We start from the raw sequence: 57,671 nt of genomic DNA on the forward strand, positions 1-57,671 counted from the left end.
CACCTGGTGATAACGCACGATCCGCTCGAACACTTCACGCAGGCTGCCGCTGGCCACCAACGCATAGCCCAGCGCGTGAAACGTCGTGGGGCTGACGAACCGCGACACTCGCAAACCGATTGCCGGATCACCGCTGACCTGCACCGCGATTTCCCACAGGCGTGTGGTCGCGGACAACGGATAGCGGGCGTTCGGGTCGTCCATCAGTTGCGGATCGAGTCCGGCCTGCTGACACAGGGCAGTGCTGTCCAGCCCCAGCGCGTCGAGTTGCTTGCGCAGGGCACGGGTCCAGCTGGCGAGAGAAGTCGGTTCCTTCATGCTGATTGGCGCTTCCGGTCAACAGGTTGGCGTTCTCGGCTACCGCGTTCGAAATCTGCGCGGGGCAGGATACGAACATCAATAACCAGAGGATGGAAGCATGGACCGTACTTCTGCAAGTCCCCAGCGACACAATGCTGCCCAGCGATCAGCGCATATTCGCGAAGTAGTGCTGGCCAAGGGCGTCGAGCTGCGCGAGCGCTACCCGATTCTCAAGCATCAGGACGCCCTCGGCGCGGGGATTCTGGCGTTTGCCCTGGCCGGGATGATCGGTTCGGCGGCGCTCTACATCACCGGGCACATGGCGTGGTGGGCGTGCCTGTTGCTCAACGCGTTTTTCGCCTCGCTGACCCATGAGCTCGAACATGACCTGATTCACAGCATGTATTTCCGCAAACAGCGCGTGCCGCACAACCTGATGATGGGCCTGGTGTGGCTGGCGCGGCCGAGCACGATCAACCCGTGGATCCGTCGCCATTTGCACCTCAATCATCACAAGGTGTCCGGCACTGAAACCGATATGGAAGAACGGGCAATCACCAACGGCGAACCGTGGGGTTTCGCGCGGTTGCTGATGGTCGGCGACAACGTGATGTCGGCGTTCATCCGCATGCTGCGGGCCAAGACCTGGGCGCATAAATTCAGCATCATCAAACGCACTTTGAAGGTCTACGCGCCGCTGGCGCTGGTGCATTGGGGGGCTTGGTATGTGTTTCTCGGGTTCCATGCGGCCAATGGAATCGCTGACTTGATGGGCTCGCCGATCGAATGGTCGGCGACCACGTTGTCGGTGATGCAGGTGATCGACATCGCCGCCGTGGTGATCATCGGCCCGAATGTATTGCGCACCTTTTGCCTGCACTTCATCAGTTCGAACATGCATTACTACGGGGATGTGGAACCGGGCAATGTGCTTCAGCAGTGCCAGGTGTTGAATCCTTGGTGGCTGTGGCCGTTGCAGGCGTTCTGCTTCAACTTCGGCAGCAGTCACGGGATTCATCATTTTGTGGTGAAGGAGCCGTTTTATATTCGCCAGCTGACGGTGCCGGTGGCGCATAAGGTGATGCGGGAGATGGGGGTTCGGTTTAACGATTTCGGGACGTTTGGGCGGGCGAACAGGTTTGTTCGCAAGGAAGAAGTCCAGCAGAAAGAAGTGCAGACGGCTCAGGCTTGAAGGTATCCGAAGCTATCGCCGGCGAACCGGCGATAGCCTTACATCAGCCCCCCTCAATCCGGCTGAAACGGCGACTCACTCAAAATCACCCCGGTCTCCTCCACATACCGCTGCCAATGCTCAATCAGCGCCTCAAGCTTCTGCGGCTGACTCGACGCCAAATCATGAATCTCCCCCGGATCACTGCCCAGGTCATAAAGCTGCCATGTCGCCGGCTCCACCGGCCCGGGGATCCACACCGCCTTCCACTGCCCCTGCCGAATCGCCCGGCGCCCGAACAACTCCCAGCCGGTAACGGTGTGTTCGTCATGCACCTGCGCCGTTTCGCCGGACAAGAAACCCAGCCACGATTTACCACGCAACGGCGCCACCGGTTTGCCGTGCCACTGCTTGCCGGGATGGCGCACGCCGGCCAGATCGAGGATGGTCGGCGTGATGTCCATCACCGTGCCGAAACCATGGCTGATCTGCCCCTTCAGCGGCAGCTGCGGATAGTGCAGCAGTGCCGGAACGCGAATCCCGCCCTCGGTGGTGAAGGCCTTGAACAGGCGTGACGGCGCGGTCGCCACCTGCGCCCAGTTCGGCCCGTACCAAACGTAGGAATTGGCGCGCCCGATGTTTTCGAGGCTGTTGTCGTAGTGCTGGCTCAGATACGTCACCAGCTCCGGACCGAATTTCGGGAAGGCTTCCAGCAGTGCGCCTTCGGCACCGTTGTCGGACATGAACAGGATGAAAGTGTTGTCGAGCTGGCCCTGCTGGCGCAGGTAGTCGACGACGCGGCCGATGTTCCAGTCCATGCGCTCGACCATCGCTGCGTAGACCTCCATCGCCCGGGCGGAAATGCGTTTTTGTTCATCGCTCAGCGCGTCCCATTGCGCGGTCAGCTGGATCAGCGGATGCGGCTCGATATCCGGCTCGATCAGCCCCAGCGATTTGAGTTTTTCCAGACGCTCGAGGCGCAGCACTTCCGGCCCCGCGTCGTAGCGGCCACGGTATTTTTCGACGATGTCGGCGGGCGCCTGCAACGGCCAGTGCGGCGCGGAAAACGGCAGGTACGCGAAGAACGGCCGGCTCTGGTCACGCTCCTTGAGGTAATGCAACAGCTTGTCGCCGAAGGCGTCGGAGGAATAGAAATCCTTGGGCAATTCGTCGATGAACGTGTCGTCCTCGATGTACAGCGCCGGGGTGGATTTCAGCAGGCCGGGCGTGTGTTCATCGTAGGTCGGTTCGAATCCGTAGTGGTTGGCCGCGCCGGGTAGCAGCGAGAACGAACGCTCGAAGCCACGGGCGTGGGGCGCCAGTTCGGCGGTCAGCCCCAAGTGCCATTTGCCGCTCATCAAGGTCTGGTAACCGGCCTCGCGCAGCAACTCCGGCAGCGCGACGACACGGTCGTTGAGGTAACCCTCGTAACCCGGTTTGCCGATCAGGTCCGGGGTCAGGGTTTCAGCCATGGTGCCGATGCCGGCGATGTGGTGATCGGTGCCGGTGAGCAGCATCGAGCGGGTCGGCGAGCAGGTCGGCGCGGTGTGAAAATCGGTCAGGCGCAGGCCATTGTTGGCCAGTGCATCGAGGTTCGGCGTGGCGATTTCGCCGCCGAAGGCTCCGATGTCGGAGAAGCCGAGGTCATCGGCCAGAATCACCAGAAAGTTGGGACGTTGCGGCATCAACAGGCTCCTGTTCAGCAGGCAATGAACGACAGCGGCAGATCTCGGATCTGCACCGGTGCGCTCGGTTGGTAATGGTCGTCACTGGTCAGTTCGTGCAGCAGTTCTTCGCGCAACTGGTGGAAGTCGAAACTGCTGCGCTGGCGCGGATGGGGCAGGGCGATGTCCACCACCTGTTTGATCCGGCCGGGGCGCGGTTCCATCACCACCACGCGGTCGGCGAGGAAAATCGCTTCCTCGACATCGTGGGTGACCAGAATCGTGGTGATCTTTGCCCGCTCGCGAATCGCCAGCAGCTCGTCCTGCATCTGCTGGCGGGTCAGTGCGTCGAGGGCGCCGAAGGGTTCGTCGAGCAGCAGGATCCGTGGGCTCGCCACCAGTCCGCGAGCAATCGCCACGCGCTGGGCCATGCCGCCGGAGAGTTGATGCGGGTAGGCGCGGGTGAAATCGCGCAAGCCCACCAGCTCGATGAAATCGTTGATGCGTTGCTGTTTTTCAGCGGCGCTCAGCGGCTCGTTGACCAGACCCAGCCCGATGTTGTCGGCTACGGTCAGCCACGGGAATAAACGGTGTTCCTGAAACACGATGCCGCGCTCGCCGCCGATGCCGCTGACGGCTTTGCCATCGACCGTGATCTGCCCGCGAAACTGCGTATCGAGGCCCACCAGCAAACGCAGCAAAGTGGATTTGCCGCAGCCGCTGGAGCCGACGATGGCGACGAATTCGCCCTCGGCGATGTCGAGGTTGAATTCGCGAATCGCCTCCAGTTCGAAACCGTCGACGTCGAAGGATTTGCCTACATGGTTGAAGCTGACAATCGGTGCGTTCATGCGTGTCTCCAGCGGGTGGCGCGGATTTCCAGGCGTTGGCCAATGAGGTTGAGCAGGGCGCCGGTGAGGCCGACCAGCAGCATCCCGGCCATGATCAGGTCCATGCGCAGCAGTTGTTGGGCGCCGATCATCTGGCTGCCGATGCCGCCGTTGGACGGCATGAAATATTCGGCGCCGATGGTGCCGAGCCAGGCGTAGATCAGGCTCAGGCGCAGGCCGGCGAAAATCCCCGGCGCGGCGCCCGGCAATACCAGTCGACGCAGACGCTGGCCGAGGCTCAGGCGCAGCACCTGCGCGGCCTCGTTGAGTTGTGGCGAGAGGTTGGCGACGCTGCGTTGGGTTGCGACAAACAACGGAAAGAATGCGGCGAGGGCGACGAACACCCACTTCGCCAGTTCGCCCAGACCGAACCAGGCGGTGAGCAGCGGCACCCACGCGAAAATCGCGATCTGGCGCAGGGCGGCGAGGGTCGGGCCGAGCACGCGTTCGCTGGTGCGCGACAGACCCAGCAACAAGCCCAGCACGAGGCCGAGGCCGCCGCCAATCAGCAAGCCGCCGAGTGTGCGGCCCAGGCTCAGGGCCATGCCGGAGATCAACGTGCCGTCGAGCAATCCGTTTTTCGTCGCCTCAAGCACCACCCACGGGCTGACCAGAATGTTGGCATCGATCCATTGCTGATCGACCGCCAGTTGCCACAATGCAAACAGCGCCAGCGGCAGCAGCCACGGCTGCACGCGTTGCCAGCCTTCGTAGCGCGGGCCGCGACGAATCTCCGCCGTGGCTGGGTGCGGCCAGTGCACCAGTTTCCTGTCCAGCAGACCGATGCCGCGATCCATCGCCACGCCGATCAGACCGATCACCACGATGCACACGAAGACGATGTCGAGCATGAACAGCTGACGCGCCCAGACCATCAGGTAACCGATGCCTTCGCTGGAGGCCAGCAGCTCGACGGCAAGCAACGACGTCCAGCCAGCGGCCAGTGCCAGACGCACGCCGGCCATGAACGCTGGCAGCGCGGCGGGCAGCACCAGTCGGCGGATCAACAAGCGTGGCGGCAGACGTAAAACCGCGGCGGCTTCACGCAGTTTGGGTTGCGCATCGCGTACGCCGACCAGTGTGTGCAAAGTCACCGGCACCACGATGGCCTTGACCAGCACCACCAGTTTCAGCGTTTCGCCGATGCCGAAAAACACCATGAACAGCGGAATCCACGCCAGCGTCGGCACCTGGGCCAGGCCGGCGAAGGTCGGGAAGATCAGGCGTTCGAGACGACGGCTGAAGCCCAGCGCCGCACCGAGTACCGCGCCGGCGGTAACGCCCGCCAGCAGGCCCCAGAACAACCGTTGCAGACTGATCCACAAATGGCTCCACAACTCGCCCTGGGACAGCTCGACGGCGCTGCTCCACACCAGCGATGGCGCCGGCAGGATCTGTTCGCTCATCCATTGATTGCGCGCCGCCAGCCACCATAGGGCGAACAGTCCGAGCGGCAATATCCAGGGTAAAACGCGGTGGCTCAGGCTTGGCCAGGTTCGCCGGCTTTTCAACGGCGGTGCGGCCAGTGGCAGGCTGAGCAGGGATTCACGGGCCATGGTGACCTCCGTTGTCGGGTTGGATCGAGTCAGCGGAATTAGCTAAAAACAAATTGTTATAAGCGAGTTGGAAAATAATCATTTTGGAGATAAGCAGCGCCATTTAAGGCCTCCAGCCCGGCGCGCATCCAATGCATTTGAAGAATATTTTCGATGCTCTCCATGCATACGGCTCTGCATGTCCCGACTTTGCTGGCTTAGCTTGAAAAGCTATAAAAATGTGCTTTTTAAGTATTTAAACGCTGATACGGATTGCGCCTACTTTCGGCTCCTCAATGCCCGCCGTGATCAGGAGCCGCACCCATGAACCTTCCCTTCAAACGTGTCATCAGTCTGTTTGCCGCGCCGGCGCTGGCGGGTCTGCTGGCGTTCTCTGCCCAGGCCGACGAGCTCAAGGAAATCAGGATTGCCGTGCCTGATCTGAGCGCGGGTACTCAACACAGCGGCGGGGGCATCGTGGACGTGCTGCGCGATCAGCAGATCTTCGAAAAGGCCTTCGCCGATCAGGGCATCAAGATTCAGTGGAGCTTCTTCAAGGGCGCCGGGCCGGTGATCAACGAGGCGTTCGCCAACGGTCAGGTGGATCTGGCCTATCTCGGAGATCTGGCGGCCATCATCGGCAAGTCCAACGGACTGGATACGCGCCTGCTCAGCGCCAGCGCCCGGGGTGTGAAGCAATACCTCGGCGTGGTGCCGGGTTCGGGGATCAAGACGCTGCAGGATCTCAAAGGCAAGCGCGTGGCGATCTTCCGGGGCACCGCGACCCAGTTGTCGTTCGATGCGGCGCTGGCCAGCGTGGGCCTGAGCGAGAAGGACGTGAAAGTGATCAACCTCGATTTCAACGCAGCGGTTGCGGCGCTGGCGGCGAAGCAGATCGATGCATCGTGGGGCAGTTCCGGGCTGACTGCATTGCAGGCCAAAGGCCTGGCCGAGTTGCCGCTTAACACCAAAGACCTCGGTGGCGCCGGTAGTGTGCAGTCGGTGCTGGTGGGCACCGGCAAGTTTGTCGACGGGCATCCGGAAGCCGTGGCGAAGCTGCTCAAGGCGCAGCAGCAGGCAGTGGAGTGGCTGACTCAGGACAGCAACAAGGACGCTTACGTGCAGCTTGTGTCGGGACTCGCGAGCTATCCGCCAGTGATCCTGACCCAGGATCTGAAGGATCAGAACCTGAGCGAAGTGTTCCCGTCGACACTGGATCCGCTGTTCCTCGAAAACCTGCAGGGCAAGGTGGATCTGGCGGCGCAGCAGAAGCTGATTCGCAAGCCGTTCAAGGTGAACGAGTGGGTGGCGCCTGAGCTGGCGGCCGCGAAGCTCTGAGTCATGCAGTCATTCCCGCGCAAGGCGTGGGAATGACCCTCAAACCGCGACGCTGATCGCCTGTTTATCCACCGCCACCAACGTCTCGATCATCGCCCGCGCCGCCGGTGAAAGCCGGAATCCCGTGCGGCTCACAATCCCGCACCGCGCATTCATGCTCTCCAGGTTCTGCGGCAGATTGCGCCAGTGCAGCAGCGCCAGCGAGCCTTGGGCGATGTCCTCGACAAACGCCTCTTCGGTGCCGACGCCAATCGCGTTGGACTGCAACACCACTTTCACCAGCGCCGGAAAATGCTCGGTCTCGATGGTCGGTGAAAAATCGATCCGCCCGCTGAGATTCGCCAGCAGTTTGCGAATGCCCGGCGGGATCAGCGTGGTCGCCAGCGGGTAGTCGAACATGTCGTTGGTCGACAGGCTTTCCTTGGCCAGCAGCGGATGCCCCGGTCGGCAGAAAAACACCCCGCGCTTGGGTGTCAGCGGCTGGGTCTGGAAGTTCGGGTCGGACTCGAAATGGCGGATGTCGGCGATGAAGAATTCGATCTCCTCGCGGCTCAGGGCGCGGCTGAGTTTCTCCCAGTTATCCACCTGAAAACAGGTGCGTACTTTCGGGTGCGCATTGATGAATTGCGCCACCGCGTCCGGCACCAGTTTTACCGCCGGCGCCGGGCCGCAACCGAAGTGCAGTTCGCCAGCGTCGAGCTTGGTCATCTGTGTGACTTCGGCGCTGAGCAACGCCGCGCCCTGCACCAGGGTCAGGGCGTGTTGCAGCACCACCTGGCCCTCTGGGGTCGGGCGCAGATCCTTGTTGCCGCGATCCACCAGCACGCAGCCGAACTCCTGCTCCAGCCCCTGAATACTGCGGCTGAACGCCGGTTGAGTGATGCCCATGGCGTCAGCCGCGCGGACAAAACTGCGGTGTTCGTTGAGGGCGATGAAGTAGCGCAACTGGCGAAGATCCATATGCTTTTCCGGCATCCTAAAAATAGCTCGAAGGCATTTGCGACGAGGTTGCTTGAGGTTTTAAATGCAAGCTCTTATTCCGTCAACGAAGCATGTGAATATCTATTAGATGTAAATGGAATATAGATAGAGCGTTGTTTCGCTGCCGTCCAACCGCAAGCAGTCGATGAGGGTCTACCCATGAGCAATGCCGCACTCGCTGTAAAACCCGCTGTCCACGCGCTGGACATTCATCCGGTGGCCGGCCGTATCGGCGCCGAAATCCGTGGCGTGCACTTGTCCGGTGAGCTGGATGCCGCGACGGTTGAAGCCATTCAACAGGCGCTGATTCAGTACAAGGTCGTTTTCTTCCGCGAGCAGACCCAGCTCGACGATCAACGTCAGGAAGCCTTCGCGCATCTGCTCGGCGAGCCCGTGGCGCACCCGACCGTGCCGTCCCGCGAGGGCACCCGTTATCTGCTGGAACTGGACGGCGCCGAAGGGCAGCGCGCCAACTCCTGGCACACCGACGTGACCTTCGTCGATGCCTACCCGAAAGCCTCGATCCTGCGTTCGGTGGTGGCTCCGGCGTTCGGTGGCGACACGCTGTGGGCGAACACCGCGACCGCGTACAACGAACTTCCGACGGAATTGCGTGAGCTGGCAGACAAGCTGGTGGCCGTGCACAGCAACGAGTACGACTATGCCGCCGTGAAGCCGGACGTGTCGGCGGAGAAGCTTGAGCGTTATCGCAAGATCTTCACCTCGACCGTCTACGAGACCGAGCACCCGGTGGTGCGTGTGCACCCGATCAGCGGCGAAAAGAGCTTGCTGCTGGGGCATTTCGTCAAGCGCATCAAGGGCTATTCCCAGGCTGATTCGGCGCACCTCTTCGGCTTGCTGCAAAGTCATGTGATCCGCCAGGAGAACGTCGTGCGCTGGCGCTGGAAGGCCGGTGATGTGGCGATCTGGGATAACCGCTCGACGCAGCATTATGCGATTGATGATTACGGCACTCAGGATCGTGTGGTGCGTCGGGTGACGCTCAAAGGGGAAGTGCCGGTCGGGGCGAATGGGCAGCGTAGCCAGACCATCAAAGGCGCAGAAATCGTCGGTGTCTGATCACTGATCGTTCCCACGCTCTGCGTGGGAATGCCTCAAGGGACGCTCTGCGTCCGCTTTGGGACGCGGAGCGTCCCGGGCTGCATTCCCACGCGGAGCGTGGGAACGATCAACAACAATCTCAATCACCAGACGCCAATCTGAACGAGCTTCTCAGTCTCCGGCTCCCCATAACGAAACCGCTGCCCACGCAAATCAATCTCCCGATGACTGATGGTCGTGCGCCGCTTCAACCCGCGCACCCACTCGAACAGATACCCCGCATGCTCCTCGCGCACTGCCGCATACGCCGGATCAGCGCCCAGATCCTGCAGCTCCTGCGGGTCATTCAACAGATCGAAAAGCTGCGGCCGGAAGCCGTCGTACGCCAGGTATTTCCAGCGCTCGCTGCGCACCATGGTCATGCGGCAGCGGTCGATCGGCTGGCCCAGTCGCTCACGTGCCGGGGCCTGGAAGGCATAGTCGTATTCGCTGATCGCATAGCGGCGCCAGTCAGGACTTTCACCGTGCAGCAGCGGAATCAACGAGCGACCCTCCAGTCGATGCTCGGCGCCCCTCACACCCAGCGCTTCGAGAAAGGTCGGCACGCCGTCGATGGTTTCCGCCAGGCGTTCGTCCACCGTGCCCCGCGTGACATCCGCCGCCGCACGCGGGTCGCGCACGATCAGGGGGACGCCCACCGCCTGCTCCAGCAAAAACTCCTTCTCGCCCAGCCAGTGATCGCCCAGAAAGTCGCCGTGATCGCTGGTGAACACGATCAGCGTGTCCTCCCAGCGACCGTTGCTTTGCAGGAAATCGAACAGCCGCCCCAACTGATCATCGACCTGTTTGACCAGGCCCATGTACGTCGGGATTACGTTCAGTCGTACCGGATCTTTGGAGAAATTCAGGCTTTCCTCATGCTGGCGAAAGGCCTGATAGACCGGGTGGTCGCTTGGAGAGGCATTACGTACCGGTTCGAGAATCGATTTCGTACTGTACAAGGTGTGGTATGGCGCCGGTACGATGTAGGGCCAGTGGGGTTTGATATAGGACAGGTGTAAAAACCACGGTTTTTCACCTTGCTCACCGATGAAGTCGATGGCTCGATTTGTAGTGTAGACAGTCTCTGAATGTTGCTCGGGAATTCGCGCTGGCAAATGGGCATTGCGCATTTTCCAGCCGCTGAGGATTTCGCCGTTGTCGCCTTCGGCCGCGTTGGCCCAGTCGTGCCAGGGGTTACGCCCTTCGAAACCCTGTTCCCGCAGGTAATGGGTGTAAGGCGCGGATTCGCGTTTGTCATCGAACAGTGGATCGTCCGGGAAGATGCCGTCGTGTCGAAAGTACGGCTCGAAGCCGACTTCGTTGAGCACTTCGGCCTGGGCGCTTTCGGGGTTGATCGCCAGCCGCTGCAAGGCATCCACGTTGGCCGTGGCGTGGGTCTTGCCGACCAGCGCAGTACGAATGCCGTGGGGCCGCAGGTAATCGCCGATGGTCAGTTCTTCCAGCGGCAGCGGCACCGCGTTCCACGCTACTTGATGGCTGCTGACATAGCGCCCGGTGTAGGCCGACATCCGCGACGGCCCGCAGATCGTGCCCTGTGTATAGGCGCGGCTGAAGCGCACGCCGGCGGCGGCCAGGCGATCGATGTTCGGGGTGTGCAGGTGCGGGTGGCCGTAGCAGGACAGGTAATCGCGGCGCAGTTGATCGCACATGATGTACAGCACGTTGCGCACAGGGTTTTGCGGGTTGGACATGGGGTTCACCAGTCAGAAAGACAGGCGAGGTTTTTCGCTTTCGGCGAGGGTGTTCGGCAAGTGCATTCGGGGAATGTGTTTCATGCAAGAAATGCATTGGCGCCTGTACCGGCCTCTTCGCGAGCAAGCCCGCTTGTGTCTGGGTAAGGGAATAGACTCTGGGGTGAGAGGGGTGAATGGCAAGCTGTGAGTCCGCGGTGCTTGAAGCACGAGTGGGAGCAAAGCTGCCATTCACCTTTCTACTCTGGCCCATAAGCCCGAACAGTTGGACGAGCGCCACTCGAATCACAAGCGTGGGCAAAGCCAGAGCACTCTCACTTTTGAGTGTAAGAGGGTTTTGCCATGATTTCCTGGGTCGGTATCGATATCTCCAAATCCAACCTCGTTGTTTGGATTCAGCCTCAGAAAGTGGGGTTCGAGATTACAAATACGCTTGAAGGCTTTGTTGAGCTGACATCGCGTTTAAGCCACTACACGGTTGGCCGAGTATTGCTGGAGGCCACGGGAGGATACGAGCGAAAGGTCGTGGCGGCCTTACAAGAGGCGGGCTTCAATGTGCTCAGGATCAACCCTCGCCGGGCCAGAGCCTTTGCCGTAGCAATGGGCAAGAATGCCAAGACGGATCCCATCGACGCCGCTGTTCTTGCCGATTTTGCCGAGGCTTTGCATGCGTCTCGCGAAAAGCCAATTTCGCCTGGCCGTGAAGCGTTGCGTGAACTCATTCAGTTGCGCGAGCATTTCGTCCAACAGCGAGACGACAACAAGCGCCGGCTGCAGCAGGCCCAGTTGCCAGCGGTTATCGAGGCGATCAAAGACCATATTCGCTATCTGCAACTCCAGATCAAACAGTTCGGTAAAGCCATTAATCAAAGCATGCGAGAGCTGGATGCTGAAAAAGCCGACCGGCTCACTTCAGTTAAAGGCATCGGCACTGTGGCGACCGCCAGCTTGCTGGTTTACCTGCCTGAACTCGGCGAGCTTGATCGCAGAGAAATCGCGGCTCTGGCAGGAATCGCTCCCTACAATGACGACAGTGGCAATCACAGCGGCAAACGCCAGATTTACGGAGGAAGATCCCGCGTCAGACGTGCGCTTTACATGTCGTGCTGGGTCGTGATCCGTTATCACGCTGACTTCAAGGCCCGCTATGAGGCGCTGCGAGAAAGAGGCAAGAGCGCGAAAGTCGCGCTCATCGCCTGCATGCGGATACTACTGATCAGACTAAATGCCATGCTGCGTGACGGCACCGAATGGCGGTGACGAATGGCAGGGTTAAGACAGTTGCTCCCACAGGAGTACGCGTTCCAGATGTGGGAGCGGGCTTGCTCGCGAAGGCGGTGCGTCAGACGGCAAAATTGTCCAGTGAACACAGTTCTTCTTCCACCGCATCGATCGCCTTGATCTGCTCGATCATCGCCTCGGCCAACGGTGACAAGCGATACCCGGCGCGGCTGACAATTCCGTAACGGGTGTAAAGCTCCTCCAGATCATCCGCCAACCCTTCGACCTTCAAGCACACCAGTTCACCTCGGGCTTGATGCAGTGCATCCGAATAGGCGCCAACGATGCCGATCGCATCGGAGCGCAACACCACGCCGAGCAGACTGGCGCTGTTCTCGCACTCCACGTTCGGGACGAAATCCGGGCGGCCACTAAGATCGACGATGACCTTGCGCAGGTTTGGCGGACGAATGCTCACGGCCAGTGGATAACTCATCAATTGCTCGGCCGTGACCCGATCCGATGCGGCCAGCGGATGCCCGGCGCGGCAGCAGAAATGCCATTTGCGCGGTCGCAACCGGTGGGTCAGATAATCCGGATCTGCCTCGAAGTGGCGGGTGTCGGCGACGAAGAATTCGAACTCTTCGCTCAGCAGCCGTTTGCTCAGGCTCTGCCAGTCATCGACCTGGTAATGCACCCGCGCTTTCGGGTAGCGGCCGATGAAGCTGCCGATCGCTCGCGGGATCAATCCTGCCGCCGGCGCCGGGCCGCAACCGAAGCGCAATTCCCCCGCCTCCAGCCCGTTGAACTGGCTGATCTCGTTGGCCATCTGCTGCGCACCGCTGACCAGTCGCCGCGCATGTTCAAGCAGCACCTGGCCCTGTTTGGTCGGTGGCAATTCCTTGCGCCCGCGATCCACCAACTGACAACCGACGCTGTGTTCCAGCGCCTGAATGCTGCGGCTGAATGCCGACTGCGACAGGTTCACCGCCTGCGCGCCGGCGACGAAGCTGCGTTGTTCGGCGAGGGCGATGAAGTGTCTGAGCTGGCGCAAGTCGATATGCATTTTTCACATAAAAAATATCCGGGAAATGCATTGGATATGCATTAGGTCGACTCCTTATAAAGGCAATCTCTTATGCAGTAAATCTTTGTAAAAACATAAATAAATAACTTAAAAGAATATGCAGCACGGAAGATGTCTGCGTGTTTTTTGACCAGGAGCAGCCCCATGAGTCCGTTGAACCTCGCTTCACCGCCGCCGCCACGACGGCTCAAACGTCTGCCTCTGGCCCTGTTGCTGGCGGGGAGTGCCAGCTGGACCCACGGCTACGCTGCGGAAACGGAAACCCCTGTGCCGGCACCGGCAGGCAAGACCGCGACCGCCACTTCGCAACTGGAAACCGTGACCGTCACCACCCGCCGTCGCGAAGAAAGCTCTCAGGATGTGCCGACGCCAATGAGCGTGGTGAGCGGCACGACTCTGGAGACGCAACGGGTCTACCGAATCCAGGATCTGCAGCAACTGGTGCCCAGCGTCAACGTCGCCTACATGCATGCGCGCCAGTCCAGCGTGTCGATCCGGGGCCTGGGCAACAACCCGGCCAGCGACGGTCTGGAAGGCAGCGTCGGGCTGTACATCGACAACGTTTATCTGGGCCGTCCGGGGATGGCGGTGTTCGACCTGATGGACATCGAACAGCTCGAAGTCCTGCGCGGGCCGCAGGGGACTTTATTCGGCAAGAACACCACCGCCGGGGTGATCAACATCAGTACCCGCGCGCCGAGTTTCACCCCGGAGCGCAGCATCGAGACGTCGGTCGGCGAGGACGGTTACTTCCAGACCAAGGGCACGCTTTCCGGGCCGCTCAACGATCAGTTGGCCGGACGCATCTCTGCCTATCGCACCCGCAGCGACGGTGACATCAAGAACGAATTCAACGGCCATGACCTGAACGGCGGTTCCCGCGACGGCTTCCGGGCGCAACTGCTGTTCAAACCCAACGAAAACTTCAATCTGCGCTGGATCGGTGACTACAACGAAGAGGATTCCAGCGCCGGCACCCGCGTGCTGTACAACACCGGGCCGACCATCAACGGCGTCAATCTCTACTCGGCCCGCGCCGCCGCTGCCGGTGCGACGCTGGTCAACGGCTCGCACCGCAAGGTCAATCTGGACAATGACCAGCACGTCACCGTGCATCAGGGCGGCACGTCGGTGGAGGCCAACTGGACCCTTCCGAGCGACTTCACCCTGACCTCGGTCAGCTCTTACCGCTTCTGGAATTTCACCCCGCGCAACGACGACGGTCTCAACGTGCCGGCGACCTACAACGCCGGGGTGTCGGTGGAGGACAAACAGTATTCCCAGGAATTTCGCCTCGCGTCGCCCAAGGGCGAGTTCTTCGATTACGTCCTCGGTGCCTACTATTTCGGCTCGGACCTGGACAACAAATCCTTCGCCTATTACGGCCCGCAGGCAGACATCTGGAACGGCACGCCACGGGGTGCGCTGGCCAACGTCAACAGTGTCGGCCGTGGCCATATCAAGACCGACAGCTTCGCGCTGTTCGCCCAAGGCACCTGGCACCTGACCCCGCGTCTGGATTTCACCGCCGGGGTGCGTGGCACCTATGAAGAGAAGAACGCCTGGGTCAATCGTGATGCACCGGTCGGTGGCGCCGCTGTCACGGGTGCCGCAGCCACCGCGCGACGTGGCCGGACCGGCGCCTACGATTCCGGCGACCTGAATCAGTACAGCTCCAGCCCGTCCGGATTGCTCAACCTCAGCTATCGCTTCACCGATGATCTGCTCGGCTACGCCACGTTGTCTCACGGCGAAAAGTCCGGCGGGGTCAACCTCGTGGTCGGCTCGGCACCGACCGCTGGCGCCGACTCGTTGCTGATCGGCACCGAGCGCGCCAACAACGCCGAACTCGGCTTCAAGAGCACGCTGTGGGATCGGCGTTTGCAGCTCAACGCCAACGTGTTCTGGACTCAGGTCAACGCTTACCAGACCAACGCCTACGACGACGTCAACCGTGTGCAATACCTGACCAACGCCGGTTCAGTGCGCTCGCGCGGCGTGGAGTTCGAGAGCACCGTGATCCCGTTGCGCGGCCTGACGCTGAACTTCAACGGCTCGTACAACGACGTCAGTTACCTCTCGTACAAGGACGCGCCGTGCCCGCCGGAAGTCAGCCAGGCACCGGGTGCTCCGGCCTCGTGCGACCTCAGCGGTCATCAGGTGGTCGGCGCCTCGAAATGGATCGGCAACGCCAACGGCAAGTACGAATGGAATCTGGATAACGGCCTGCAACCTTACGTCACCGGCAGCTACGCGTTCCGCTCTAAAGCGGTGGGCACGGTCGAAGATTCCGACTATGGCCAGATCCCGAGCTATGCGGTGGTCAATCTCTCCACCGGCCTGCGCGGCGATTTCAATCAGGGTCAGTGGGACGTCTCGCTGTGGCTGAAAAACGCCTTCGACAAAACCTACTACACGACCCTGTGGACCGGCGGCAACGGCGGTTACGAAGGCCTGCTCGGTACGCCGCGCACCCTTGGCGTCACCGGTCGCTATGACTTCTGATCGACCCTTCAAGGAGCTGCATCATGTTGCGCATCAAAACCGCTTTACCGGTGTTGTTGTCCGGCGCAGTGCTCAGTGCCGGGGCGCTCGCCGCGCCCAGCGTCTACCCCACCGGCGTCACCCGTTACGACCCGGCCAAGGCCTTCAATCAATATGTGATCTTCAGCGGTGCCGACAAGCAGACGCACCTGATCGACATGAACGGCAACGAGGTCAAGAACTGGCCGCAGTCGGGTTTCCCGTCGGCGATCATCGACCCGAAACTGGTGGGTGGCGAGCGCGGCCATGTGTTGCTGCAACTGAGCGAAAAGGATCCAGGCAAGCTCGGCTCCGCCGGCAATGGCCTCGGCAATCAGAGCGTCGGCGAGCTGGACTGGAATGGCAAAGTCGTCTGGCAGTGGGGCGACAAGGCGCCCGGTGGTGCGGCGCAACAGCATCACGATCAGCGTCGCCTGAGCAACGGCAACACCGTGGTGCTGGCGAACAAGGTGCACAAGGTCAAAGGCTTCAAGGTGCCCGAGGTGATCGACGATGCAATCTACGAAGTCAGCCCCGCCGGTGCGGTGAAATGGCAGTGGCTGGCGTCGGATCACTTGAACGAATTCGGCTTCACCGCCGAGCAGTTGAAGCTGGTACGCGCCAGTGAAAATCCGGATTACCTGCACATCAACAACCTCAGCCTGGTGGGGCCGAACAAATGGTTCGATGCCGGCGACAAGCGCTTCAATCCGGACAACCTGCTGATCGATTCGCGCAACGCCAACTTCATCGCGATCATCGACAAACACAGCGGCAAGGTGGTCTGGCGCCTGGGGCCGAATCTGCCGTTGGCCAATCCGAAAACCGCGCAGAAAATCCCGCGCCCGGTGGACCAGTTCGTCGGTCAGCATGACGCGCACATCATCCCGGCCGGATTGCCCGGCGCGGGCAATCTGCTGGTGTTCGACAACCAGGGTTCGGCGGGTTACCCGAACGTCACGCTGGGGCTGATTTCCGGTTCGCGGGTGCTGGAGATCGACCCGGTGAAAAATGAAATCGTCTGGCAGTACAGCGCCGCCAATTCGAAGCAGCCGGGGTGGGCGTTCTACAGCTCGTTCATCAGCAGCGCGCGGCGCTTGCCCAACGGCAATACGCTGATCGATGAAGGCATGAACGGGCGGTTTTTCCAGGTGACGGCCAGTGGTGAAAACGTCTGGGAATACGTCAGCCCTTATCTGGGCAAGGCGCCGGGCAGCGACGCGATCAGCAACTGGGTCTATCGGGCCCTTCCTGTGAGTTATGACTGGGTGCCGGCAGGAACGCCGCGCTCGGAAACGGCAGTGATTGCGCCGGCCATTGGTGTGCAACAAACCAATGCCAGTCGTTAGTTATTAAGAGTCTTCCGAATCGAAATAAGTTATGAGCGACATGAATAGTGCATATAGCAATTTCGTTGAAAAGTCGCGTGGACAATAAATGAATGTCCAACCATCCTGAGTGTCGTGAGTTTCCAGGAGGAAACTTGCTCTCATCGGAAGACACTTATCCAACGATAAAGGAAATCTCGTTATGTCGAGCATTAATGGCACTTATGTAAATGCCAACTCTGGCGCCAAGCTGGTTATCACCGACGGTAATGATTCCAATGGCAGCTTCAGCGGCACCCTCAGCCAGGGTGGCGTGAATTATGACATCCGTTACGGGAACTACCACTTCCAGAACAGCACCGGCAACCCGACTACAATCGCGGTGCTGGCTCAGAACGGAAATAGTGGTTATCAGACCTGGACGCTGTTTTCGCCTGATCACAACTACGCGAAACTCCGGGCTACCGGCTCGCGCGTGAACTTCGATGGTGAAGTTGTGAATTTGGGTGGTGAGTTTCTGAAGCAATAAGAAATTCCGTAAATCGAAGGCCGATGCATTAAACATGCATCGGCCTTTTTATTTACCTCTTAAAAAGCTCGTCAACTATCACCTTGGCATTAGTTGTCACTGAATCCCGGGTCATCGATAACCCAATGCCTTGGATGAATACTTTTTATGCCAGGAAAGCATGTCGATTTCGGCGAATCGCTGGAAGCCTTGCAGGCCGTGGCTTTGGCGGAAATGACCGTTTCATATATTCCATAAGCGTCTATTCATAACATGAAAGATTACTTTCGGAGATAAGCGTCTAGCCCAATGATTGACCCATCGATCACGCCGTGGGGGATTCAACAAGCGGCGAATCGGCTACGCGAAAAAACGCAAAGAGACCGCAGGGAGTAAATCAATGGGCAATGTCCAGACCGCCGCCAGTGCACAGGAGGTGCTGTGGCGCCAGGCGCCGAGCGGCGAGTTGGTCGATCTCGGCCGGCCCCATCGTGTGCCGTTGGGGCAGCTGCGTTTGCAGCGCGCGCCCAAGGGCATTCTGAGCCGCCGCGAAACGATTCTGCTCGGCGTTCTGGCGCTGGTGGTGCATGGCGCGGTGATCTACTGGATCAACCAGCATCCGACACCGGCGCTGCCGATCGTGCCGCCGGAAATTCCACCGATGACCATCGAGTTTTCGCGCCCGGCGCCACCGGCACCACCTGTGGTTGTACCGCCACCACCGGCGCCTGTGGTCGAGCCTCCGCCACCGGTGGAGGACGAACTGGCAACCAAGCCACCACCGAAACCGAAGCCGATTCCCAAACCGAAACCGGTCGCCAAACCTGTATCGAAACCAGCGCCAAAAGCCGTCGAGCAACCCCCGGCTCCGCCACAACCGGCCGCTCCGGTCGCCGCGCCAGCGCCACCTGCACCACCGGCGCCTGCTCCGGTGACGCCGGCCTCGGCCAACGCCGCGTACCTGAAGAACCCGGCGCCGGAGTATCCGTCGCTGGCCCAGCGTCGCGGTTGGGAAGGCACGGTGTTGCTGCGGGTACACGTGTTGGCCAGCGGCAAACCGGGCGAGATCCAGATTCAGAAAAGCAGTGGCCGGCAACAGCTCGACGACGCGGCGCTGGACGCCGTGAAGCGCTGGAGCTTCGTGCCGGCCAAGCAGGGTGATGTCGCCCAGGACGGCTGGGTCAGCGTGCCTATCGATTTCAAGATTCATTAAACCGAAACCAATTTCGCGCTAAACGTTTACACGAGGGAACACATCATGACGTTACTGGCATCTCCACTGGAATCCATCGAAAGCGCGGTGATCTGGCTGCTGGTGGTCTTCTCTGTCGCCACCTGGGGCCTGGCATTGCTCAAGGCTTTGCAGTTCGGCCGGTTGAAGGCGCAGGACCGCAAGTTTCACAAGCGCTTCTGGGCGGCGTCGAGTCTGGACTCCGCCGCCGAGTTGAGCGAAACCCAGCCCGGCGCAGCAGCGCGGGTGGCACAGGCCGGTTATGCGGCGATACAAGTGGGCGAGGCGCCGCAGGCCAACGACCTGAGCCAGGCGATCAATCATCAGGATCGCCTCGAACGTGCCTTGCGCCAGCAGATCGTCCGCGAGCGCCGTTCGCTGGAAACCGGTCTGGCGGTGGTCGCGAGTATTGGCAGTACCTCGCCGTTCATTGGTCTGTTCGGCACGGTGTGGGGAATCATGGAAGCGTTGAAAGGCATCAGCGCGGCAGGCTCGGCGAGCCTGGAAACGGTCGCGGGGCCCATCGGTGCGGCGCTGGTCGCCACTGGTGTAGGGATCGCGGTCGCGGTGCCGGCGGTGCTGGTTTACAACTACTTTCTGCGTCGTCTGAAACTGACGGCGGCGGACCTGGACGACTTTGCCCACGACTTCTACAGCCTGGCGCAAAAGAGCTCGTTCCGCGTGCTGATCCACCCGACCGCGCATAAGGCAGCGGCCCAGGGCAACGCAACAAAAGTGAAGGAGGCGTCCTGATATGGCCTTCTCCACGCAAGACAGCGACGAGGTGCTGAGCGAGATCAACGTGACGCCGCTGGTGGACGTGATGCTGGTGCTGCTGGTGGTATTCATCGTCACCGCGCCACTGCTGACCAACGCGATACCGATCAACCTGCCGAAGACCGAAGCGGTGGCGCCGGTCGAGCAGAAAGACCCGTTGGTGGTGAGTATCGACGGTGCTGGAAAACTGTTTATCAACAAGGACGAAATCCAGCCGGACCTGCTGGAGTTCAACCTCAAGTCGGCCAAGGCCAAGGACCCGGAAGTGCGCGTGCAATTGCAGGCCGACGACGGGGTGAATTACGGCGAAGTGGCGCGAGCCATGGCTTCGATTGAGCGGGCGGGCATCACCAAGCTGTCGGTGATCACTGCACGATAAGGGTTTCACGTTTTTCCGGGGCCGTCTCCTTGGCAGGGTGCGGCCCCTTTTTTTGCCCAATGCTTAATATTCTTTTCAGATCTTAATAAATAGCTTCTTATTCCTTAACGAATATAAATCCCGTCCCTATACTCGTTCAGGAACAGACACGACGCAGGAGAGCTCCCCCATGCGCAACGAATCAATCCGTTATCTGATTGTGCCGGGCTGGCAAGGATCGCCAGAAGATCATTGGCAAACCCACTGGCAGAACAGCCTGCCCAACAGCGCGCGGGTGGAGCAGGCCGACTGGCTGACGCCGCGTCGTGAAGACTGGGTCGCGGCGCTGGCCGAGGCGATTGCCGCCGACAGCTCGCCAGTGATTCTCATCGCGCACAGCCTCGGCTGCATCACCGTGGCGCACTGGGCGGCCACCGCGCCACTGCATCATTTGCGTCAGGTGCGCGGGGCGCTGCTGGTTGCGCCGGCGGATGTCGAGCGCCCGGCGTGCGTGCCGGCACTGCGTAACTTCGCACCGATCCCGACCGATCTGCTGCCCTTCCCGAGCCAGGTCGTCAGCTCCGACAACGACGCCGCCGTCAGTGCGCCGCGTGCGCTGGAACTGGCGCGCAACTGGGGTGCCGAGGCGGGAATTCTCGCGGGCGCCGGCCATATCAACGTGAAGTCCGGGCATCAACGCTGGGAGCAGGGATTCGCTTATCTGTATCGCCTGCAAAACCGCATGGAACACCACGCCCGGCGCCGTGCCTGATCACTTTTATTTTTTTCAACGCCCCCGTCTCCCGGCGATTTGGGGCGGGAGTCTGCCATGAGTTTTGAAACCTTCGGTCAGCCGTTGCTGACCTTTCCCGATGCGGAAAAAAGTCCCCTGAGCATTCGCGCCAAGGCGCTGGTGTTTGTCGATCCACGCTCGCGCCAGTTGCGCGAGGAAATGGCGCAGCTCGCACCGCGCTCGACCTCTGTGTTGATTCGCGGCGAGACCGGCACCGGCAAGGAATTGCTCGCCCGCCACATCCACCGTGCCAGTGATCGCAGCGGGTTGTTTGTCTCGGTCAATTGCGGCGCCATCAGCCCGACCTACGCCGATGCCGAATTGTTCGGCTACGCCGCCGGCAGCTACAGCGGCTCGGCCAGCAGTCGCGCCGGCTGGTTCGGTTCGGCCAACGGCGGCACCTTGTACCTGGACGAGATCGGCGACCTGCCGCTGCCGATCCAGATCAAATTGCTTTCCGCCCTGGAAAACCACGAAGTCACCCGCGTCGGTGCACATCAACCGAGCCCGGTGGACGTGCGCCTGGTCGCTGCGACCAGCATCGATCTGGCGCAAGCGGTGGCGGCGGGGAAATTCCACGAGCGGCTTTATCACTATCTCAGCGAAGGGCATCTGGAACTTCCGGCATTGCGCGCGCGGGTCGGCGATATTCTGTCGTTGGCCGAGTACTTCCTCGGCATCTACAGCCAGCGCCTGGATCTGCCGGTGCCGCTGATCAGCGAAGCGGCGCAACAGGTGCTGGAGCAGCACAGCTGGCCGGGCAACACCCGGGAGCTGGAAAACGTCATTCATTTTGCGCTGCTGGTGAGTACCGGCGATGAAATCCTGCCGGAGCACCTGAACCTGCCCGAGGTGTCTGGGCCGCTGGTTCAGATCGAACGTCAGGTGGCGAGCGTGAGCCTCAACGGCACTGCTGGCGAACGTAAGGCATTGAAAGAATTGCTGTTGAGCCTGAGCGAGGCGTTGTAACCATTTTGTTCAACATGAACAAAATGGAATATGAAGCTGAATAAACGTTATTGTCCGGGAATAAAAAATCCCGGTATTGTCCGCTTCACGCCAGCAGTAGCACATCGCTGGCACACGTATTAATGCCGTCGTCGATGACGACCGATTTTCGATAAGGACACTGCATGAAAAAGGTTCTGTTGTTTACCGCATTGGCGGCTGCTCTGACTGCTTCCCTGGCCCAGGCCGGCGAGAAACTGGTGGTTGCTGCGACGCCGGTGCCGCACGCCGAAATCCTCGAGCTGATCAAGCCGACCCTCGCCAAAGAAGGCGTGGATCTGGAAATCAAGGTCTTCACCGACTACGTACAGCCGAACGTACAGGTGGGCGAGAAGCGTCTGGACGCCAACTACTTCCAGACCAAGCCTTACCTGGACAGCTTCAACGCCGGCAAATACAAGGACGACAAGGCCAAGTACCTGGTGACCGTGCAAGGCGTTCACGTTGAACCGTTCGGTGGCTACTCGAGCAAGTACAAGACCCTGGCCGAACTGCCGGACGGCGCCACCATCGCCATTCCGAACGAAGGCAGCAACAGCGGTCGCGCACTGATCCTGCTGCAGAAAGCCGGCCTGATCGAGCTGAAAGATCCTAAGAACGCTCTGGCCACGCCAAAAGACATCGCCAAGAACCCGCACAACTTCAAGTTCAAGGAACTGGAGTCGGCCCTGCTGCCGCGCGTTCTGAAAGAAGTCGATCTGGACATGATCAACACCAACTACGCGCTGGAAGCCAAGTTGAACCCGACCAAGGACGCCCTGGTGATCGAAGGCGCTGATTCGCCTTACGTGAACTTCCTGGTCGCCCGTGAAGACAACAAGAACAGCGACGCCATCAAGAAACTGGCCGCTGCCCTGACCAGCCCTGAAGTCAAAGCGTTCATCGAGAAGAAGTACAACGGCGCGGTACTGCCGGCGTTCTGATCCGACGCAACAGCAACCCACTTCAAGGTTGAAAAAAACGCCGATGACCAGCGATGGTCATCGGCGTTTTTGTGTGTGCGTTTGCGATGATCGTTCCCACGCTCTGCGTGGGAATGCCTCATCGGACGCTCTGCGTTCGGCTCTTGATGGGACGCGGAGCGCCCCGGGCTGCATTCCCACGCGGAGGGTTCGACGCCTCGACGTGGGAACGATCGAAGTGGGGGCTACGCAGCGCTGGTTTTCAGCGCCCGGCGCAAAGCCACCAGCCATTTCACGAAATCCTGCGGGTCCGGTCGCTGCGGCACTTTTACGTCCATGTTCTCTTCCTTGTTATGGGGTTGGCCGGGGGAGTCTGGCCAAAAGCTGTTCGTCCTTGGAGGGCTTTTACGAAAAAAAGATCCGTCCTACAGCGAAAGGAAAAATAGCCTTCTTATTCTGTCGGGGCAAACCCGCAGGATAGTTTTTTGCGTGATATCAATATGCTTTAACGGTATTTAAATTCTTTTTCTTATACCTTTAAAGTCGGTGCCTGCCGGACAGCTATCCGCTGCCCATGGACTGCACCACCGTCGCTTACCGAGCGGCGTCAGGATGTTTCATGACCTTCGATTACGCATTTATCCTCAGCACCCTGCCGGCGTTTCTCAAAGCCGTGGGCGTGACGCTGCAGGTCGGTTTGATCGCCATTGGCACCTCGCTGCTGGTGGCATTGCTCAATGCGACGATTCTGGTGTTCCGCACGCCTTACCTGCAAAAACTGGTCGGGCTGTATGTGGAGCTGGCGCGCAACACGCCGCTGCTGATCCAGTTGTTCTTCGTCTACTTCGCGCTGCCGGCGCTGGGGATCAAGGTTTCCGGTTTCACTGCGGCGATCATCACCATGACTTTTCTCGGCGGCGCCTACCTCACCGAAGTGCTGCGCGCCGGCGTCGATGCGGTGCCTCAGGCGCAACTGGAATCCGGTCGCTCCATCGGCTTGTCCCACGGCCAGTTGCTGCGCTACGTGATCCTGCCGCAAGCCGGAATCCTCAGCCTGCCGTCGCTGTTCGCCAACTTCATTTTCCTGCTCAAGGAGACCACCGTGGTCTCGGCCGTGGCGGTGCCGGAAATTCTCTACACCACCAAAAGCTACATCGCGCTCTACTACAAGACCTACGAAATGCTCGCCGTGCTGACGCTGATCTGCGTGATGTTGTTCCTGCCGCTGTCGCTGCTGTTGAGCCGTCTGGAAAGGAGGCTCCAGCATGGCCAGTTCGGGTCTTGAACTGCTCTGGGTGTCGTTGCCGCAGTTGGCAAAAGGCGCCGGGCAAACCCTGTCGATCTCGTTCCTGAGCATCGCCATCAGCACCGTCGGCGGCGTGCTCTACGGCGTGCTGCGCACGCTCAACGTGACGTGGCTGAACGCGCTGCTGCGGATCTATCTGGAGCTGTTCCGGGCGATCCCGGTGCTGGTCTGGTTGTACCTGCTGTTTTTCGGCCTGCCGATTTTTTTCGGCCTGAGCCTGCCGAGCTTCTGGTGTGCGGTGCTGGTGCTGTCGCTGTGGGGCGCCAGCGAGGTGGGCGAAGTGGCGCGCGGTGCGTTGCATTCGTTGCCGCGCGGGCAGCGTGAGGCGGGGCTGTCGATCGGTCTTAACGCGGCGCAGCTCTACGGTTACGTGCTGTTGCCCCAGGCGCTGAAACGCATGACGCCACCGACCATCAACGTCTACACGCGGATCATCAAGACCAGTTCGCTGGCGGTGCTGATCGGCGTTGTCGATGTGATCAAGGTCGGTCAGCAGATCATCGAGCGCACCTACGAATCAGTGCTGATCTACGGCGCGCTGTTCCTGTTTTTCTTTTTCATCTGCTATCCGCTGTCGGCCGCCTCGCGCGTGCTGGAGCGGCGCTGGACGCAAGCATGAGCGCATTGATCGAGTTTCAGGGCTTCAACAAATTCTTCGGCGAACAGCAGGTGCTCAAGGGCATCGACCTGCAAGTGAAATCCGGCGAAGTCATCGTCATCCTCGGCCCCAGCGGCTGCGGCAAAAGCACCCTGCTGCGTTGCCTCAATGGTCTGGAAACCGCCCACAGTGGCTCTCTGAAATTCGCCGGCCGCGAATTGCTGGACAAGGCCACCGACTGGCGCGAAGTGCGTCAGCAGATCGGCATGGTGTTCCAGAGTTATCACCTGTTTCCGCACATGAGCGTGCTCGACAATTTGCTGCTCGGCCCGCTCAAAGTGCAGAAACGCGAACGCCGCGAAGCACAGCAGCAAGCTGAAGCGTTGCTCGAACGCGTAGGCTTGGCGGACAAGCGCGACGCCTTCCCGCGCCAGCTCTCCGGCGGCCAGCAGCAACGCATCGCCATCGTCCGCTCGTTGTGCATGAACCCGCGGGTCATGCTCTTCGACGAAGTCACCGCCGCCCTTGATCCGGAGATGGTCAAGGAAGTGCTGGAAGTGATTCAGGGCCTGGCCCGCGAAGGCATGACCCTGCTTATCGTCACCCACGAAATGGCCTTCGCCCGCGCGGTGGCCGATCGCATCGTGTTCATGGATGCCGGGCGCATCCTTGAACAGAACCCGCCCGAGCTTTTCTTTACGAACCCGCAAACCGCACGCGCGCAGCAGTTCCTGGAGAAGTTCTCCTACGTTGAAGCACTGCCTTCAACGACTTCGCCCAAAACGACTCAACCCAAGGAACTGGAACTGCCATGAAAACTGCCAAAGCCCTATTTGCTTTACCGCTGATCAGCCTTGCGCTGCTGGCCGGCTGCAACAAGACCGAAGAACCGGCCAAGCCGAAAGTCGCCAGCGAAAGCACCGCGCCGGCCGGTTACCTGGACAAGATCAAGGCCCGCGACAAACTGATCGTTGGCGTATTCACCGACAAACCGCCGTTCGGTTTCGTCAACGAAGCGGGGCGTTACGTCGGCTTCGATACCGACATCGGCCGTCAATTCGCCAAGGATCTGCTGGGCGACGAAAACAAGGTCGAGTTCGTGGCCGTCGAGCCGGCGAGCCGCATTCCGTTCCTGCAAAGCGACAAGGTCGACCTGATCCTCGCCAACATGACCGTGACCCCGGAGCGCAAGGAAGCGGTGGAATTCACCAATCCGAACCTCAAGGTCGCGGTGCAGGCGTTGGTGCCCCAAGGCAGCGAAGTGAAGAAACTGGATGACCTGGCGACCCGCACCACCATCGTCACCACCGGCACTACCGCCGATATCTGGCTGACCAAGAACCACCCGGACTGGAAACTGCTGAAGTTCGAGAAAAACTCCGAGTCCCTGCAAGCCCTGGCCAACGGCCGTGGCGATGCCTACGCGCAGGACAATCTGGTGCTGTTCAGCTGGGCCAAGCAGAACCCGGGCTACCGCGTGCTGGACGAAAAACTTGGCGCCGAAGCGCCGATTGCCCCGGCGGTGAAGAAGGGCAATATCGAATTGCGCGACTGGGTGAACACCGAACTGGCCAAGCTGGGCGAAGAGAAATACCTGCTCAAGCTGTATGACCAATATGTGCGCAAAGAGCTGAGTGATGACACCAAGCCAGAGAGCGTGATTGTTGAAGGCGGGAAGTGGCAGGGTTAACTCCCTGACAGATGATCGTTCCCACGCTCCGCGTGGGAATGCAGCCCGTGACGCTCCGCGTCACTGGACGCGGAGCGTCCCCAGAGGCATTCCCACGCAGAGCGTGGGAACGATCAGATACGGTGTGGGATCGAGAGTGTGAGGCTAATCAGGCCAATTCCACGCCGGCTCATCCAGAATCCTCTGCCCGACGATCCCCGTCTGGCCGAGGTTTTTTTCCAGCACGATGCAATTGCATTCCGGGTCTTCCTGCAACGCCGAAATCAAGCGCCGGGCATGGGACACCACCCACACCTGACACTGCTCCGACACGCGGATGATCAAGCGCGCCAGCGCTGGCAGCAGGTCCGGATGCAGGCTGGTTTCCGGCTCGTTCAGCACCATCAGCGATGGCGGGCGTGGCGTCAGCAGCGCGGCGACCAGCAGCAGATAGCGCAACGTGCCATCCGACAGTTCCGCCGCCGACAACGGCCGCAGCAATCCTTCCTGAAAAAACTCGATGGCAAAGCGTCCGCCCGCCAGCGGTGCGATATTCAGCCGTGCGCCGGGAAAGGCGTCGCTGATCGCCGCCTGCAACGCCTCGGGATCGCCGATCTCGCGGATGGTCTGCAACGCCGCTGCCAGATCGCGCCCGTCGTGGTGCAGCACCGGCGTGCGCGTGCCCAGTTGCGGCTGGCGTACCGGGGCGTCGGCGTCGCTGCGAAAGTGATCGTAGAAGCGCCAGCGGCGGATGAACTCGCGCATCTGGAACACTTCCGGCGAGGTGCGCAGGCTGCCGACCTGATCGAACAGGCTGTCGAAGTTCGGCGTGTATTGCGCCAGAACATCCCAGCCACGACCTTCACGGGCACGGATCATCGGCCCGTCGCGATCCACCAGCAGGCTGGCCGGACGATAGAGCGGCCCGGCCCAGATGCATTCCTTTTTGATTTCCGGGTCGAGGGAAAAGAACGAGAGGCTTGGCTCCGGCAATCCCAGGGCGATCGAATAGCTGAAATCTTCCCCGGCAAAGCCCAGACGCAGGCGTTTGACACCTTGGCGCACCGTGGACTGGATCGGCACTTCACCGTTGCGCATGCGACGGCTGATGGTTTCCGGCCCGGCCCAGAAGGTCGAGTCGAGCCCACCCTCTCGGGCCAACGCATTGACCACGCCGCCCTGAGCGGTTTCCGCCAACAGCCGCAGCGCCCGGTAAAGGTTGGACTTGCCGCTGCCGTTGGGGCCGGTGATCAGGTTCAGACGGCCCAGCGGGATTACCAATTTATTGATCGAGCGGTAATTGGCCACCGCGAGGGTCTTGAGCATGAAAATCCTTCTTGAGTGCCCCGAAATCCGGGTCAGGATACTCGCTGCACAGAAATGCATATATCGCCCGGACGAAGGTTGAACCCTGTTCTAAGCTCATAGTCGTATCGTCACTTGCACGTTCGTACACAGGAAGGAGTCTGCATGGCGAGTCCCGGATTGAAAACAGCGGTCATGCTGAGTCTGTTCGCTTTGTTGAGCGCGTGCGGCGAGAAAAAGGCCCCCGCCGAATACCTGCCCCGGGTCTTCGTGCAGGAGGTCAACCCCGCCAATTACGCCGCCGCTGTGACCCTCACCGGCGATGTTCAGGCCCGCGTGCAGACCGAACTGTCGTTCCGGGTCGGCGGCAAGATCATCCAGCGCATGGTCGATGTCGGTGACCGGGTCTCGGCCAAACAAGTGCTGGCCAAGCTCGATCCGAAGGATTTGCAGACCAACGTCGATTCCGCCCAGGCCCAGGTGGTGGCCGAGCAGGCGCGGGTCAAACAGAGCGCCGCCGCGTTCGTCCGCCAGCAGAAACTGTTGCCCAAGGGCTACACCAGCCAGAGCGAATACGATTCGGCGCAGGCCGCCTTGCGCAGCAGCCAGAGTGCCTTGAGTGCGGCCCAGGCGCAGTTGGCCAATGCCAAGGATCAACTGAGCTACACCTCGCTGATTGCCGATGCGCCGGGCGTCATCACTGAGCGTCAGGCTGAAGTCGGCCAGGTGGTTCAGGCCACGGCACCGATTTTCAGCTTGGCCCGGGACGGCGACCGTGACGCCGTGTTCAATGTTTACGAATCCCTGCTGGCCGAACGGCCGGCGGAGCGTTCGATCGTCGTCAGTCTGCTCGACAACCCCGCCATCAAGACCACCGGCACCGTGCGTGAAATCACCCCGGCGGTGTCTGCGCAGTCCGGCACGGTGCAGGTCAAGGTCAGCCTCGACAGCCTGCCGCAGGGGATGCAACTGGGCTCAGTGGTGAGCGCCACGGCCAAGGGCACCGGCAAGTCGGCGGTTGAATTACCGTGGTCGGCGCTGACCAAGAACGTCAGCGATCCGGCGGTGTGGATGGTCGACGATAAAGGTGAAGCGCAGTTGCACAACGTCACCGTCAGCCGCTACCTGATCGGCAAGGTCATCATCAGCGAGGGCCTCAAGGGCGGGGAAAAAGTCATTGTTGCGGGTGGGCAGTTGCTGCATCCGGGCATGAAGGTCGAAATTGCCGAAAACACCTACAAGGATCTGCAACCGGGAGCACAGCCATGAAGCGTCTGGGGCTGTTATCCATTGGCGTGTTGCTGGCCGCCTGCTCGAAAAGCGAGCCACCGCCGGAACCGGTACGGCCGGTGTTGTCGGTCAAGGTCGAAGCCATGAGCGAGGAAAACCTCGGGCGTTTCGCCGGCAGCATTCAGGCGCGCTATGAAAGCAACACCGGTTTTCGTGTCGGCGGGCGCATTGCCAGCCGCAACGTCGACGTCGGTACCGAGGTGCAGAAGGGCACGCTGCTCGCCACCCTCGATCCGTCCGATCAGCAGAACCAGCTGCGTTCGGCCCAGGGCGACCTGGCCAAGGTTCAGGCACAACTGATCAACGCCCAGGCCAATGCCCGCCGTCAGCAAGCGCTGTTCGACCGTGGCGTCGGGGCGCAGGCGCAACTGGACATTGCCATGACGGACCTGAAAACCACCCAGGCCTCGCTGGATCAGGCGCGGGCGGCGGTCAATCAAAGCAAGGATCAACTCGACTACACCGAGCTGCGCTCCGATCACAAAGCCGTGGTCACCGCGTGGAACGCCGAGGCCGGGCAAGTGGTGACGGCGGGCCAGCAAGTGGTGACCCTGGCGCAACCGGACATCAAGGAAGCCGTGATCGATCTGCCGGACACTCTGGTCGATGAAATCCCGTCCGACGTTGTGTTTCTGGTGGCCGGACAACTCGATCCGAGCATTAACACCACGGCCACCCTGCGCGAGATCGAACCGCAGGCACAAAGTGCGACACGCACCCGACGCGCACGGCTGACCCTGGCCAACACGCCTGACGGCTTCCGCCTCGGCACGGCGATCAGCGTCACCCTCAGCTCGGCGATCAAGCCGCGTATCGAATTGCCAGCCACGGCGTTGCAGGAGGTCGACGGGAAACCGCGAATCTGGGTCATCGACACCCAAAGCAAGACCGTCAACCCGCGCGACGTCAGCGTGATCAGCCGCACCGACAGCAGCGTGGTGCTCGCAGGGGGCGTGAAGAACGGCGAGCGTGTGGTCAGCGCCGGCGTCAACAGTCTCAAACCCGGACAATCCGTGAAACTTGACGAGGACAGTCAATGAAAGGCTCTTTCAATCTCTCCGAATGGGCCCTCAAGCATCAGTCTTTCGTCTGGTATCTGATGTTCGTCGCGTTGCTCATGGGGGTGTTCTCCTACTTCAATCTGGGGCGCGAGGAAGACCCGTCGTTCACTATCAAGACCATGGTGATCCAGACCAAATGGCCGGGCGCGACCCAGGAGGAAACCCTCAAGCAGGTCACCGACCGCATCGAGAAAAAACTCGAAGAACTCGACTCCCTCGACTACGTGAAAAGCTACACGCGCCCCGGCGAATCGACGGTGTACGTGTACCTGCGCGACACCACCAGCGCCAAGGACATTCCGGAAATCTGGTACCAGGTGCGCAAGAAGATCGACGATATTCGCGGGCAATTTCCGCAAGGCATTCAGGGGCCGGGATTCAACGACGAATTCGGTGACGTGTTCGGCTCGGTCTACGCCTTCACCGCCGACGGCCTGACCATGCGTCAGTTGCGCGATTACGTGGAACAGGCGCGGGCCGAGATCCGCAATGTGCCGGGGCTGGGCAAGATCGAAATGATCGGCCAGCAGGACGAAGTGATCTATCTGAACTTCTCGACCCGCAAACTCGCGGCGCTGGGCATTGATCAGCGTCAGGTGGTGCAGAGCCTGCAATCGCAGAACGCGGTGACTCCGGCCGGTGTCATCGAGGCGGGGCCCGAGCGGATTTCCGTGCGGACTTCGGGGCAGTTCGCTTCGGAGAAAGACCTGGCCGAGGTCAATCTCAAACTCAACGACCGTTTCTATCGTCTGGCGGACGTGGCCGACATCACCCGTGGTTACGTCGACCCGGCCACACCGGAATTCCGTTTCGACGGCAAGCCGGCGATCGGTCTGGCGATTGCCATGCAGAAGGGCGGCAACGTCCAGGAGTTCGGCAAGGCCCTGCATAAGCGCATCGATGAACTGACCGCAGATCTGCCGGTTGGCGTGGGCGTACACACGGTGTCCGATCAGGCAGTGGTGGTGGAGGAAGCAGTTGGCGGCTTCACCAGTGCGTTGTTCGAAGCGGTGGTGATCGTGCTGGTGGTCAGCTTCATCAGCCTCGGCGTGCGCGCCGGGCTGGTGGTGGCGTGCTCGATCCCGCTGGTGCTGGCGATGGTGTTCGTGTTCATGGAATACAGCGGCATCACCATGCAGCGGATTTCCCTTGGCGCTCTGATCATTGCCCTCGGCCTGTTGGTGGACGACGCGATGATCACCGTGGAAATGATGGTCACGCGCCTGGAAATGGGCGAGAGCAAGGAGGAGGCGGCGACATTCGCCTACACCTCGACCGCGTTCCCGATGCTCACCGGTACGCTGGTGACGGTCGCCGGTTTCGTCCCCATCGGTCTCAACGCCAGTTCTGCCGGCGAGTACACCTACACGCTGTTCGCGGTGATTGCCGTGGCGATGATCGTGTCCTGGATCGTGGCGGTGTTCTTCGCCCCGGTGATTGGCGTGCACATTCTCAGCACCAACGTGAAACCCCATGAAGCCGAACCGGGGCGTGTTGGTCGTGCATTCAATGGCGGTTTGCTGTGGTGCATGCGCAATCGCTGGTGGGCCATCGGCATCACTGTGCTGTTGTTTGTGCTGGCGGTGTTCTGCATGCGGTTTGTACAGAATCAGTTTTTCCCGTCCTCGGATCGACCGGAAATCCTGGTCGACCTCAACCTGCCGCAAAACGCTTCAATCGACGAGACCCGCAAGGCCGTCGACAAGCTCGAAGCCACGCTCAAGGGCGACGCGGACATCGTGCGCTGGAGCACCTACATCGGTCAGGGTGCGATCCGTTTCTACCTGCCACTCGACCAGCAATTGCAGAACCCGTACTACGCGCAACTGGTGATCGTCAGCAAAGACTTCGAAGCCCGCGAGGCCCTGAGTCAGCGTCTGCGCGAACGGCTGCACAAGGACTTCGTCGGCATCGGCAGTTACGTGCAGGCGCTGGAAATGGGCCCGCCGGTGGGGCGTCCGATCCAGTACCGGATCAGCGGCAAGGACATCGATCAGGTGCGCAAGCACGCCATCGACCTGGCAACTGAACTGGACAAGAACGAGCACATCGGCGAGATCATTTACGACTGGAACGAGCCGGGCAAAGTCCTGCGTATCGACATCGCCCAGGACAAGGCGCGCCAGCTCGGGCTCTCGTCCGAAGACGTGGCGAACCTGATGAACAGCATTGTCAGTGGCGCGCCGCTGACCCAGGTCAACGACGACATCTACCTGATCAACGTGGTCGGTCGCGCGGTGAGTTCGGAACGCGGTACGCCGGAAACCCTGCAGAACCTGCAGATCGTCACGCCCAATGGCACGTCGATTCCACTGCTGGCCTTCGCCACGGTTCGGTATGAACTGGAGCAGCCGCTGGTGTGGCGCCGTGACCGCTTGCCGACCATCACCATCAAGGCGTCGGTGCGCGACGAGATTCAGCCGACCGATCTGGTGAAACTGTTGAAGCCGTCCATCGACGCATTCGCCGAAAAACTGCCCGTTGGCTACAAGGTCGCCACCGGCGGTACGGTCGAGGAGAGTGGCAAGGCCCAAGGGCCGATTGCGAAAGTGCTGCCGCTGATGCTGTTCCTGATGGCGACCTTCCTGATGATCCAGCTGCACAGCGTGCAGAAGCTGTTCCTGGTGGCCAGTGTCGCGCCGCTGGGACTGATCGGCGTGGTGCTGGCGCTGGTGCCGACCGGCACGCCGATGGGCTTCGTGGCGATCCTCGGGATTCTGGCGCTGATCGGCATCATCATCCGCAACTCGGTGATCCTCGTGACCCAGATCGACGAGTTCGAGCGCAAAGGTTATGCGCCGTGGGATGCGGTGGTGGAAGCCACCGAGCACCGACGGCGCCCGATCCTGCTGACCGCCGCCGCGGCGAGCATGGGCATGATCCCGATCGCCCGGGAAGTGTTCTGGGGGCCGATGGCCTACGCGATGATTGGCGGGATCGTGATTGCGACCTTGCTGACGCTGCTGTTCCTGCCGGCGCTGTACGTGGCCTGGTACAAGATTCGCGAGCCGAAGAAAGAGGCGCAGTAAGGCGAGCGCTTTGCGCTCATCGCCAACTACACGATTTTGCGCCAGACACTCGCCAGCCAGGGCTGCTGCTCACGCGGCAGCCCCGCCGGCCGGTAGTAATGTTCCAGCTCGACGAACCCGGCAGCGGTCAACAACCCGCGCCACGCTTCAAGATCGTGATACGAGCCATAACGCGGCCCGTTCCAGCCTTCACGGTTATCCCCACGCGGATTGGAGCTGAACAGCACGCCGCCCGGTTTCAATGTCCCGTGCAACTGCTTCAAGACCCGGGGCAACTCCTGCAACGGCACATGAAACAGCACCGCATTGGCGAAGATCCCGTCGAAGCGTTCTGCCGGCAGATCCAGCTTCAGAAAGTCCTGGCACCACACTTCACAGCCACTGTCTTCCCGCGCCATCTGCGCGAATTTTTCCGCGCCGTCGAGGCCGACGGCGACGTGTCCCATCCGGGTGAATGTCTGCAAGTCCCGACCCGGTCCGCAGCCGAAATCGAGAATGGAAAACGGCGCCTCAGCCTGGATGTGCCGCAGCAGGGCGTCGATGTTCTGGCTGACATCGTGATCGCGGGTGCCTTCACGAAAATCCTCGGCCACCGAGTTGTAATGGCCGAGGGTGGTGGCGGTGATCTGTTCGAGGTCGGTAGAGGTCTGCTTCATGGTCGTCATGGGCTGAAAGGAAGATCGGCAGACTATAAGCGCTTTCGCGGTTCAGAGGATCCAGATCCGGACAAAGCACAAAACGCCGGCTCAAGTGCAATACATATTTACCGCACCTGACCGTTCCCGATCGGTTGCAATAGCGCCCACGCGATAGACGACTAGCGCGATGTCTGCCCGATTTTTTCAGGGAGATTTACTCAACAAGGATTTTTTCATGGGCAATACTCGCAAAACCTCCACCGCGTCCTCCAGCCACTGCCTGGCAGACGCCATTGCACTGCGTAAAAGATCCGGTGCTGACTTTCCCGAGTACGAACCTGCGCACAAGAGTTTTCGGGACATGGATCAAATGGATGTGGAGGCTTTTCGCCAACCGGATATGCCAGACGCCGCAGTTATTGTTTCATCCCTGCCGACCGCCGAGGTCCTGTCGGGTCGTTTCGGGGGCAGGGCGCTTGCGGACTATCGCCTGAAAGCGCCGGCCACCCTGCCTGCGCCTGATGCACTGGGGTTGAGGGTTATCAAGGGACGCACGTTCGTCGATGTCGCCCCCGGCGAGATTGTCCAGGTTCGGCAAACCGCAGCAGGCGGTGAATATCGCGCGACCTTGATGTCCGAGTGGACGGCTTCGGGACCGGTCCTGTTCTTCGATCCGCACAGCAAGAAATGGTCGCCGGAACGGGCTCGGTCATCCGGCGACGCAGGCAATGTCATCGATATCGACATCGATGAGCTCATCCGCAATATCAGGAAAGATTCGGAAAAGCACAGTCGGGTTCACACCGGTATTGATGACGCGATCGAGCACGAGACTGCAAAGGAAGCCACGCTGATTGCACGGGGGCTGAAGCAGTTTCCACCGGAGCAGGCCGCATTGATTCGCACAGAGTTGCGAGTGGTCGAAAGCGTTTTCGCTGATGCCGTTCACGCCATTGGCTTGAAATACGACGGTGCCAGCGCGGTTTACGAAAGTTTTTTTGGCGCAGGGCACCAGGCCGTGGCGCAGCAGTTCTCTGACTCGGTGGCGCGAGGTCTTGCGCTTTCCAGGGAGTACCAAGGGACTTGGGGCGAGGAAAAATTCTTCGCAGTGGAAACTGAAAACAACAGCGCCGCCTGGATGTACAAGAAGGATTTCCATGGCCGCTTCTTCCTCAACCGCAAGTACATGCAGCAAGAGATTCTAGGCATGTCCCTGGGCCATGAAATGCTGCACACCAACCGCATCGACCGCTTCAGGACCATCGGTCCCAACGCCGCGGATTTCTTCTATCTGGGTGACAGCCAGCGTGGTTTGCTGAGTCTGGAGCCGCTGACCGTCTACGACATTCCGGAGCGCAGTGTTTCCGAAGTGATCATGCGCGGTGGATTGACAGTCGAGTACGTGAACGCTTTTACGGACGATCACGACAACCTGCTGTTCGGGATCAGTGATTATCTGGGGGGCGGCGACGATCTGGATCTTCAGACGGCGGTCGGCCTGTTCAATGCAAATCCGGCGCTGCGCGCGCATTTGGCCGCGAACAACGCCGACAGCATTGTTTACGCGGCAAAAAGCATGCAGGCGCTGCATCGAAGCAAAACGGAATACGCGTGGCTCGACAGCCTGATCGATGATTGATGCCGGGGAGGGCAGCGCTCATCGATTTTTCTAGCGCTTGTTCAGCCCTCGCGCCAGGCGATCGCCGCCCAGTTGAATCAGCGCCACCAGCGCCACCAGCAGCACGATCACGGTCAGCATGATCTGGCTGTCGAAGCGCTGATAGCCGTAGCGATAGGCGATGTCGCCCAGGCCACCGGCGCCAATCGCTCCGGCCATGGCCGAGGAGTTGATCATCGTCACCAGGGTGATGGTGAAACCGCCGACGATCCCCGGCAGCGCCTCGGGCAACAGCACATGCCAGACGATGTGCCAGCGCCGGCAGCCCATGGCTTGCGCAGCTTCGATCAGGCCATAGTCGACTTCACGCAGGCTCACTTCGGCGATCCGCGCAAAGAACGGTGTGGCCGCGATGGTCAACGGCACGACGGCTGCCCAGACGCCGTAGGTGGTGCCGACGATCAGCCGGGTGAACGGAATCAGCGCGACCATCAGAATCAGAAAAGGAATCGAGCGAAACAGGTTCACGAACGCACCCAACGCGCGATTGAGCACCGGCGCTTCGTAGATCCCGCCCTTGTCGCTGGTGACCAGAATCACTGCCATCGGGATACCCGCCAGCAGTGCGATCAGCGACGAAACGCCGACCATCAGAAACGTGTCGATAAAACCCTGCAGCAAGCGATCAAACCACATAACCCAGCACCTCCGTGCGTTGTGCCCACTGGCTGGCACGCTGACGCAATTCCTCGGCGTTCAGCTTTGATCCCGCCACTGCCAGCAGCAATTGCCCGAGCGCGTGGCCCTGAATCCGTTCCACGCCGCCTTGAAGCAATTTCACCCGGCCACCGAGCGCGGCGAACAGCGCGGCCAGATCCGGCTCATCCTGCTGGCTGCCGGTGAACTGCAAACGCAGCACAACTGAAGCATCGGACGACGACGGCTGCGCCTGCAAACGGCCCTGCAATTCTTCGGGCAAGGCGTGCTGCAACGGTGCGAGCAAAGTCTGGCTGACCTCGTGCTGCGGGTTGCCGAACACTTCCCAGACCGGGCCTTGTTCGACGATGCGGCCATGTTCCAGCACGACGACGCGGTCGCAGATTTCCCGGATCACCGCCATCTCGTGAGTGATCAGCACGATGGTCAGGCCCAGGCGTTTGTTGATCTCGCGCAGCAGCCCAAGGATCGACTGGGTGGTTTCCGGATCGAGGGCCGAAGTAGCTTCGTCACACAACAGAATGTCCGGGTCGTGTACCAGCGCGCGGGCGATGCCGACACGCTGTTTCTGCCCGCCGGACAGCTGCGCCGGATACGCCTTGTGCTTGGCTTGCAGGCCCACCAGTTCCAGCAGTTCGCGAACCTTTTTCTCCCGTTGCTCTTTCGGGACACCGGCGACTTTCAGTGGCAGTTCGACGTTCTGCCACACCGTTTTCGCCGACATCAGGTTGAAGTGCTGGAAGATCATGCCGATCCGCCGGCGCAGGGCGACCAGGCGATCCTCGTCGTATTCGCCGATGTCCACCTGATCGATCAGCACCCGGCCCGAGGTCGGTTGTTCGAGGCGGTTGATGGTGCGGATCAGCGACGACTTGCCGGCGCCACTGCGGCCGATGATGCCGAACACTTCACCGCGCTGGATCGCCAGGTCGATGCCTTGCAGGGCGGCGACCGGACCTTGTTTGCCGACGTAGGTTTTGCCGAGCCCGACGAAGCGCACATGGGCGCGGTTCAGTTCTGGATGCAGTTCGGTGCGCTGTGCCAGCGCGGGTGGCTCTGGAAGATCCAGTCGCCGTTGAATGGCTGCCGTCATCCTCAGCTTTCCCAGCCGGCCTGGTACAGCTTGCCGTGGGCCTTATCCAGTGCGGCGCGAACGGCCGGCGAATGCTGGTAGATGTCGACGAACTTGATCAGGCGCGGGTCGGTTTTGCTCTTCGGCTGGATCACGAACTGAATCACGTATTCCTTGTGGTCGAGGCCGTCGAACAGCAGCGCGGAGCCCGCATCGAACGTCTTCGCCAGACGGATGTAGGCCGGGTAGCCCTGGACCAGATCGGCGTCATCGTAGGCGCGCACCAATTGCACGGCTTCGACTTGCAGGATCTTGATCTTCTTCGGGTTGGCGATGATGTCGTCTTCGGTAGCCTTGTAGCCGACGCCCGGTTTGAGGGTGATCAGACCGGCCTTGGCCAGCAGTTGCAGACCGCGACCGCTGTTGATCGGGTCGTTGGCAATGGCGACGCTGGCGCCTTCCGGCAGCTCGTCGAAGCTTTTGTATTTCTTCGAGTACAGGCCGACGTTGTTGATGATCCCCGGGGCGAACGGCACCAGGTCGAAACCGGAGGCGGCCTTGGCGTTTTCCAGGAACGGGATGTGCTGGAAGTAGTTCACGTCGATGTCGCCGGCGGCGAGACTGACGTTCGGCGCGATCCAGTCGGTGAACTCCACCAGCTCGACTTTCAGGCCTTGTTTGGAGGCTTCCTCGACGGCCGCTTCCAGCGGAATCGCGAACGCGGCGGTGGTACCGATTTTCAACGGGGCATCGGCGGCGAACACCGCCGAGCTGAACAGGCCGAAGGCCAGGGCCAGTGCTTTGACTGGGTGGGACAGGAGCTTCTTGGTCATGGTGGTTTTCCAGTCAGTGAAATTAGCCTGATTCCCACGCAGAGCGTGGGAACGATCAGTGCCGGGGTTAGTGTCGGTAGTGGGCGCCGGTGTGTTGCTGCGGCAAATGCGCTTCGCCGTGAAACAGTTTTTCCCGCAGGCTGCCGGTGTCGTACGCGGTCTTGTACGAGCCGCGCCGTTGCAGTTCCGGAATCACCAGATCGATGAAATCCACATAGCTTTCCGGGGTGACGATGCGGGTCAGGTTGAAGCCGTCGAGGCCGGTTTCGGCGATCCACGATTCCAGTTCATCCGCCACTTGCTGCGGCGAGCCGACCACGGTGATGTAGCGCCCGCCGAGGGCGTGCTGGTCGAGCAACTTGCGCCGGGTCCAGTCGTTGTTCTGCAGGTTCTTGGTGGCGGACTGGATCGCGTTGCTCTTGACGTACTGGATCGGTTCGTCGATTTCGTACTGGGAAAAATCGATCCCGGTGGACGCCGAAAAATGCGCCACGCCCGCTTCGGCGCTGGCGTAGCTCAGGTATTCGGCGTGCTTGGCCCAGGCCGCGTCTTCGGTCTCGCCGACGATCACGTTCAGGCCCATGAACACCTTGATGTCCTCGGGATTGCGACCCGCTTCGACGGCGCTGGCGCGGACCTTGTCCACCTGCACCTTGGTCGACGGCTTGTTCTGGCCGCTGATGAACACGCACTCGGCATGCCGCCCGGCGAACAGCAGACCGCGATCCGAACTGCCGGCCTGGAACAGCACCGGCGTGCGCTGCGGTGACGGTTCGCACAGGTGATAACCCTCGACCTGATAGAACTCGCCCTTGTGTTCGACCTTGTGTACCTTGTCCGGCTGCGCGTAGATCCGCTGCTGTGGATCGTTGAGCACCGCGCCGTTTTCCCAGCTGCCTTCCCAGAGTTTGTAGAGCACTTCGAGGTATTCGTCGGCCTGGTCGTAACGCCGGTCGTGCTCGACCTGTTCACTCAGGCCCATGGCCTTGGCGGCGCTGTCCAGATAACCGGTGACGATGTTCCAGCCCACCCGTCCACGGCTCAGATGATCGAGGGTCGACATGCGTCGGGCGAACAGATACGGCGGCTCGTAGGTGAGGTTGGCGGTCAGGCCGAATCCGAGGTTTTTGGTCACCGCGGACATCGCCGATACCAGCAGCAGCGGATCGTTGACCGGCAGCTGGATCGACTCTTTCAGGGTGACGTCCACCGAGTTCTGATAGACGTCGTACACGCCGACGATGTCAGCGATGAACAGCCCGTCGAACAGCCCGCGCTCCAGCAGTTGCGCCAGTTCGGTCCAGTACTCGATGGTCTTGTACCGGGTCGAGGTGTCGCGGGGATGCGTCCACAACCCGTGGTTGATGTGGCCGATGCAATTCATGTTGAACGCATTGAGCAGGATCTTTTTCTTGCTCATCAGATGGTCCCCCGCAGCGGAGGGTTTTCATCGTTGAGGTAGTAATTGCCCACCGCGTGATACTTCCAGCGCACCGGGTCGTGCAGGGTGTGCACCCGGGCGTTGCGCCAGTGGCGGTCGAGGCCGTGCTCGATCAGGGTGGCCTGGCTGCCGGCGAGTTCGAACAGGGTGCTGCCCGCGGCCAGGGAGATTTCGGTGCTGATCGCCCGTGCTTCGGCGACGGCAATCGAGGCCGCTGCAACCGTCTCGGCGTTGGTCTCGGCCTGGGCCGCGTCGAGGAATTCGCCGGCGCGTTCGAGCAGCGCTTCGGTGGCGTGCAGGCGAATGCTCAAGTGGCCGAAACTCTTGAGGGTCAGCGGGTCTTCGGTGGCCTTGTCGTTACCCGAATCGATCCATGGCCGGGTCTTGCTGCGCACGAAGTGCAGCGCATCTTCGTAAGCGGCGCGGGCGATGCCGGTGTCGATGGCGGCGTGAAGGATCTGCGCCAGCGGGCCGACCGGGGTCGGGCGTTCGAAGGCGCTCTGGAAAGGGATGACATCTTCGGCGGCGACGTACACGTCTTCGAACACCACCGAGCCGCTGCCGGTGGTGCGCTGGCCGAAGCCGCTCCAGTCGTCGATCACGGTCAGGCCTTTGCTGTCGCGCGGGACGAAGGCCAGTTGTTGCACGCCGTTTTCATCGACTACCGACGTTGGAATGCGTTGGGCGTAAATGGCGCCGGTTGCGTAGAACTTGCGACCGTTGATGCGATAACCGCTGCCGTCGCGTTTCAGGCTGGTAACACGGTCATGGGCAGTCTTGGTGCCCAGTTCTGCCAGGGCATTGCCGAAGCGCTGGCCGGCGAGAACTTCGGCGTACAGCCGTTGTTTCTGCTCGTGGCTGCCGTTCACCCGAAGCACTTCGAGGGCATAGAAATGGTTCTGTGGAATCTGCCCCAGCGAGCCATCGGCCCGGGCGATCAGGGCGATGACTTTGGCCAGGGTCACATTGGACACGCCAGCGCCGCCGTATTCCTTGGGCACGCTGATGCCCCACAGGCCGGAGCGGGAAAACACGTCGAGTTCCGGCAGCGGCAGGCGGCGTTCGCGGTCGCGCAGGTTGCTGTCGCGCTGGAAGTCTTCGGCCAGGTCGCTGGCGACGATCAGGGCTTGCTCGTCGCTGGTGATGACCGCGACGGGATGGGAAAAAGTCATGTGTTTCTCCAGAGATCTGGTCAAAAGTGTTCTGGTCGTCAGATCCAGGAATGGCGAGCCGGCAACTTGCCGTTGAGGCGATAGGCGCCGACCGCGTGATACTTCCAGCGCACCGGGTCGTGCAGGGTGTGCACCCGGGCGTTGCGCCAGTGACGGTCGAGGTTGAATTCGGCGAGGGTGGCGCGGCTGCCGGCCAGTTCGAAAAGCTTTTCGCTGGCCAGCAGCGAGATCTCGGTGGTCAGCACCTTGGCTTCGGCCACGGCAATCGACGCGCGGGCGGCGGACTCGGCGGTCAGCGGTGCGGCATGCACCTGATCCAGCACTTGCCCGGCCTTGCGCAGCAGCGCTTCGGAAGCGTGCAGTTCGATTTTCAGTTTGCCGATGTCGGCGATCACGTAGAGATCGTCGCTGGCGCGTTCGACGTTGGCGTCGACCCACGGCCGGGCGCGGGTCTTGACGAATTCGATGGCGTCATCGATCGCGCCACGGGCGATGCCGGCGTCGATTGCAGCCTGAATCAGCTGCGACACCGCGCCTTGGGTATTGGGCTTTTCGTTGATCTTCCAGTTGTCCACCACGAGGCCGGCATCGACCCGTACGTTGTTCAACAGGATCGTGCCGCTGGCGGTGGTGCGCTGGCCGAAACCCGACCAGTCATCGACGATGCGCAATCCCGGTGTGCCGCGACGGACGAAAGCCAGGACTTGCTTGCCGTCATCGTTGAGCGCCTTGACCGCCACCCAGTGGGCGAACAGTGCGCCGGTGGAGTAGAACTTCTGGCCGTTGATCACGTAGTCATCGCCGTCGGCGGTGATGCGTGCTTTCAGTTCCAGGGTATCCTTGGTGCCGCGCTCAGGCCCGGCGTTTCCGATGCGCCAGCCTTCCAGAACGCTCTGCAACAGCAGTTTTTTCTGCTGTTCGGTGGCGCTGCCGAGGATCAGGTTGATGATGCCGAACTGGTTCTGCGGGATCTGTCCCAGTGCCGGGTCGGCCGCGGAAATGATCGCGAACACCTCGGCCAGAGTGACAAAGGAAACCTGCGGCCCACCGTACTCGCGCGGAATCGCGATGCTGCCGAGGCCGCTGCGGGTGAACTGTTCGATTTCCGACCACGGCAGCTTGCGCTGACGGTCACGTTTGGCGGCCTGCACGCGGGCGACTTGCGCCAGCTCATGGGCGGCCTTGATGGCTTGAGCGTCGTTGCGCAGCACTTGCGCGGGCAACAACAACGGGGCGATGTCCAGGTCACTCTGGACGTTTGCGTCTGCCAGACTGGACATCAGTGCCGCTCCTTGGCTGCACGCAATGCCCTGGCGATCTGCACTGGGGTGATTGTGTTCCGGACCATGCTACCTACCTCACATCTCATGAAAAACGCCGCAAAAGTGCGGCGAACGAAAGAATGTCCGGTGGTCCGGTTCATATACCCTAAGCGCGTATAAAATTTAAATAAACTAACTTTTAGGAATATGTATAGAAGGGGGCGTGGTCCGTCTGGTTAAGCGTGCGGTGGCGAAGGAATTCGTCCCTCGCCGACCGTCGATGCTCATTTTTTTCGCGGCTCTGCTGCCTTCAGCGTTTCCTTGAGCGGCACCTTGAGGTAGGGGTTCACGCAACCGATCTTCAGCGTTCGCGGCGGCGCCCAGCGCGAGTTGTTGCCGACCCGGTCGAGGATGCAGTAGGTCACGTCCAGCCGCAGGTCCTCGCCGGCCTCGGTGATGATCGCCGGCGGCACCCAGACCTGAATCGGCTTGCCGATATCGGCCGGGGTGATGCGCGCCAAGTCCATCCGCACATCGCCCCAGCGCAGGGTGATGGCGTCGCCTTCGGCCATGTTCAGATAGGGCTCGATGGTCAGCGGCACACCGCGTCTGATCTGGTTCGCGTTGACCCCCTGACGGCGAATGGTTTCGGGCAGCGTGACGGGTGCCAGTTGCTGGTTTTCGTCGCCACACAGCGCTGGAGGCTGTCCGCCGGGGCAGTCGAGTTTGACCGTGACCTGCGCGGCTGCCGATAGCGATGGCCCGTGACCCACCCGCATGACCCGATAGTGGATGCGTGACGAGCCGCTGGCGATGAAGCTTTCCGGCACTCGCAGGCTGACTGGGGTTGCGACGTCCTGTGCTGTCAGCACGTGAGAGGCGACGTAGCAGTTGTCCCAAAACAGTTCGATCAGATCGCCGGTGTCCATGTCCTGATAAGGGGGCACATCGACCAGCAGATGGGCCGCTGCCGCAAGGTTGATGCCGTTGTTTTGGAATGGCGCCAGGCTCGGCGCGGCCAGTTCGGGGATGTGCGAAGTGCGGGTCATGAAGTCCTCTCCTTGAAGCCTTGCAGCGAAATCCGTTTCTGAAAGTTCAAATGGCGTGAATTGCCCGGTAATAAAAACAGGGTCGTTCGGCCATTCGTTATCGGGTCTAGGTAATGTTGTGGGGGCGCGATGAGTGACTAGATAAAAGTTCGCTGAATGGCGTGTCAACGGAGAGGATTAGTTAATTGAAGAATTACGGATTTATCAGAAGCTTCCTACGCGGATAAGGCACTCTACCTATTCTGCATAGCGAATCGGGCCACAGCTTTTGCCGGATTTTATTGTTCTGTCGTCGGTCGGTTTGTACAGCTGGAAATTTGCAGGGCGCGAACTTTAATCGCGGCGAGACTGTTGCAGGACATATATATGTAATGCAGTCGCTGGATTAAGTTTTTTATTGGGGGGGTGTAAGCGAAACTTCCATCCATGGAAGTTTTTATTCGAGAAACTTAACGGATCAGCCGTTGTTTCTGAACTTGCTGAGGAACTGTCGAGTGCGTTCTTCTTTCGGATTGGCAAACAACGCTTTCGCTTCACCTTGTTCGACGATCACGCCCTTGTCGAAAAACACCACGCGGTTGGCCACGTCACGGGCGAACGCCATTTCGTGGGTGACGATCACCATGGTGCGTTTCTCTTCGGCGAGGCCGCGGATGGTCGCCAGCACTTCACCTACCAGCTCCGGATCGAGGGCCGAGGTTGGTTCGTCGAACAGGATCACTTCCGGCTCCATCGCCAGCGCCCGGGCAATCGCCACGCGCTGTTGCTGGCCACCGGACAGACGCCGTGGGTAGGCGTCTTCCTTGCCCGCCAGGCCAACCTTGGCCAGCAGCTTCTTGCCCAGGGCAATGGCTGCATCGCGGGGCGTCTTCTTGACCACGATCGGGCCTTCGATGACGTTTTCCAGGGCGGTGCGGTGCGGGAACAGGTTGAAGTTCTGGAACACGAAGCCCACATGCTGGCGCAGGTTGCGCACCAGGCTCTGCTGCTGGTTCAGCGGGCGGCTGGTATCGATTTCGATCTCGCCGACCTTGATCCGGCCGCTGGTGGGTTCCTCGAGGAAGTTCAGGCAACGCAGGAACGTGGTCTTGCCCGAGCCGCTGGGACCGATGATTGCCACGACCTCGCCTTCCTTCACCTCCAGATCAATGCCGTTGAGCACGACTTGACCCTTGAACTGCTTTGTCAGTTTTTCCACGACAATCATGGGGTCAGGACTCCTGGTCGTGCCGATTGACCCGCTCTTCCAACTTGTTCTGGAAGTGCGACAGCACCGTGGCCAGAATCCAGTAGATCAGCGCGGCGGCAAGATACATGGTGAAGACTTCGAAAGTCCGGGCGGTAATCAGCTGCGCCTGACGGAACAGCTCCGGCACCTGGATGGTGGCGGCCAGTGCGGTGTCCTTGACCAGCGAAATGAAGCTGTTGCCCAGCGGCGGCAACGCCGTGCGCATCGCCTGCGGCAGGATGGCCCGGCGCAGGGTCTGCGCGCGGGTCATGCCGATGCTCGCAGCGGCTTCCCACTGGCCGCGTTCAATCGAGCCGATCGCGGACCGCAGGATTTCACAGGCGTAGGCGGCCATGTTCAGCGAGAAGCCGATCAGCGCCGCCGGCAGCGGGTCGAGTTCCATGCCCAATTGCGGCAAGCCGTAATAGATCACGAACAGTTGCACCAGCAACGGCGTGCCGCGAAAGAACGACACGTAGATGCGGGCCAGCCAACTGACCGACTTGAAACGCGACAGGCGCATCAACGCCAGGCCAAAGCCCAGCAGCAGGCCGAAAAACATGCCGCCGAGGCTGAGGATTACCGTGTAGTACGCGCCCTTCAACAGGAAGGGCGCGGAGTCCAGTGCGAGTTGGAAAGCTTCTTCCATTATTGGGTGACGTCAGCGTTGAAGTATTTCGTGGACAGCTTCTCAAGGGTGCCGTCGGCACGCAGTTCGTCGAGGGCCTTGTTCACGGCGGCCAGCAGTTCAGGCTCGCCTTTGCGCAGGGCAACACCGGCTTCCTGACGCGAGAAGGCTTCACCGGCAGCGACGGTTTTCGGCGCTTTCTTGGCGTATTCCAGCGCAGCCAGACGGTCGATCAGGATCGCGTCGGTACGGCCGTTGTTCAGGTCGGCGAACTTGGTCGGATCATCGTCGTAGGTGCGAACGTCGGCACCCGGCACGTTGGCGCGGACCCATTGTTCGTAGTTGGTGCCCAGACCCACGCCGACTTTCTTGCCGGACAGGTCAGCGGCGGACTTGATGTTCAGCGCGGTTGCCTTGTCTTTCAGCACCAGCGCCTGAATCCCGGAAACGGTGTACGGCTCGGAGAAGTCATACTTCTTCTTGCGCTCTTCGGAGATGGTCACTTGGTTAACCACGACGTCCAGACGCTTGGATTCGAGGGCTGCGAGAATGCCGTCCCACTTGGTCGGCTGAATCTTGGCCTTCACGCCCAGCTTCTTGGCCAGGGCTTCGGACAGCTCGACTTCGAACCCCGACAGCTTGCCGTCGGCATCGACGAAGCTGAACGGTGGGTAAGTGCCTTCCAGGCCGACGTTGATAACGCCTTTGTCCTTGATCTGTTGCAGTTGCTCACCGGCAACCGCCTGCCCCAGCAGACCGGCGCTCAGTGCCAGGCCCAGCGAACCTACCAGCAGATTTCGACGTAGTGCGGAAAGAATCATGACAAGCCCCTGTGTTTTCTTATGGAAGACGCTTAAGGAAAGTTGGCGAATCCGGGAATTGGACGACAGCGCTATCCTGCCTTAAAGCAGCTTATGCGTCTCTCGCGAAATTCGCCTGCGGCGAGACTATATGATGGTTCTTTTAGAATGGAAAATAATGAATTTTCCGTTTGTTATTCTTTTAATGAATATGTAGCCAAGCTGACGCTGAGCGTTCCCACGTCGGGCGCGGGAACGCGCTCAGGCCTACAGAAAGTCCTTGTACGCGAACAACGCCGGGGCGCCGCCGGTGTGCAGGAAGATGATCGGGCCGTCGTCGAAACGTCCGCGACCGATGCCGTCGAGCAGCCCGGCCATGGCCTTGCCGGTGTAGACCGGATCGAGCAGCACGGCATCCTGACTCGCCAGCAGCTTCACCGCCGCCAGGGTTCCGGCGTTCGGCTCGCCGTAGCGCGGGCCGAAGTATTCGTCCCACAACTCGACCTTGAAGCTGTCCGGCAGCGCCACACCCAGAAGGTCGGCGGTGCGTTCGGCCAGGCCCTGGACTTTCGGGCGCTGATCTTCTTCGCTGCGCGAAACCGTCACGCCGATCACCGGCAGTTGCGGCAGGGCTTCGCTCAAGGCCAGCGCCAGACCGCTGTGAGTGCCGGCGCTGCCCGAGGCCAGAACCACGGCGGAAAATTGCAGGCCGGTGTCCTTGATCTGCTCCGCCAGCTCCAGGCCGGCGCGCACGTAACCCAGCGCGCCGAGGGCGTTGGAGCCACCGATCGGCACCAGATACGGCTTCTTGCCGTTGCTGCGCAGGCGCACGGCGAGGGCGGCCAGTTGTTCGTCGGCGTTGTCGAGGTTGTCGACCAGCTCGACCTTGGTGTCGAACAGGTCCAGCAGCAGGCGGTTGCCGTTGCCGGTGTAGTTGCTGTCGTCGGTGCCCAGCGGATTTTCCAGCAGGGCCACGCAGCCCAGACCCAGTTTCGCGGCCAGCGCGGCGGTCTGGCGAACATGGTTCGATTGCAGTGCACCAGCTGTGATCAGCGTATCGGCGCCTTGGGTGAGGGCATCGGCGGCGAGGTATTCGAGCTTGCGCAGCTTGTTGCCGCCCATGGCCAGAGGCGTCAGGTCATCGCGCTTGATGTAGACATCGCGGCCGAGCCAGGTGGACAGGCGCTCGAGTTTTTCCAGTGGGGTCGGTTGGCCGAGCAGGTCGAGGCGGTTAAAGCGATCCAGCTGTTGTTTGATCGGTTGTGTGGACATGGTTCCGTACTGATGCAAGGAGATGTCAGGACTATAGGCACGCCGATTTACCGGGGCAACCGCCAATCGCTTATAGCCAAATGTGCTTAGCCCAGCACTATCGGTTCTTAATTCGCCCCGGTGGGGTTGCCGTAAAGTAGGCGCCGTTGACGCGGCCAGACAGTCCGGCCGCCCGTGAGGAGTCTTTACCGTGAGCGAGCGTTCCAGCCATTGGCAATTGCAGACCATCGTCAGCCAGCTGCGTACCGCGCGGGATCAGTGGCGTGCGCAAAATGGCCGTGCTTCCGGCGAGCAGGGCGGGCGCGAGTTGCCGTCCCGTGATGCGATGGCGCAAATCCTTGAAGCCCTGTGCGGCGCACTGTTTCCGATGCGGCTGGGGCCGGTGGATCTGCGTGAGGAAAGCGAGGATTTCTACGTCGGCCATACCCTCGACGTTGCCTTGAATGCATTGCTGGCTCAGGCACGACTCGAACTGCGTTACGTCGCCCGTCACAGCGCCCAGGCTGACACTGAAGTCGAGGCGCAGGCGATCAGGATCATCCAGGATTTCGCCCTCGCGCTGCCGGGCCTGCGCAGCCTGCTCGATACCGATGTGCTGGCCGCGTATCACGGCGATCCGGCGGCGCGCAGCGTTGATGAAGTGCTGCTGTGTTATCCGGGGATTCTGGCGGTGATTCACCATCGTCTGGCTCACCATTTGTATCGCGCAGGTCTGCCGCTGCTGGCGCGGATCAGTTCGGAAATCGCCCACTCGGCGACCGGCATCGATATTCACCCGGGCGCGCAGATCGGCCGCAGCTTCTTCATCGACCACGGGACGGGTGTGGTGATCGGCGAGACCGCGATCATCGGCGAGCGCGTCAGGATCTATCAGGCGGTGACCCTCGGCGCCAAACGCTTCCCGGCGGACGAGGACGGCCAGTTGCAGAAGGGCCATCCACGCCATCCGATTGTCGAGGACGACGTGGTGATTTACGCCGGGGCGACGATTCTCGGGCGGATCACCATCGGCAAAGGCTCGACCATCGGCGGCAACGTGTGGCTGACCCGCAGCGTACCGGCCGGGTGCAACCTGACCCAGGCCAACCTGCAGCATGATGACGGGACGCAGAAGTAATTTTTCTATCCGATCGTTCCCGCGCAACGCGGGAACGATCGCTCTCACTAAAGCGTCATACCCCTCCTTGAGCTAGCGTACGAAAAGTACCGCTGAGCCCTGCGATTAGTCCTGAGCGTACTATCCATGTTTAACTTGAACGTTCATTCAAGTTAAACCGGCGGTTCGCTGCCCGCTCACAACAGGAGGCTTGCCTTTGCTGAGTCCGATCATTTCAGCCATTTTCCAATCTCTTGAGGTGCACCGTTCATGAGTGCATCGTCCACCCCCGCCAGCGGTCTGGTGCGCATGAATCCGCCGGTGTTCTGGTTCGCCGCGACGGTGATCCTGCTGTTCGGCCTGACAGTCATCGCCATGCCGGAACAGGCCGGCGCCTGGCTTCTCGAAGCGCAAAACTGGGCGGCCAACACGGTCGGCTGGTACTACATGCTCGCGATGACTCTGTATCTGGTCTTCGTGGTGGTCACCGCGTTATCGGGCTACGGCAAGATCAAACTCGGTGCCGACCACGACGAACCCGAATTCAGTTACCTGTCCTGGGCCGGCATGCTGTTCGCCGCCGGGATCAGCATCACGCTGTTTTTCTTCTGCGTGTCCGAGCCGCTGACCCACATGCTCCAGCCGCCGCAAGGCGAGGCCGGCACCGCGGAGGCGGCGCGTCAGGCGATGCAGATTCTGTTCCTGCACTGGGGCCTGCACGGCTGGGGCGTGTTCGCCTTCGTCGGGATGGCGCTGGCGTATTTCGCCTACCGGCATAACCTGCCGCTGGCCCTGCGTTCGGCGCTGTATCCGCTGATCGGCAAGCGCATCAACGGCCCCATCGGCTACGCGGTGGACGGCTTCGGCATCATCGCCACGGTGTTCGGCCTCGGTGCGGACATGGGCTTCGGCGTGCTCCATCTCAACTCCGGTCTGGACTACCTGTTCGGTATCGCCCACACCCAGTGGATTCAGGTCGGCCTGATCACGCTGATGATGGGCGCGGCGATCATCGTCGCCGTCTCCGGTGTGGATAAAGGCGTGCGGGTCATGTCCGACATCAACATGCTGCTGGCCTGTGCGCTGCTGTTGTTCGTGTTGTTCGCCGGCCCCACCCAGCATTTGCTCAACACCCTGATCCAGAATCTGGGCGACTACCTCGGCGCGTTGCCGATGAAGAGTTTCGACCTCTACGCCTACGACAAACCGAGCGACTGGCTCGGCGGCTGGACAGTCTTTTACTGGGCCTGGTGGATCGCGTGGTCGCCGTTCGTGGGCCTGTTCATCGCACGGATTTCCCGTGGCCGGACCATTCGCGAATTCGTCTTCGGCGTGCTGCTGATTCCGCTCGGTTTCACCCTGGCGTGGATGTCGATCTTCGGCAACAGCGCCATCGACCAGGTGCTCAATCACGGTATGTCGGCGCTGGGCATGTCGGCCCTCGACAACCCGTCGATGACCCTCTACCTGCTGCTGGAAACCTATCCGTGGAGCAAGACCGTCATCGCGGTGACGGTGTTCATCAGCTTCGTGTTCTTCGTCACCTCCGCCGACTCCGGCACCGTGGTGCTCTCGACCCTGTCGGCCAAGGGCGGCAACCCGGATGAAGACGGGCCGAAATGGCTGCGGGTGTTCTGGGGCGCGATGACCGCGCTGATCACCAGTGCGCTGCTGTTCTCCGGCAGCATCGATGCGCTGAAGTCGGCGGTGGTGCTGACCTCGCTGCCGTTCTCGCTGATTCTGCTGCTGATGATGTGGGGCCTGCACAAGGCGTTCTACCTGGAGTCGCAGAAGCAGATCGCGCAACTGCATTCGCTGGCGCCGGTCTCCGGCTCACGGCGTGGCAAGGGCGGCTGGCGTCAGCGTCTGAGCCAGGCCGTGCACTTCCCGTCGCGCGACGAGGTGTACCGCTTCATGGACACCACGGTGAAACCGGCCATCGAAGAAGTGACGGCCGTATTCGCCGAGAAAGGCCTGAACGTGGTCACCCAGCCGGATCCGGCGCACGACAGCGTCAGTCTGGAAATCGGTCACGGCGAGCAGCACCCGTTCATCTACCAGGTGCAGATGCGCGGCTACTTCACGCCGTCGTTCGCCCGCGGAGGCATGGGCTCCAAGCAGCTCAACAATCGCCGCTACTACCGCGCCGAAGTGCACTTGAGCGAGGGCAGTCAGGACTACGATCTGGTCGGCTACACCAAAGAGCAGATCATCAACGACATCCTCGACCAGTACGAACGGCACATGCAGTTCCTGCATCTGGTGCGTTGATCGGGGCAGGGCGCCGGGACGCTTTCAGGTCTCGGCGCTCAGCACCATGAACAACACCATCGCCGCCAGCGGCACGCCATACACGGCGCTGCCAATCGCAATCTCCGACCCCAGCGGCTGCCCGGCGTGCACCACGCCGACTGCACCATTGATCACCGTCAACGCCAGCCACAACGCCGCGAAACCATAGGCCAGCGTCTGCCGACTGAAGCCGATGCGCTCGCCGATGTAAAACATCAGCGCCAGCAGGATCAGGCCGAAGAAAATGATGATTGCGGTGTGCATGGGGAGGCCTGCGGCATAGTCGGTGTTTGGTCGGGCGCCTTCGCGGGCAAGTCGAATCGTCGCACCGCCGCTCCCACAAGGGTTCTGTGTCCTCCACAGATTCTGTACGCAACACAGAACCTGTGGGAGCGGGCTTGCCCGCGAAGGCGCCACCTCGGTTTCATTTAGAGCATAGCCAAACCCGCCCACGCCATATTCGTCAGGTACTTTCCCGCTCAATAACCGTGCACTGCAGCAAGTTCAGCCGCTGCACCTCATCGCTCGGCAACACGCCCAGACTTTCCAGCACCCGGGTTGCCGCCAGCACGCCGATCTCCAGCGCCGGCGGTTTGATCGTGCTCAGGCTCGGCAGCAGCATTTCGGCGAACGGGTAGTCGCCGAAGCCGAGGACGGCGCAGTCCTCGGGGATCTTGAGGCCGGCGCGTTGTCCGGCGAGCAGGCCGCCGGCGGCGAGGTTGTCGTTGGCGAAGATGATCGCGTCCGGGCGTGGTGAGGCGTTCATCATCGCTTCCATCGCTTGTTTGCCGGCCTCGAACGGGGCGCGATCGGCGTCGGGTGCGAATACCCACGGTTCCAGTCCTAGCTCACGCACGGTCGCCGCATAACCGTCCCGGCGCTCCAGTGCGCTGAAGTCGCCGGGTGCGCTGTTCTGCACGAACGCGATGCGTCGATAGCCTTTGCCGTGCAGATAACGAGCGGCGCTGACACCCACTTCAAAGTGCGAAAAGCCGATCTGCATCGGCTCGCGATCCGGTTGGTAATCCCAGGTTTCGATCACCGGGATATCCGCCTCGGCGAGCATCTTTTCCGTGCCCGCGCTATGGAAATGACTGGTGACCACCAGCGCTGCAGGCGACCAGCCGAGGAACGCCCGCACGGCGTTTTCTTCCTGTTCTGTGCTGAAGTAACTCGAGGCCAGCAACAGCTGATAACCGTGACGGCTGAGGGTGTCGCTGAAACCCTGAATGGTGTTGGCGAAGATCGGCCCGGAGATGTTCGGGATCACCATGCCGACGATTTTCCCCCGCGCCGAGGCGAGCCCGCCGGCCACTAGATTCGGCACGTAACCCAGTTCGGCGACCACGGCCGCGATCCGTTCGCGGCGTTCGGGCGAGACCTGTTCCGGCTGGTTGAAGTAGCGCGACACGGTAATCGCCGAAACACCGGCCTGGCGCGCTACCGCGTTGAGGGTCACGCGGCCGGCACCACGGCGTTTGCGGGGCTTTTCTTCGCTCAAGGCTCGATCCTTCTTAAAAACCAAAACGCATATAAAAGTAATTTTTCAGTATTGGACGGTCTATGTCCGACTTGCCAATACTGGCGATGTTAGCGCTAACAAGGCGCGTTGTCTGCTACTCGCTCGAGCGAATGCCCAAGACACCGAGACAGGCGCTGTCGTCGCAGAACGGCAGCGGTTCAGGGCAACTTTTCGAGCGGGCAAACATGCACAACATTCCTGGGGCGACACACAAACTGGCGCAATCGATCCGCGCTGCGGGCTGGCTACTCACCGGGCTGGCCGCGCTGCCGCTGCCGGCCGCGTTCGCCGCCGACAGCTCCGATCAGGAGCCGACACTCAAGTCCGTCACGGTCACTGCCACCCGCCGCGAAGAGTCGCTGCAAAAGGTGCCGGTGGCGGTGTCGGTGATCGACGGTGAGCAGCTGGAGCGCGACAACCGCAACAGCGTGGCGAGCATCGTCCAGCAAGTGCCGTCGCTGAATTTCCGCACTGGCGCGTCGAACAAGGACACCTCGCTATTCGTGCGTGGCGTGGGGACTATTTCCACCTCGCCGGGCGTCGAGCCGACCGTGGCCACGGTAATCGATGGCGTGGTCTACGCCCGTCCCGGCCAGTCCACTCTCGATCTGCTGGATCTGGAACGCGTCGAAGTCTTGCGCGGCCCGCAAGGCACGCTGTTCGGCAAGAACGCCTCGGCCGGCGTGCTGAACATCACCAGCAAGGCGCCGACCGCCGAGACCCACGGCTACATTGATCAGTCGTACTACAGCGGTAACGAAAGCCGCACCCGTTTCGGCATCGGCGGCAGCCTGATTCCGGACACGCTCAAGGGCTCGATCAGCACCTTGTTCGGCACTTACGACGGCAACGTCGACAACAAGCACAACGGTCAGGAGGTCAACGGTTACAACCATCGCGGCGTGCGCGGCAAACTGGAATTCACCCCGAACGACGACATCACCTTCACCCTGATCGCCGACTACATGCAGTCCCATGATGACGGCCCCAACGGCGTCGTGACCAAGGCGCTGACCCCGGCCTTCGCCAATGCGCTGAGCCCGGTCGGCGCGACCAGCCACAACCGCGACATCAACACCGACACCCGCACCCACGTCGAAGACACCAACAAGGGCCTGTCCGGCCAGCTCGACTGGCAACTGGGCGATTACACCCTGACCTCGATCACCGCGTGGCGCGGCTGGGACAACACCCAGTATCAGGACGGCGACCGCCTCGGCACGGTGACGGCTGCGTTCCCCGGTACGGCGGACAAGGGCGATCTGGCCTTCGACCAGTACTCGCAGGAACTGCGTCTGGCGTCGCCGAAAGGCGAGTTCCTCGAATACGTCGGCGGCCTGTTCTACATGCACGGCAAGGACGAGGAAACCTATCAACGCACCCTGACCACCACCACGCGCACTGATCGCGGCGTCGCCGATTACAGCACCACCAGCGACAGCTACGCGGTGTTTGGCGAAAGCACGTTGAATTTCACCTCGGACTTCCGTGGCATCGCCGGCCTGCGCTACACCCACGACGATCTGGAATACGATCACCGTCGCGTCTCCACCTCCGCCACCACCGTCAGCGGCATTCAGCCAGCCACCCGCAGCTCCGGTTCGGTGGACGAGGATGGCTGGTCCGGCCGCCTCGGTTTGCAGTACGACCTGAGCGATACCGTCACCACTTATCTGACCTACTCGCGTGGCTACAAAGGCCCGGCCTACAACGTGTTCTTCAACATGCAGCCACGCGATACCGAAGCGCTGAAACCGGAGACTTCCAACACCTGGGAGGCGGGGATCAAAGCCTCAAGCTGGAACAATCGCCTGACCACCAACCTCGCGGTTTTCTACAGCGACTACGACAACTATCAGGCGAACTTTTTCGACACCGTCGCCGGGCAAGTCGTAACGCGCCTGATCAACGCCGGCAGCGTCAGCACCGAGGGTGTGGAACTTGATTTCGCCCTGCAGGCGACCCAGCAACTGAAATTCTCGGGTGCGCTGGCCTACACCCGCGCCCGCATCGACGAGTTCGCCTGCCCGGCAGGCGCGGCGGCGTCGTGCAACGTCAACGGTAAACCGCTGCCGTTCAGCCCGGACTGGAAAAGCTACGTGCGGGCCGACTACACCATCCCGCTGGATAACGGCCTGGATATCGAACTCGGCACCGATTACAGCTGGCAGAGCGAAGTGCAGTACGACATCAGCCAGAACGCCGACACCAAACAGGGCGCCTACGGCCTCTGGAATGCCAGCGTAGCCCTGGCCGATTACACCAATGGCTGGCGCGTGGCATTGCTGGGCAAGAACCTCACCGACAAGTCGTATTCGCCGTTGCTCGCCAGCGGCGGCAACTACATCTACCGCGCCGTACCCCGCGATGACGAGCGCTACTTCGGCGTGCAACTGCGCAAGGATTTCTGAGATGAGCAGACAGCTGAAACTCGGCGCGTTCCTCATGGCCACCGGGCACCACGTTGCCGCGTGGCGTCACCCGGAAGTGCCGGCCAACGCCGGGCTGGATTTCGCCCATTACAAACGCCTGGCTCAGATCGCCGAGGCAGCGAAGTTCGACACTCTGTTCGTCGCCGACAGCGTCGCCGCCCCGACCCAGGACATCGCCAGTCGCATGGCCCGTTCGGATCACTTCGAACCGTTGACCTTGCTTTCGGCCTTGAGCGCGGTGACCGAGCACATCGGCCTGATCGCCACCGCGACCACCAGCTACAACGAGCCGTATCACGTGGCGCGTAAATTCGCGTCACTCGATCACCTGTCGGGCGGGCGAGCGGGGTGGAATCTGGTGACCTCGGACAACGCCGCCGAAGCGCAGAACTTCGGCCGCGATGAACACATCGGCCATGCCGAACGCTACAGCCGTGCCCGGGAATTTCATCAAGTGGTGACCGGGCTCTGGGACAGTTGGCAGGACGACGCCTTCATTCGCGACAAGGCCAGCGGCGCCTATTACGACCCGGAAAAACTGCACGTGCTGAATCACGTCGGCGAACACTTCCGGGTCAAAGGCCCGCTGAATGTCGCGCGTTCACCACAGGGGCAGCCGGTGATCGTGCAGGCCGGCTCGTCGGAAACCGGACGTGAATTGGCGGCGCAGACGGCCGAAGTGGTGTTCACCGCGCAGACCTCGCTGGCCAGCGCCCAGGCGTTTTACGCCGACCTCAAGGGACGCTTGCCGAAGTACGGACGCAGCGCCGATTCGCTGAAAATCATGCCCGGCGTGTTTGTCGTGGTCGGGCAGACGGAAACTGAAGCGCAGGAAAAAAGTGAAACGTTTCAGCAATTGGTCGAACCCGAGGTTGGCGTTGCCCTTCTTGGGCGTATGCTGGGCAACTTCGATCTGTCGAAGTACCCGCTGGACGGGCCGCTGCCGGAATTGCCGCTGACTGAAAGCGGCCAGCAGAGCCGGCAGAAACTGCTGACCGAACTGGCCGGCCGGGAGCATCTGACCCTGGCCGAACTGGGTCGCAGAATCGCTGGCGGTCGCGGGCATTACAGCGTCGTCGGCACACCGGCGCAGATTGCCGACCGTTTGCAGGAATGGTTCGAGCAGGGCGCGGCGGATGGCTTCAACGTGCTGGTGCCGCACCTGCCCGGTGGGCTCGAAGACTTCGCCAATGGCGTGGTCCCGGAACTGCAACGGCGTGGGCTGTTCAGAACCGAATACGAGGGTCGGACCTTGCGCCAGAACCTTGGCCTTGCCCGGCCCGGCAACAGATTTGCGTAGCAATCGACACCCGATTCAAGACCGACAAGAGAGGATTCGATGACTTACACCGCTTCCGAGAATCGCTACAACTCCATCCCTTACCGCCGCGTCGGACGCAGCGGTCTGGTGCTACCGGCGCTGTCCCTGGGCCTGTGGCACAACTTCGGCGACAGCACGCCGATCGATACTCAGCGCTCGTTGCTGCGCACGGCGTTCGATCTGGGGATCAACCACTTCGACCTGGCCAACAACTACGGCCCGCCCTACGGTAGCGCCGAGACCAATTTCGGCCGTTTGCTGCGCGAAGACTTCAAGCAGTATCGCGATGAACTGATCATCTCCAGCAAGGCCGGTTGGGACATGTGGCCCGGCCCTTACGGCCAGGGCGGCGGCTCGCGCAAATACGTGCTGGCCAGCCTCGACCAGAGCCTGCAGCGCCTGGGCCTGGACTATGTGGATATCTTCTATTCGCACCGCTTCGACCCGGACACCCCGCTGGAAGAAACCGCCAGCGCCCTCGCCACGGCGGTGCAGCAGGGCAAGGCGCTGTACATCGGCATCTCGTCGTACTCCGGGGTGAAAACCCGCGAGATCGCCGCGTTGCTCAAAGAGTGGAAAGTGCCGCTGCTGATTCACCAACCGGCGTACAACCTGCTCAACCGCTGGGTGGAAAAGGACCTGCTCGACACCACCGACGAACTCGGCACCGGCGTGATTGCCTTCACCCCGCTGGCGCAGGGGCTGCTGACCGACAAATACCTCAATGGCGTGCCGGCGGATGCGCGGGTCAATCGTCCGGGCGGTGGCTCGTTGCTGTCTTCGCACTTGTCCGAGGCGAATATTGCTCATGTGCGGGCGTTGAACGAGATTGCCAAGCGTCGTGGGCAGAGCCTGGCGCAACTGGCGTTGGCGTGGACGCTGCGCGATCCTCGGGTGACTTCGGCGCTGATCGGCGCGAGCCGGCCGGAGCAGATTATCGAGAACGTCGGGGCTTTGAAGAATTTGAGCTTCAGTGCGGAAGAGCTGGCGGAGATTGACCGGTTTGCCCTGGAGGGCGGGATCAATCTTTGGGAGAAACCTTCTACGGCGGAATAACGACACACTGATCGTTCCCACGCAGAGCGTGGGAACGATCAATTGTTCAGCGAAAAAACGGCACATCCCCCAACACCGTAGCCCGCTGCATCACCCGCCGCGCCGGACGGTAATCATCCACCGCGTAATGCTGCGTCACACGGTTGTCCCAGAACGCAATGTCATCCTTCTGCCAGCGCCAGCGAATGGTGAATTCCGGCCGCGTCGCATGCGCGAACAAGAACTTCAACACCGCTTCGCTCTCGGTCTCCGACAGCTCATTGATCTTCGACGTGAACCCTTCACTGACGAACAGCGAACGCCGCCCGCTCACCGGGTGCGTGCGAATCACCGGGTGCGACAGCGGTGGATTCTTGCGCCGTGCCGCTTCCCACTGCGCCAATGCTTCCGGCGTGTTGCCGTAGCGCTCCAGTGGAAACGAGCGGGTGAAATCGTGAGTCGCGGTCAGCCCTTCAAGCATGGCTTTCATCGGCGCCGACAGCGCTTCATACGCGGCAATCCCGCTGGCCCACAATGTGTCGCCACCAAACTCCGGCAACAGCTTGGCGCTGAGCACCGCGCCCATGGCCGGGGTCGGCAGGAAGGTCACGTCGGTGTGCCAGATGGCGTTGTCGCGCACGTCGGTGACGGCGGTGTCGAGGATCAGCACTTCCGGCTGTTCCGGCACGTTCGGGTAGATCGGGTGAATGTGCAGGTCGCCGAAATAGGCGGCAAAACGCGCCTGCTGCGAAGGCTCGATCGGCTGATTGCGGAAGAACAGCACCTGGTATTTGAGCAGTGCCTGCTCGATGGCGTCGCGCTGTTCCAGGTTCAGCGGCTGGCTGATGTCGACGCCGCTGATCTGTGCGCCGAGGGCCGAGCTTAAAGGGGTGATGTTCAGGCTGCTCATGGTGGTTCTCTTCAATTCCGGGGCCCCGAAACTGTCGGGGTAGTCAGTGCTGAAAAATCAGTGGGCCTGGCCGTGCCACGGCACCAGTTTGCGTTGCAGGGCGCGCAGGCCCATTTCCATGGCGAAGGCGATCAGGGCGATGACCAGAATCCCCAGTACCACCACATCAGTGACCAGAAATTGCGCAGCGGACTGCACCATGAAGCCCAGGCCGCTGGTGGCCGCGATCAGTTCAGCGGCGACCAGAGTCGACCAGCCGACACCCAGACCAATGCGCACACCGGTCAGAATGTCTGGCAGGGCGCTTGGCAAAATCACGTGGCGGATCAGTTGTGCGCGAGTGGCGCCCAGCGACTGCGCGGCGCGCAGTTTGGCCGGGTCGACGGTGCGCACGCCGGTGGCGGTTGCAATCGCGATCGGGGCAAAAATCGCCAGGTAGATCAGCAGCACTTTCGACAACTCGCCGATGCCGCACCAGATCACGATCAGCGGCAGATAGGCGAGTGGCGGAATCGGCCGGTAGAACTCGATCAGCGGATCGAGCACGCCACGGGCGATTCGGTTGGCGCCGATGGCAATGCCTACCGGCACTGCGGTCAGAATCGCAAAACCGAGGCCCAGGCCTATGCGGCTCAAACTGGCGC

50 protein-coding genes (2 of these 50 cut by a window edge) are annotated in these 57,671 nt (G+C 61.2%); 26 read left to right on the plus strand and 24 right to left on the minus strand.

The genetic code is table 11. The features are described 5' to 3' along the window. A protein-coding gene (locus LOY31_RS01050) for an AraC family transcriptional regulator (protein ID WP_085608575.1) crosses the window boundary here: on the minus strand, positions 1-318 show its 5' portion. Its footprint begins 687 nt before the window's first position; only the first 318 of its 1,005 coding nucleotides appear in the window; its start codon is at positions 316-318; its stop codon lies off the left edge, out of view. A gap of 100 nt (positions 319-418) precedes the next feature. Here LOY31_RS01050 and LOY31_RS01055 point away from each other — a divergent pair, with 100 nt between their 5' ends. After that, a complete protein-coding gene (locus tag LOY31_RS01055; protein WP_258712716.1) occupies positions 419-1,492 on the plus strand; it encodes a fatty acid desaturase in 1,074 nt (357 codons plus the stop codon). A gap of 53 nt (positions 1,493-1,545) precedes the next feature. On the opposite strand, the gene LOY31_RS01060 is transcribed toward LOY31_RS01055, so the two are convergent. Genes LOY31_RS01060 through LOY31_RS01070 form a run of 3 tightly spaced genes read right to left on the minus strand, consistent with a single transcriptional unit; the run spans position 1,546 to position 5,581 of the window. Then, complete coding sequence (locus tag LOY31_RS01060) at positions 1,546-3,156, minus strand: arylsulfatase (RefSeq protein ID WP_258712717.1); 1,611 nt, start codon at positions 3,154-3,156, stop codon at positions 1,546-1,548. A gap of 14 nt (positions 3,157-3,170) precedes the next feature. Continuing rightward, complete coding sequence (locus LOY31_RS01065; protein WP_007952799.1) at positions 3,171-3,986, minus strand: ABC transporter ATP-binding protein; 816 nt, start codon at positions 3,984-3,986, stop codon at positions 3,171-3,173. Continuing rightward, positions 3,983-5,581: an ABC transporter permease gene (locus LOY31_RS01070; RefSeq protein WP_258712718.1), complete on the minus strand. Its 1,599-nt coding sequence runs from the start codon at positions 5,579-5,581 to the stop codon at positions 3,983-3,985. Before LOY31_RS01070 ends, LOY31_RS01065 begins: the two co-directional genes overlap by 4 nt. Before the next feature lie 303 nt (positions 5,582-5,884). Here LOY31_RS01070 and LOY31_RS01075 point away from each other — a divergent pair, with 303 nt between their 5' ends. Next, complete coding sequence (locus LOY31_RS01075; RefSeq protein ID WP_011331920.1) at positions 5,885-6,898, plus strand: ABC transporter substrate-binding protein; 1,014 nt, start codon at positions 5,885-5,887, stop codon at positions 6,896-6,898. A gap of 39 nt (positions 6,899-6,937) precedes the next feature. Here LOY31_RS01075 and LOY31_RS01080 read toward each other — a convergent pair whose 3' ends face one another. Then, positions 6,938-7,858: a LysR family transcriptional regulator gene (locus tag LOY31_RS01080; protein ID WP_041475105.1), complete on the minus strand. Its 921-nt coding sequence runs from the start codon at positions 7,856-7,858 to the stop codon at positions 6,938-6,940. A 180-nt stretch (positions 7,859-8,038) separates the two neighbouring features. Between LOY31_RS01080 and LOY31_RS01085 the strand changes: the two genes are divergently transcribed. Continuing rightward, the gene (locus tag LOY31_RS01085; RefSeq protein WP_007952791.1) at positions 8,039-8,959 is read left to right on the plus strand and encodes a TauD/TfdA family dioxygenase; all 921 of its coding nucleotides are present in this window, start codon (positions 8,039-8,041) and stop codon (positions 8,957-8,959) included. A gap of 125 nt (positions 8,960-9,084) precedes the next feature. Here the strand turns inward: LOY31_RS01085 and LOY31_RS01090 are convergent, their stop codons facing one another. Beyond that, positions 9,085-10,695 carry an alkaline phosphatase family protein gene (locus LOY31_RS01090; protein ID WP_258712719.1) on the minus strand — a complete coding sequence of 537 codons (1,611 nt, stop codon included), beginning with the start codon at positions 10,693-10,695 and terminating at the stop codon, positions 9,085-9,087. Between the two features lie 342 nt (positions 10,696-11,037). Between LOY31_RS01090 and LOY31_RS01095 the strand changes: the two genes are divergently transcribed. Then, positions 11,038-11,955 carry a transposase gene (locus LOY31_RS01095; RefSeq protein WP_085609292.1) on the plus strand — a complete coding sequence of 306 codons (918 nt, stop codon included), beginning with the start codon at positions 11,038-11,040 and terminating at the stop codon, positions 11,953-11,955. A gap of 82 nt (positions 11,956-12,037) precedes the next feature. On the opposite strand, the gene LOY31_RS01100 is transcribed toward LOY31_RS01095, so the two are convergent. Continuing rightward, on the minus strand, positions 12,038-12,982 hold the full coding sequence (locus LOY31_RS01100) for a LysR family transcriptional regulator (RefSeq protein ID WP_221533583.1): 945 nt from the start codon (positions 12,980-12,982) through the stop codon (positions 12,038-12,040). Between the two features lie 165 nt (positions 12,983-13,147). On the opposite strand from LOY31_RS01100, the gene LOY31_RS01105 reads away from it, so the two are divergent. From LOY31_RS01105 to LOY31_RS01165, 13 genes are all read left to right on the plus strand, one after another. Next, on the plus strand, positions 13,148-15,508 hold the full coding sequence (locus LOY31_RS01105; protein WP_258712720.1) for a TonB-dependent receptor: 2,361 nt from the start codon (positions 13,148-13,150) through the stop codon (positions 15,506-15,508). 23 nt (positions 15,509-15,531) lie between these two features. Next, positions 15,532-16,875 carry an aryl-sulfate sulfotransferase gene (locus tag LOY31_RS01110; protein ID WP_258712721.1) on the plus strand — a complete coding sequence of 448 codons (1,344 nt, stop codon included), beginning with the start codon at positions 15,532-15,534 and terminating at the stop codon, positions 16,873-16,875. Positions 16,876-17,056: 181 nt separating this feature from the next. After that, positions 17,057-17,383, plus strand: a complete 327-nt coding sequence (locus tag LOY31_RS01115) for a hypothetical protein (RefSeq protein ID WP_039764506.1) — start codon at positions 17,057-17,059, stop codon at positions 17,381-17,383. Between the two features lie 379 nt (positions 17,384-17,762). After that, positions 17,763-18,575, plus strand: a complete 813-nt coding sequence (locus LOY31_RS01120; RefSeq protein ID WP_221533586.1) for an energy transducer TonB — start codon at positions 17,763-17,765, stop codon at positions 18,573-18,575. A gap of 45 nt (positions 18,576-18,620) precedes the next feature. Further along, positions 18,621-19,346 carry a MotA/TolQ/ExbB proton channel family protein gene (locus LOY31_RS01125; RefSeq protein ID WP_007952775.1) on the plus strand — a complete coding sequence of 242 codons (726 nt, stop codon included), beginning with the start codon at positions 18,621-18,623 and terminating at the stop codon, positions 19,344-19,346. 1 nt (position 19,347) lies between these two features. Next, positions 19,348-19,749: a biopolymer transporter ExbD gene (locus tag LOY31_RS01130; RefSeq protein ID WP_003220570.1), complete on the plus strand. Its 402-nt coding sequence runs from the start codon at positions 19,348-19,350 to the stop codon at positions 19,747-19,749. 169 nt (positions 19,750-19,918) lie between these two features. Continuing rightward, the gene (locus tag LOY31_RS01135; protein WP_007952774.1) at positions 19,919-20,500 is read left to right on the plus strand and encodes an alpha/beta hydrolase; all 582 of its coding nucleotides are present in this window, start codon (positions 19,919-19,921) and stop codon (positions 20,498-20,500) included. Positions 20,501-20,557: 57 nt separating this feature from the next. Further along, a complete protein-coding gene (locus LOY31_RS01140) occupies positions 20,558-21,490 on the plus strand; it encodes a sigma 54-interacting transcriptional regulator (RefSeq protein WP_258712722.1) in 933 nt (310 codons plus the stop codon). Between the two features lie 164 nt (positions 21,491-21,654). Beyond that, on the plus strand, positions 21,655-22,452 hold the full coding sequence (locus LOY31_RS01145) for a MetQ/NlpA family ABC transporter substrate-binding protein (protein ID WP_011331930.1): 798 nt from the start codon (positions 21,655-21,657) through the stop codon (positions 22,450-22,452). A gap of 598 nt (positions 22,453-23,050) precedes the next feature. Then, positions 23,051-23,716, plus strand: coding sequence for an amino acid ABC transporter permease (locus tag LOY31_RS01150; protein WP_258712723.1), 666 nt, complete (start codon positions 23,051-23,053; stop codon positions 23,714-23,716). After that, positions 23,697-24,356, plus strand: a complete 660-nt coding sequence (locus LOY31_RS01155) for an amino acid ABC transporter permease (RefSeq protein WP_007952770.1) — start codon at positions 23,697-23,699, stop codon at positions 24,354-24,356. The genes LOY31_RS01150 and LOY31_RS01155 overlap by 20 nt, the downstream gene beginning before the upstream one ends. Next, positions 24,353-25,150 carry an amino acid ABC transporter ATP-binding protein gene (locus tag LOY31_RS01160; protein WP_258712724.1) on the plus strand — a complete coding sequence of 266 codons (798 nt, stop codon included), beginning with the start codon at positions 24,353-24,355 and terminating at the stop codon, positions 25,148-25,150. Before LOY31_RS01155 ends, LOY31_RS01160 begins: the two co-directional genes overlap by 4 nt. Then, complete coding sequence (locus LOY31_RS01165) at positions 25,147-26,025, plus strand: transporter substrate-binding domain-containing protein (RefSeq protein WP_007952765.1); 879 nt, start codon at positions 25,147-25,149, stop codon at positions 26,023-26,025. The genes LOY31_RS01160 and LOY31_RS01165 overlap by 4 nt, the downstream gene beginning before the upstream one ends. Positions 26,026-26,169: 144 nt before the next feature. Here the strand turns inward: LOY31_RS01165 and LOY31_RS01170 are convergent, their stop codons facing one another. Further along, positions 26,170-27,330: an AAA family ATPase gene (locus LOY31_RS01170; RefSeq protein WP_085608590.1), complete on the minus strand. Its 1,161-nt coding sequence runs from the start codon at positions 27,328-27,330 to the stop codon at positions 26,170-26,172. Between the two features lie 144 nt (positions 27,331-27,474). Between LOY31_RS01170 and LOY31_RS01175 the strand changes: the two genes are divergently transcribed. The 3 genes from LOY31_RS01175 to LOY31_RS01185 are packed head-to-tail and all read left to right on the plus strand — an operon-like array spanning position 27,475 to position 32,689. Then, complete coding sequence (locus LOY31_RS01175; RefSeq protein WP_085608591.1) at positions 27,475-28,578, plus strand: efflux RND transporter periplasmic adaptor subunit; 1,104 nt, start codon at positions 27,475-27,477, stop codon at positions 28,576-28,578. Then, positions 28,575-29,639, plus strand: coding sequence for an efflux RND transporter periplasmic adaptor subunit (locus LOY31_RS01180; RefSeq protein ID WP_127796597.1), 1,065 nt, complete (start codon positions 28,575-28,577; stop codon positions 29,637-29,639). The genes LOY31_RS01175 and LOY31_RS01180 overlap by 4 nt, the downstream gene beginning before the upstream one ends. Further along, complete coding sequence (locus tag LOY31_RS01185) at positions 29,636-32,689, plus strand: efflux RND transporter permease subunit (protein WP_258712725.1); 3,054 nt, start codon at positions 29,636-29,638, stop codon at positions 32,687-32,689. Before LOY31_RS01180 ends, LOY31_RS01185 begins: the two co-directional genes overlap by 4 nt. A 26-nt stretch (positions 32,690-32,715) precedes the next feature. On the opposite strand, the gene LOY31_RS01190 is transcribed toward LOY31_RS01185, so the two are convergent. Further along, positions 32,716-33,345, minus strand: a complete 630-nt coding sequence (locus tag LOY31_RS01190; RefSeq protein ID WP_085608594.1) for a bifunctional 2-polyprenyl-6-hydroxyphenol methylase/3-demethylubiquinol 3-O-methyltransferase UbiG — start codon at positions 33,343-33,345, stop codon at positions 32,716-32,718. Positions 33,346-33,562: 217 nt separating this feature from the next. Between LOY31_RS01190 and LOY31_RS01195 the strand changes: the two genes are divergently transcribed. After that, on the plus strand, positions 33,563-34,966 hold the full coding sequence (locus LOY31_RS01195; RefSeq protein ID WP_258712726.1) for a hypothetical protein: 1,404 nt from the start codon (positions 33,563-33,565) through the stop codon (positions 34,964-34,966). A gap of 30 nt (positions 34,967-34,996) precedes the next feature. Here LOY31_RS01195 and LOY31_RS01200 read toward each other — a convergent pair whose 3' ends face one another. The 11 genes from LOY31_RS01200 to LOY31_RS01250 form a co-directional block, all read right to left on the minus strand. Continuing rightward, positions 34,997-35,641, minus strand: coding sequence for a methionine ABC transporter permease (locus LOY31_RS01200; protein ID WP_007952752.1), 645 nt, complete (start codon positions 35,639-35,641; stop codon positions 34,997-34,999). Then, complete coding sequence (locus LOY31_RS01205) at positions 35,631-36,755, minus strand: methionine ABC transporter ATP-binding protein (RefSeq protein ID WP_258712727.1); 1,125 nt, start codon at positions 36,753-36,755, stop codon at positions 35,631-35,633. Before LOY31_RS01205 ends, LOY31_RS01200 begins: the two co-directional genes overlap by 11 nt. Positions 36,756-36,757: 2 nt before the next feature. After that, positions 36,758-37,567, minus strand: a complete 810-nt coding sequence (locus LOY31_RS01210) for a MetQ/NlpA family ABC transporter substrate-binding protein (RefSeq protein WP_134825125.1) — start codon at positions 37,565-37,567, stop codon at positions 36,758-36,760. Positions 37,568-37,634: 67 nt separating this feature from the next. Further along, on the minus strand, positions 37,635-38,987 hold the full coding sequence (locus LOY31_RS01215) for an LLM class flavin-dependent oxidoreductase (protein ID WP_085608598.1): 1,353 nt from the start codon (positions 38,985-38,987) through the stop codon (positions 37,635-37,637). After that, a complete protein-coding gene (locus LOY31_RS01220; RefSeq protein ID WP_221533594.1) occupies positions 38,987-40,180 on the minus strand; it encodes an SfnB family sulfur acquisition oxidoreductase in 1,194 nt (397 codons plus the stop codon). The genes LOY31_RS01215 and LOY31_RS01220 overlap by 1 nt, the downstream gene beginning before the upstream one ends. A gap of 38 nt (positions 40,181-40,218) precedes the next feature. Continuing rightward, complete coding sequence (locus tag LOY31_RS01225; RefSeq protein ID WP_258712728.1) at positions 40,219-41,460, minus strand: SfnB family sulfur acquisition oxidoreductase; 1,242 nt, start codon at positions 41,458-41,460, stop codon at positions 40,219-40,221. Between the two features lie 266 nt (positions 41,461-41,726). Then, positions 41,727-42,491 carry a hypothetical protein gene (locus LOY31_RS01230; RefSeq protein ID WP_221533595.1) on the minus strand — a complete coding sequence of 255 codons (765 nt, stop codon included), beginning with the start codon at positions 42,489-42,491 and terminating at the stop codon, positions 41,727-41,729. Positions 42,492-42,948: 457 nt separating this feature from the next. Further along, the gene (gene tcyN / locus LOY31_RS01235) at positions 42,949-43,698 is read right to left on the minus strand and encodes an L-cystine ABC transporter ATP-binding protein TcyN (protein ID WP_064382730.1); all 750 of its coding nucleotides are present in this window, start codon (positions 43,696-43,698) and stop codon (positions 42,949-42,951) included. 4 nt (positions 43,699-43,702) lie between these two features. After that, positions 43,703-44,368 (minus strand): cystine ABC transporter permease, encoded by a 666-nt coding sequence (gene tcyL, locus LOY31_RS01240; protein WP_007952735.1) that lies wholly within the window; start codon positions 44,366-44,368, stop codon positions 43,703-43,705. After that, positions 44,368-45,168 (minus strand): cystine ABC transporter substrate-binding protein, encoded by an 801-nt coding sequence (gene tcyJ / locus LOY31_RS01245; RefSeq protein WP_258712729.1) that lies wholly within the window; start codon positions 45,166-45,168, stop codon positions 44,368-44,370. The genes tcyL and tcyJ overlap by 1 nt, the downstream gene beginning before the upstream one ends. Positions 45,169-45,414: 246 nt before the next feature. Beyond that, positions 45,415-46,419, minus strand: a complete 1,005-nt coding sequence (locus LOY31_RS01250; protein ID WP_085608604.1) for a D-cysteine desulfhydrase — start codon at positions 46,417-46,419, stop codon at positions 45,415-45,417. A gap of 190 nt (positions 46,420-46,609) precedes the next feature. Between LOY31_RS01250 and epsC the strand changes: the two genes are divergently transcribed. Both epsC and betT read left to right on the plus strand, forming a co-directional pair. Next, on the plus strand, positions 46,610-47,536 hold the full coding sequence (gene epsC, locus LOY31_RS01255) for a serine O-acetyltransferase EpsC (protein WP_007952730.1): 927 nt from the start codon (positions 46,610-46,612) through the stop codon (positions 47,534-47,536). 288 nt (positions 47,537-47,824) lie between these two features. Next, on the plus strand, positions 47,825-49,786 hold the full coding sequence (gene betT / locus LOY31_RS01260; RefSeq protein WP_164872166.1) for a choline transporter BetT: 1,962 nt from the start codon (positions 47,825-47,827) through the stop codon (positions 49,784-49,786). 24 nt (positions 49,787-49,810) lie between these two features. Here betT and LOY31_RS01265 read toward each other — a convergent pair whose 3' ends face one another. Both LOY31_RS01265 and LOY31_RS01270 read right to left on the minus strand, forming a co-directional pair. Then, positions 49,811-50,071, minus strand: coding sequence for a hypothetical protein (locus tag LOY31_RS01265; RefSeq protein ID WP_007952727.1), 261 nt, complete (start codon positions 50,069-50,071; stop codon positions 49,811-49,813). 199 nt (positions 50,072-50,270) lie between these two features. After that, positions 50,271-51,308 (minus strand): LacI family DNA-binding transcriptional regulator, encoded by a 1,038-nt coding sequence (locus LOY31_RS01270; RefSeq protein WP_258712730.1) that lies wholly within the window; start codon positions 51,306-51,308, stop codon positions 50,271-50,273. Between the two features lie 206 nt (positions 51,309-51,514). Here LOY31_RS01270 and LOY31_RS01275 point away from each other — a divergent pair, with 206 nt between their 5' ends. The 3 genes from LOY31_RS01275 to mgrA are packed head-to-tail and all read left to right on the plus strand — an operon-like array spanning position 51,515 to position 56,138. Beyond that, on the plus strand, positions 51,515-53,740 hold the full coding sequence (locus LOY31_RS01275) for a TonB-dependent receptor (RefSeq protein WP_258712731.1): 2,226 nt from the start codon (positions 51,515-51,517) through the stop codon (positions 53,738-53,740). 1 nt (position 53,741) lies between these two features. After that, on the plus strand, positions 53,742-55,061 hold the full coding sequence (locus tag LOY31_RS01280; RefSeq protein WP_258712732.1) for an LLM class flavin-dependent oxidoreductase: 1,320 nt from the start codon (positions 53,742-53,744) through the stop codon (positions 55,059-55,061). A 39-nt stretch (positions 55,062-55,100) separates the two neighbouring features. Beyond that, the gene (gene mgrA, locus LOY31_RS01285) at positions 55,101-56,138 is read left to right on the plus strand and encodes an L-glyceraldehyde 3-phosphate reductase (RefSeq protein WP_258712733.1); all 1,038 of its coding nucleotides are present in this window, start codon (positions 55,101-55,103) and stop codon (positions 56,136-56,138) included. A gap of 46 nt (positions 56,139-56,184) precedes the next feature. Here mgrA and tauD read toward each other — a convergent pair whose 3' ends face one another. Then, positions 56,185-57,027: a taurine dioxygenase gene (tauD, locus tag LOY31_RS01290; RefSeq protein ID WP_085608610.1), complete on the minus strand. Its 843-nt coding sequence runs from the start codon at positions 57,025-57,027 to the stop codon at positions 56,185-56,187. A gap of 57 nt (positions 57,028-57,084) precedes the next feature. Beyond that, positions 57,085-57,671: the 3' portion of a taurine ABC transporter permease TauC gene (gene tauC / locus LOY31_RS01295; RefSeq protein WP_258712734.1), read on the minus strand. 253 nt of this gene lie beyond the right edge of the window; the window shows 587 of its 840 coding nt (coding positions 254-840); its start codon lies beyond the right edge, outside the window; the stop codon is at positions 57,085-57,087.

Origin of the sequence: Pseudomonas sp. B21-021 (genome assembly GCF_024749205.1) — a bacterium.
Taxonomy (GTDB): Bacteria; Pseudomonadota; Gammaproteobacteria; order Pseudomonadales; family Pseudomonadaceae; genus Aquipseudomonas; species Aquipseudomonas paraglycinae.

Coding starts and splice junctions, on each gene's coding strand:
- LOY31_RS01055 (WP_258712716.1), top strand. CDS start 419: ATGGACCGTACTTCTGCAAGTCCCCAGCGACACAATGCTGCCCAGCGA.
- LOY31_RS01060 (WP_258712717.1), bottom strand. CDS start 3,156: ATGCCGCAACGTCCCAACTTTCTGGTGATTCTGGCCGATGACCTCGGC.
- LOY31_RS01065 (WP_007952799.1), bottom strand. CDS start 3,986: ATGAACGCACCGATTGTCAGCTTCAACCATGTAGGCAAATCCTTCGAC.
- LOY31_RS01070 (WP_258712718.1), bottom strand. CDS start 5,581: ATGGCCCGTGAATCCCTGCTCAGCCTGCCACTGGCCGCACCGCCGTTG.
- LOY31_RS01075 (WP_011331920.1), top strand. CDS start 5,885: ATGAACCTTCCCTTCAAACGTGTCATCAGTCTGTTTGCCGCGCCGGCG.
- LOY31_RS01080 (WP_041475105.1), bottom strand. CDS start 7,858: ATGGATCTTCGCCAGTTGCGCTACTTCATCGCCCTCAACGAACACCGC.
- LOY31_RS01085 (WP_007952791.1), top strand. CDS start 8,039: ATGAGCAATGCCGCACTCGCTGTAAAACCCGCTGTCCACGCGCTGGAC.
- LOY31_RS01090 (WP_258712719.1), bottom strand. CDS start 10,695: ATGTCCAACCCGCAAAACCCTGTGCGCAACGTGCTGTACATCATGTGC.
- LOY31_RS01095 (WP_085609292.1), top strand. CDS start 11,038: ATGATTTCCTGGGTCGGTATCGATATCTCCAAATCCAACCTCGTTGTT.
- LOY31_RS01100 (WP_221533583.1), bottom strand. CDS start 12,982: ATGCATATCGACTTGCGCCAGCTCAGACACTTCATCGCCCTCGCCGAA.
- LOY31_RS01105 (WP_258712720.1), top strand. CDS start 13,148: ATGAGTCCGTTGAACCTCGCTTCACCGCCGCCGCCACGACGGCTCAAA.
- LOY31_RS01110 (WP_258712721.1), top strand. CDS start 15,532: ATGTTGCGCATCAAAACCGCTTTACCGGTGTTGTTGTCCGGCGCAGTG.
- LOY31_RS01115 (WP_039764506.1), top strand. CDS start 17,057: ATGTCGAGCATTAATGGCACTTATGTAAATGCCAACTCTGGCGCCAAG.
- LOY31_RS01120 (WP_221533586.1), top strand. CDS start 17,763: ATGGGCAATGTCCAGACCGCCGCCAGTGCACAGGAGGTGCTGTGGCGC.
- LOY31_RS01125 (WP_007952775.1), top strand. CDS start 18,621: ATGACGTTACTGGCATCTCCACTGGAATCCATCGAAAGCGCGGTGATC.
- LOY31_RS01130 (WP_003220570.1), top strand. CDS start 19,348: ATGGCCTTCTCCACGCAAGACAGCGACGAGGTGCTGAGCGAGATCAAC.
- LOY31_RS01135 (WP_007952774.1), top strand. CDS start 19,919: ATGCGCAACGAATCAATCCGTTATCTGATTGTGCCGGGCTGGCAAGGA.
- LOY31_RS01140 (WP_258712722.1), top strand. CDS start 20,558: ATGAGTTTTGAAACCTTCGGTCAGCCGTTGCTGACCTTTCCCGATGCG.
- LOY31_RS01145 (WP_011331930.1), top strand. CDS start 21,655: ATGAAAAAGGTTCTGTTGTTTACCGCATTGGCGGCTGCTCTGACTGCT.
- LOY31_RS01150 (WP_258712723.1), top strand. CDS start 23,051: ATGACCTTCGATTACGCATTTATCCTCAGCACCCTGCCGGCGTTTCTC.
- LOY31_RS01155 (WP_007952770.1), top strand. CDS start 23,697: ATGGCCAGTTCGGGTCTTGAACTGCTCTGGGTGTCGTTGCCGCAGTTG.
- LOY31_RS01160 (WP_258712724.1), top strand. CDS start 24,353: ATGAGCGCATTGATCGAGTTTCAGGGCTTCAACAAATTCTTCGGCGAA.
- LOY31_RS01165 (WP_007952765.1), top strand. CDS start 25,147: ATGAAAACTGCCAAAGCCCTATTTGCTTTACCGCTGATCAGCCTTGCG.
- LOY31_RS01170 (WP_085608590.1), bottom strand. CDS start 27,330: ATGCTCAAGACCCTCGCGGTGGCCAATTACCGCTCGATCAATAAATTG.
- LOY31_RS01175 (WP_085608591.1), top strand. CDS start 27,475: ATGGCGAGTCCCGGATTGAAAACAGCGGTCATGCTGAGTCTGTTCGCT.
- LOY31_RS01180 (WP_127796597.1), top strand. CDS start 28,575: ATGAAGCGTCTGGGGCTGTTATCCATTGGCGTGTTGCTGGCCGCCTGC.
- LOY31_RS01185 (WP_258712725.1), top strand. CDS start 29,636: ATGAAAGGCTCTTTCAATCTCTCCGAATGGGCCCTCAAGCATCAGTCT.
- LOY31_RS01190 (WP_085608594.1), bottom strand. CDS start 33,345: ATGAAGCAGACCTCTACCGACCTCGAACAGATCACCGCCACCACCCTC.
- LOY31_RS01195 (WP_258712726.1), top strand. CDS start 33,563: ATGGGCAATACTCGCAAAACCTCCACCGCGTCCTCCAGCCACTGCCTG.
- LOY31_RS01200 (WP_007952752.1), bottom strand. CDS start 35,641: ATGTGGTTTGATCGCTTGCTGCAGGGTTTTATCGACACGTTTCTGATG.
- LOY31_RS01205 (WP_258712727.1), bottom strand. CDS start 36,755: ATGACGGCAGCCATTCAACGGCGACTGGATCTTCCAGAGCCACCCGCG.
- LOY31_RS01210 (WP_134825125.1), bottom strand. CDS start 37,567: ATGACCAAGAAGCTCCTGTCCCACCCAGTCAAAGCACTGGCCCTGGCC.
- LOY31_RS01215 (WP_085608598.1), bottom strand. CDS start 38,987: ATGAGCAAGAAAAAGATCCTGCTCAATGCGTTCAACATGAATTGCATC.
- LOY31_RS01220 (WP_221533594.1), bottom strand. CDS start 40,180: ATGACTTTTTCCCATCCCGTCGCGGTCATCACCAGCGACGAGCAAGCC.
- LOY31_RS01225 (WP_258712728.1), bottom strand. CDS start 41,460: ATGTCCAGTCTGGCAGACGCAAACGTCCAGAGTGACCTGGACATCGCC.
- LOY31_RS01230 (WP_221533595.1), bottom strand. CDS start 42,491: ATGACCCGCACTTCGCACATCCCCGAACTGGCCGCGCCGAGCCTGGCG.
- tcyN (WP_064382730.1), bottom strand. CDS start 43,698: ATGATTGTCGTGGAAAAACTGACAAAGCAGTTCAAGGGTCAAGTCGTG.
- tcyL (WP_007952735.1), bottom strand. CDS start 44,368: ATGGAAGAAGCTTTCCAACTCGCACTGGACTCCGCGCCCTTCCTGTTG.
- tcyJ (WP_258712729.1), bottom strand. CDS start 45,168: ATGATTCTTTCCGCACTACGTCGAAATCTGCTGGTAGGTTCGCTGGGC.
- LOY31_RS01250 (WP_085608604.1), bottom strand. CDS start 46,419: ATGTCCACACAACCGATCAAACAACAGCTGGATCGCTTTAACCGCCTC.
- betT (WP_164872166.1), top strand. CDS start 47,825: ATGAATCCGCCGGTGTTCTGGTTCGCCGCGACGGTGATCCTGCTGTTC.
- LOY31_RS01265 (WP_007952727.1), bottom strand. CDS start 50,071: ATGCACACCGCAATCATCATTTTCTTCGGCCTGATCCTGCTGGCGCTG.
- LOY31_RS01275 (WP_258712731.1), top strand. CDS start 51,515: ATGCACAACATTCCTGGGGCGACACACAAACTGGCGCAATCGATCCGC.
- LOY31_RS01280 (WP_258712732.1), top strand. CDS start 53,742: ATGAGCAGACAGCTGAAACTCGGCGCGTTCCTCATGGCCACCGGGCAC.
- mgrA (WP_258712733.1), top strand. CDS start 55,101: ATGACTTACACCGCTTCCGAGAATCGCTACAACTCCATCCCTTACCGC.
- tauD (WP_085608610.1), bottom strand. CDS start 57,027: ATGAGCAGCCTGAACATCACCCCTTTAAGCTCGGCCCTCGGCGCACAG.